This is a genomic window from Trichothermofontia sp. (genome assembly GCF_053493415.1).
This window is the reverse complement of record NZ_JBRCAD010000115.1, coordinates 1-57,368: the sequence shown is the minus strand read 5'-3', so window position 1 is coordinate 57,368 and position 57,368 is coordinate 1. Positions and strand designations below refer to the sequence as shown.

Here is a 57,368-nt window from a genome sequence, read left to right as displayed (position 1 = left end):
AACCTACAAGCAATCATTTAGCTGTTTGTTTAGCTGTTTGTTTAAGGGTGATTAACCATCTGTCTAATTATTTAATTTTTTTGAATGACCTTTTTAATCATTTGTTTAAGTACCTCAGCCAGCGAGTTTTTCCGAGGTGCACCTGCTCGGTTAATTCGTAATATGCCAAGAGTACATCAAAATATGCCAAGAGTACATCAAACCGTTCATCTGGTAAGGAATTCTTGATATGTCTCAGCAGAACCGCCTAAAACTCCGCCAGTTGATTATTCTGGGCTATGCCGTGCCCGTGGTTGCCTTTGTGGGTGCGACCATCATGACCTTTATGAGTGTCAATCGCGTTAGGGAAGCGAGTTCAGCTGTAACCCACGCCAGCCAAGTTTTGGATGAGGTGAACCGCATTACGGTGCAGTTGAACGTGGCCTCACGGGCGACCCGTGGCTACCTACTGCAAAAGAATGAGACCTCAGCCCAGTCCTTCCGAGATGCCCAAGCAGCGTATAAAACGTCACTGGCTACTTTGCAGAGCTTGATCGTGAGTCCTCAGCAAAAGGAAAACCTGCGGGCGGTGACTGCATTGGCGGAGGACCGGCTCTCACTTAATCAGGGCTTTATCGACTTAGTGGATCAGGGCAAGCCAGAACTGGCTGTGCAGGCATGGCGACAGGATAATGGCCGTAGTAAAGCCGAGGACACGGCAAAGGCGTTGCTCGTCATGGATGCGTATGAACGGGATCTGGTCAACCAGGCCCGCGCCCAGGAGGAGAAGGCCCTGCAAGATCTGCAACGGTTACTCATTTGGGCATCGGCCTTGTCCCTGACGGCATCAGGGGTTATTGGCACCCTGGTGATTCGGCGGGCCAGCCAGCAGATGAACGAAGCGGCCAGCGTGATCGCCAGTTCCACCACGGAAATTGCCTCCAGCATTGAAGAACAGGAGCGCAGTTCCAGCCACCAGGCTGCCTCCGTCAGCCAGACCACTACGACGATGGATGAGTTGGGGGCTTCGTCACGCCAGTCCGCCGAGCAGGCCGAAGCCGCAGCAGCGGGGGCACAGCAGGCCCTGGGCCTCGCAGATAACGGGACACGGGCCGTCGAACGCACGATTCAGGGCATGGCTACTCTGAAAACCAAGGTGAGCGCGATCGCGGAGCAAATTCTGCGGTTGAGTGAGCAAACCAGCCAGATTGGCAGTATTTCCGGCCTAGTCAGTGATCTCGCCAACCAAACCAATATGCTGGCTCTGAATGCGGCTGTCGAAGCTGTCCGAGCGGGGGAACACGGCAAAGGCTTCTCAGTAGTGGCGGGGGAAATTCGCAAGCTAGCGGATGAAAGCAAAAAATCGGCGGAACGGATTGGCGATCTGGTCACCGATATTCAAAACGCGATCAACGCCACCGTCATGGCCACCGATGAGGGCACCAAGACCGTTGATGAGGGGGTGCGTATTGCCCAGGAAACCTCGGATGCGTTTTCCGGTGTAGCCAATGCAGTGAATAACGTGGTGCTGAATAACCAGCAAATTTCCCTCAATATCAAACAACAGGCGATCGCGATTCAACAGGTGGTGGATGCCATGAATGCCCTCAATGTGGCGGCGAAGGAAACCACAGGGGGAATCAGTCAAATTCGCATTGGTACCCAGCGATTGAATGAAGCAGCGCAGAACCTAAAAGCGATCGTGTAAGAGAGGAGAGAAAAGAGAAGCGAGAAAAGAGATAAATCCTCACTCCTCACTCCTCACTCCTCATTCCTCACTTCTCATTACCTGCCACGAGGAACCCAACCATGCGAATTGAAGATGATGAACTGCGCGAGGTTTTTCAGATCGCCAGTGAAGAGCATATCCAAAACCTGGATGCGGGTCTGTTGCACCTCGAAAAGCATCCCGATGACATGGAAACCCTGAAGGCGCTGATGCGGGATACCCATTCCCTCAAGGGCGATGCCAATATGCTGGGGCTGAAGGATCTGGGAACGCTGGCCCATCAGATGGAGCATCTGCTTGGCCAGGTCATTCGTGGCGAACAACCCTTTACCACGGAACTTGCCGATCACCTGGGACATGGCCTAGAGGCCGTGCGCAAGCTGGTGAACGAAGCCCTGACGGGGGAAGCAGCGGCGGTCAATACGTTCTATGTCCTGGCGGAACTTATGGGAGCCACCCCAGAATCGGGGGGAACCCCCGCCGAGCAGACCGAGGTCGAGGCTGAGAGCGCGATACCCCAAGGAACGTCTGAGGCGATCGCCCCGGAAGCACCCCCGTCTGAACCCGCTGACGGTTGGAATAGCGAGGCTCCCCCCAGCCCAGAATCCGATACGGTCCCGCCTGCCGAGGTCATGGCAGCCGCCCTCGCCGCGTCAGGGAGTCCGGAGGCGATCGCGCCAACCCCTGCTCCCGTGGCCAGTCAGTCCGGAGTGGACCTGGACTCTCCCGCCGCGAGTCCCAATGGTTCCCAAGGAGCCGCTGTGGCCGTAGCGACCGCCACCAGTACGCCGGACAGTAGCTACCATATCGAAACGATCCGGGTGCCCACGCGTAACCTGGATGCCCTGATGACCCAGGCCGGAGAACTCACGGTTACCAAGATTCGCATTGCCCATCGACTGGCGGAAGTTGACACGATCGCCAGTCTTTGGGAAGAGTGGAGCCGGGATTTATTCCTCAATCGTTTCCTGCTGGAGGAGATTCGCAGGGGAACCGGCAACCTACAAAAGCTGGAGAGTTTCTACAACCGCACGGAAACCCATCTAGAACAGTTGGGGACGCTGGTGAACCAACTCCGCCGCACTCTGTCGGAGGATACAGCCCGTTTAGAACTGATTAGCGAAGACCTAGAGGAAGAAATTCGGACGCTCCGGCTCTTGCCGCTGAGTACGGTGTTTAACCTCTTCCCTCGGTTAGTGCGAGATTTGGCGCGGCAGGAAGGGAAGGCGATCGATCTGATCATCGAAGGGGGCGACACCCATGCCGATAAGCGCATCCTGGAGGAGATGAAGGACCCCCTCATGCATATCCTGCGCAACGCGGTGGATCACGGCATTGAAGCCCCCACGGAACGGGAACGGCGCGGCAAACCCGCAATGGGCACTATCCACCTACGCGGCTACCAAACCCCCACCCATATCGTGATTGAGGTGAGTGACGATGGGCGCGGTCTGGATCTGGAGCAGATTAAACAAACGGCGCTGAAACGGCGGATTGTCTCGGAAGAGGAGTTAGCCAGCCTCTCGCCTAACCAAATCCAGAATTTGATTTTTGAACCCGGTTTTTCCACCCGGAGTTTAGTCACGGAGGTGTCGGGGCGCGGTGTGGGGTTGGATGTGGTGCGTACCCACGTCGATCGCCTCAAAGGCAACCTTCAGGTCCTTTCAACACCAGGTCAGGGCTGTACCATTCGGATGCAATTAAGCATGACGCTGGCGACCGCCCATGTGCTGATTGTGGCGCTCCGGGGCGAGTCCTATGCGATTCCGGTCGAAGCCGTAGAAACCGCGTGTTTGGTGCATTTAGAGAGTGTCTTTACGATCGAAAATCGCCCCACGATTCTGCATCAAAATCAACCCATTTCCGTTGCCTATTTGTCGGATTTACTAGAGCTACCGGTCAGTGATAACGGCAAGCGCCTCGGCAGTGCGGAGCAGAAGTTACCCTGCATTATTCTGCGGGTCGGGGAAGAACAACTGGGCGTTTTTGTGGATGCGCTGTTGGATGAGCAGGATGTGGTCCTCAAGCCCCAGAGCCAGTTACTCAAGCGGGTGCGCAATATTTCTGGGGCCACGATTTTGGGAACCGGACGCGTGTGTATGGTCCTGAATCCGGCGGATTTAATTAAGTCGGTGCGTCGGCAGGGACAGCGGCAAGGCAAGTCTGTGGTGGCGGCCCAGCCCACGGATCAACGACGCTTGTCGATTCTTTTAGTGGAGGATTCGATCGCCACCCGCACCCAGGAAAAACGCATTCTGGAAGGGGCTGGCTATGAGGTCGTGGCTGCTGTGGATGGGCTGGATGGCTTTAATAAGCTGCAAACCCGATCTTTTGATGCGGTGGTGAGTGATATCCAAATGCCCAATCTGGACGGCTTGGGCCTCACCCAGCGCATTCGCCAACACAAGGAATACAGCGAATTGCCGATTATCCTGGTCACTACCCTGGCCAGTGATGAGGACAAACGCCGGGGGGCCGAAGCCGGGGCCAATGCCTATATCACTAAGAGTAGTTTTAACCAGGATGTGTTGTTGGAAACCTTGAATCGCCTGATCTGAGCCTGACTCTCCTACCGGCAGCCAGCGTCAGGCGATCGCCCATTCAACGCGGGATAGCCGTCTGAGCGGGTGTTGGAAAAGTCCAGAAACAAGTCGTTTTGGCGCTAAAGCGCAACTACAAACGCAAAACAATCCTTAGGACAGTCAAGCGTCGAGGTTCGTAGTCGGGGTTTTAACCACGCTCCCCCTTTTAAAACATCCTCTGGGTCTATCGCAGCCTCGGTTGTCTCCGGGGCAGACAGGATGCCTACTCCAACATTGTTTTTCGTTCGCGTCGCGTTTCCACAGGCGCATCGACTGAGACGCTGTGTTCGCTTAGGCTTAATGGAGAATAGGGGACTCGAACCCCTGACCTCTGCGGTGCGATCGCAGCGCTCTACCAACTGAGCTAATTCCCCGATATTACCGTTAACCCTTATCTTACCAGGCATTCCCTGGCCTAGGCGAGGGGAGACTGGGCTGGAATTCCCACCCCACGCGGAAACGGCTGGGGGGTCGGGTGGTCTTTGCGTAGATACAACAGATGGCGCACGCTGTGGCTGAGGGGTGTGTGGAACCGCTCGGTGATCACCAGGCTACCGCCCAGTTGTTGACTGGTCTGGTGTAGGGCTTCGGCCTCGATCGCCGTCCACTCGCCCCGATACAGGACAGCCCACCCGCCTACCTTGACCAATGGCAACGCATATTCGGCACAGACCGTTGCTGGTCCCACGGCCCGGATCACCGCCAGATCATATTGCTCACGATGGTCCGATCGCTGTCCCACTGCCTCCACCCGTTCCACCAGGGGGGTCACATTTGCCAGCCCCAAGGCCGATCGTACCGATGCCACAAAGGCCAATTTCTTACGGGTTGAATCCAACAGCGTCATCGACCACTGGGGACAGGCGATCGCAATAGGTAACCCTGGGAACCCCGCCCCCGTGCCAATATCCACGACCCGCGCGGTGGGGGGTAATGAGACCGCGATCGGGCTGGTCCCGGCTGACGCAGATGGCCAGAAAGACACCACCCCACGCAGCGAATCCCAGAGATGCTTCTCCCAAAAGTCAGGCGGCTCAGTAATACGCGTGAGGTTGACCTGGCGATTGCCCACCAGCACGGCCTGGTAAAGGGCCTGGAAAGCCTGTAGCTGCTCAGGTGTGGGTTGCCAGCCCAGGGAGGATAACCAAACCGCATCCCAAGGCGCTAGGGGGGAAGCGTCAACCGGGGGGCGCTTTAAGGTGTCAGAATTAGCTGCCATTCGGCCTCCGAGGGCTGCCAGAGCGGGGCCGGAGTTTCGCCCACCACATACGGTCCCCAATACCGCCGCGACCCATCCTGGGCAAAGGCCACCAACACATCCCCCGGATGCAACTGCAAGGTCTGCTCCGGTAAGGACAGAATTAGCCCACTGGTACTGCCCTCTTGGGGGGCAAAATCCCAATGTACAGGCTCGTCGTAGGGGGAGGCTGGGTCGTCCTGGGTTGTCTCGGTCTGGGCCTGCTGGGTCAACAAGGCTACCCGAATGGGATGATCGGTACGGTTACTCACCCGTAGACTGCCCAAGGGCGTTGTGGCGGGAGCGATCGCTGAGGGAACGGAAGGCACAACCGCCGCCGGAGCCGGACTGGCCAACGGGTTGGGCGCGGGCAGAGGAATATCCGTAACCGCAGGAGCGGGGGACACTAGGGGCGATGGCCGTGTAGGTAAGCGATCGGGCACCAGGGTTGTCTCGATCGCAGTGCTGGTCGGTCGATGGGTACGTTGCAGGATCAGGAATGCCAACGGCAAGCTTGCGCCAATAGCCAGAAGCGCGATCGCCGCAGGGTATACTCTCTGTGTTACTGTTCGCCACTGCTCACCGCGCATACACCCCCGATCGCCCCTGCGTCCAACACCAATAGCCTTCCTTCTCCATACTAATCACAAGCGCTGACTCCTAGCACATCCGACAGCTCGGAATTTAAGGTTCAATTCAGGATTATCCCCCAGTTGGCTCCTTGCTTTGTTTTCTTGCGCCCCTCCCATGCAAAATACTCGCCTCAACCGTCTGTTTGATGTCCTCCTGATGCAGCTTCGGGACCAACTGCGCAACCCCTGGCGGCGGTTGTCGGTCCTGTGCATCAGCCTCTTGTTTGGTAACTTTGCCGCGAATGTGTTTACAACCTATGTCGGCCAAGCGGGTCGCCAAGATACGGTGGTCGCGATCGTGCTGGTGCTGCTGACCGAATTGGCAAATCGCCTGTTCTATCGCCCCAATCGTCGTCCTGAATTTGCCCTGGGTTGGGACGCGCTGAATAGTTTTAAGCTGGGGTTTACCTACGCCCTCTTCCTAGAAGCCTTCAAGATTGGGTCTTAAGCCCGATCCAAGTTGTCCGTACTGGGCGTCTGGGTCTCCTTCTGCCTGAGAGACTTTGGCTTCTGGCAGGATCAGCATAGCGTCTCCAAAGGAATAAAACCGATATTGCTCGGCGATCGCCTCGTGATAGAGCGCCAACACCCGCTCCCGCCCTAGGAACGCACTGACTAGCATTAATAAACTTGATTTGGGCAGATGGAAATTCGTAATCACGCCATCAATCACCTGCCATTGATAACCAGGGTAGATAAACAGATTGGTTTTCCCCCGGAAGGGTTGGAGACTGCCCGTCTCCTTTACCACTCCTTCGAGGGAACGGACGACGGTCGTGCCCACCGCAACCACCCGTCCCCCGTTGGCCTGGGTCTGCTGAATCTTGGCGATCGTTGGGGCTGGAATATCAAACCACTCGGAATGCATCGCATGGGCCGTAATATCCGTCGCCTCCACCGGGCGGAATGTGCCCACACCCACGTGCAGCGTTATGAAGGCTTGCTCAATCCCGCGCTCCCGCAGGCGTGTGAATAAGGACTCGGTAAAATGCAGGCCTGCTGTTGGGGCCGCCGCTGACCCTGGCTCGCGGGCATAGACGGTTTGATAGCGATCGGGTTCGGCAGTACTGTGATCAATGTAGGGGGGCAGGGGCATTTGCCCCAGGGCATCCAGGTAGGTTTCCAGCGAGGCTGTTTCGGGTAAGTCAAATTGGATCAGTCGTCCCCCGGTGGCGGCATCCTTGGCTAACACCGTTGCTGTCAGGGAGAGGGGAGGCGTCCCGTCCACCTTGGGTTCCGCCTGGAAGTAAAGCCGTGATCCCACCTTCATACGCTTGCCGGGACGTACTAGGGCCAACCAACAGTGGGGAGGGAGGGGCTGGCCAGAGGGGGACTGGTGTTGGGGTTCCAGGAGGAGAATCTCGATCGCGGCCCCACTGCTTTTACGACCATAGAGACGGGCCGGAATCACGCGGGTGTCGTTGAGAACCAGCAGATCCCCTGGCCGCAACCAATTCGGCAGCTCACGAAACACACTATGGTAGTGCTCCGTGGGCGATGCCACCACCAGCAAGCGTGAACTGTCCCTAGGCGTAACCGGATTCTGGGCAATCCGGTCAGCAGGCAGGTCATAGTCATAGGCTGCCAGGGTGCGATCAGGAGTTGGATGAGCTTCCAAGGACAGATCAGGTTTGCACAACACGCATATCCCTAATTTAATAAGGTGTCACGACGGCACGAAAGGTGAAGGAAATCTAAAACTTTGGGTGAAGTTCCCCATCTCTCAGCCCCGAAGTTGGGGACTTTTCCCCTATGAGCCAACGGAACTCCCAGAGACAATAGGAATGTAGCATTGTTGCTTTGTCCAGAGGTGATATGCAATACCTCTACTATCTTGCCAACGCCAGTCTGACGATGCGAGTGGTCGAATATCTCCATTCCCACCCGCAATTGGGTGCCCAATTTGTAACCGTTGTCCACCGTATTGATGGTTGGGTTGTACGGGTCAAACTGCGCCATACCCTTGATCCACAACGAGCGGGCGATTTCCGCGCCTTTTTGAATGAATTGGGGATTCCCTACGAAGCAGATGCCCGTCTGCAAATGGTACTGTGGAGCCTGGAAATTGGCCAATCCCCCATCGAAGTTATGCGCCGCTACCAGGTGGCGATCGTTTCCCACGGGTTACCGGATAGCCAGGAGATCGAGGCTTTTCGTAGCCAGTTTGTGCGGGGGCTGGGCTACTGTCCTGAAACCCTGGCCTAGTGCAGTTGCGGCAGGGGTCTTCTCCTGCGTCGAGCGTTCTTACCTGGTGCAAATCGGTCAGTGCAAGGGGACACAACCAGTCCGCAAAGGAAAGGCAGCGATCGCGCGGCTGGTTAGCCCTGAGGCCCGTTTCTTAATCCAGATAGCACCTGATTCCACCTGATTCCAATAGGACTCAAATAGGATTTCCCTAATTTTACTAGTCCGGCAAAGTGGCCCAAACATCTTTACCAACACGGCCCCACCGGATGAACCCGCCCCCAGCCAGGGGGAGAGGGTATCCCCCAAGCGGCGATTGCCATTGCTCAACCCCAGGCGTTGCTACTCACCTAAACAGGGCTGAGCATGACCGTTGGCAAGGGATTCAGGCCGTAATTGCTTCGCATCGATCGCGCAGGGGCCCCCCCTTTCCAGGCGATCGAAGACCGTTTGCAAATCAACGCACAAATACGAGCGACGGAGGTTGGTTCCGGATGTCCATAGCTCGCTTGTGGTTGGTTGGCCAGCATTCATCATCAAGGCTCCTTCTGGTTATGCAGGGGAATCAGGGTCAGCAGTTGGGGTAAGCACTGGGGATTGCTCAGGAGGCTGCATACTTGCGTGTAAATACAGAGTCGGCAGCGGAGTCAGTCCAAAGGGTTATCCAATCGTGCTATGGGTGAACACACGCGATGATGCGGGATTTCCGCACTAAGTTCCCTCCCCCGAATGGGTGATCTGTCATGACCTCATTGGATGTTTTTACGGAGAATGGGCTGGGCTGGACGGTGATACCACGATCGCAGTCGCTGGGGCGGTATCCCCAGGGCATATCCCAGGAGAATGGCCTGGTTCAACAAGGTTGTTTGCCAAACCCCCCGTTGTTGCCAACGCCGCGCCGAGGTGACCACGGTCTCTGGCACGATTGCCAGCTTACCTTGTGTTTGCAAGCGACGCACCCAGGCTACATCTTCCATAATCGGCAGGTCTGGGAACCCCCCCAAGGCGTGAAAAATGGCTGCTGGGCAGAACAACGCCTGGTCGCCATAGGGCAGCCGGAACAGCCGCGATCGCCAGTAAACCCCCCATTCCACCCAGCGTAAACCGGGCAGATCACCGGCAATGCGCAGATCAAACGCCCCTGCGATCGTGCCAGGGGTGGCCAATGCGGTGCGGATGTGGGTGGGGAATCCCAGCGGTAGGTGGGTGTCGGCATGGAGGAACAGGAGAATCTCCCCGGTGGCGATCGCGGCTCCGGTATTCATTTGCTGGGCACGTCCGGCGGCACTGTGGAGAAGCGTCACCCCTAAAGCCTGGGCTTGGGCCACGGTTGGGTCAGTACTGCCCCCGTCCACAACAATGACTTCAAGCGTCGCGGTTGGTTGACCCGGGTGCCACTCCCCTTGGCTGGCCCTTGCAAGGTGGTGCAGGGTTTCTGGCAGGATGCTGGCCTCATTGAGAACCGGCACAATCACGGAAATTCGATCTAGGATCATCGCAGAGATTGCTTACTTAGCGCAAAAACCTGGGAATGCTAACCCTAAGAGGGCGGAAACTTATGGGATAAGCACACGTCGTCTGTGATCAGGTGATGAGGGTTCGTGCCAATGCCTTTCGGAGATGAGGCCCCTGCTAGCTGGGGGAATGCCCCCCTTCGCTGCGGTTTACGCTTGCTGCTGCCGTTAATATATTCCTCACAGAATAGTCATGATACAGTTTTTCTCACGCATGGATCGGGTACAACGCCGTTTGACCTGTGCCTTCCTGGGATTTTTGCTAACCCTGGGCATCGGGGTTGGGACACCGTCAGCGGCCCAAGCGCTTCCCTGGGGACAATTGCTCCTCCGGGGGGTGCAGATTTTGCAGTTGTCGAGCCTCTCCCCTCGCCAGGAGATGCAGATCGGTGCCCAAATCGATCGCCAACTCCAACGGCAGGTCAGAATTTCCAACAACCGCGCCCCGACGACCTACGTCAATGAAATTGGCCAACGGTTGGTTAATGCAAGTGAGCGATCGGGGATTAACTATACATTCCAGGTGGTTGAAGATCGGGGGATTAATGCCTTTGCCACAATGGGTGGTTTTGTCTATGTTAATCGCGGCTTGCTGGAGGCAGCGGAGAATGAGGCGGAGTTAGCCAGCGTGATTGCCCACGAAATTGGTCATATTGAAGGGCGGCACTTGGTGAAGCAAATGCGGGAAGTCGCGATCGCCCAAGGGGTGGCGACCGCAGCGGAGGTTGATACCAACCGGGCTGTGCAGTTAGGGGTTGAGTTAGCCCTGCGCCGTCCCCGGAGCCGCCAGGATGAGTTCGACGCTGACAGTCGTGGGTTGCGGATGCTCGGCCAAGCGGGCTATGCCCAGACAGCAATGGTGAGCTTTATGGAAAAACTGTTGGGGCGAGGGGGGTCAATGCCGACTTTCCTGAGTACCCATCCCAATACCCGCGATCGGATTGCCGAATTGCGCCGCAATATTGATCCGAGGATGGCCACTGGCAACGGGCTGGATAGTCAAGCCTATCGCGATCGACTGCGGAGTTCTTGATGAGAAATTACTCCTCCGTGGTTTCAATCACAGCCGTGCGATCGAGCAATAACAACGTGCGCAGTTGATCCGTATCCAGTTCCGTCAACCAGTCTTCGCCGGCACCAACCACCTGTTCGGCGAGGGCTTTTTTGCTTTCAATCAGGTCATGGATTTTCTCTTCCAAGGTTCCAGAACAGACAAATTTATGCACCTGGACATTACGGGTCTGACCAATGCGGAAGGCGCGATCGGTGGCCTGATTTTCCACGGCGGGATTCCACCAGCGATCGTAGTGAAATACATGATTGGCGCGGGTTAGGTTCAACCCCACCCCCCCCGCCTTCAGGGACAGGATCATAATGGGTGGACCTTGGGGATCATGCTGGAAGCGATCGACCATTTCCTCGCGTTGGCTCTGGCGGGTTTCCCCATAGAGGAAAAAGATTTCCCGGCGGTGTCGGGTTTCCAAATGGGCCTTGAGCAGTTTTCCCCATTCGGCAAATTGGGTGAAGATCAGGGCACGATCGCCATTTTCGAGCAACTCCTCTAGCATTTCATCTAACCGTTGCAACTTGCCGGAACTGCGGGAGAAATGGGGGTTAGTAACCGCTGCGGTGCCTATTTTAGTGCGACCCGTTTTCGTCGTTTGGGTTTTACGGACAGGGGGCGAATTGGGATCGGGCTTACCGAGGAGCGGATGGTTGCAAATTTGTTTGAGCTTCATCAAGAGGGCCAGAATCATCCCCCGCCGCTGTATCCCTTCGGCAGCTTCCAAGGCCGCCAGGGTGTGATCGACGGTTTGTTGGTAGAGGGTGGCCTGCTCTGGGGAAAGGCCGCAGAAGACGGTCATCTCTTGCTTTTCCGGGAGATCCTGGATAATGTCGCGATCGGTCTTGAGGCGACGCAGAATAAAGGGCTGCACCAACGATCGCAGGGTTTGCAAGGAATCCGTATCGCCATAGCGCTCGATCGGGATGGCAAAGCGGCGTTGGAAAAAGGGGCGCGGTCCCAGATAACCGGGATTCAGGAAATCCATAATCGACCAGAGTTCAGACAGTCGATTTTCGACCGGTGTCCCCGTCAAGGCAATGCGAAAACGGGCGTTGAGTTCCCGGATCGCTTGCGCCTGTTTTGCCTGGGGATTTTTCACATTTTGGGCCTCATCAATCACTAGCCCCCGCCATTGGATTTGTTGGAATTCCTTGAGATCACGATAGGCCAGGGCATAGCTACTAATCACCAACTGTTTACCCTTGACTGCCCGTTCAAAGGATTTCCCCTTGGCCCGTTTATCGCCGTGGTGGACTAGGGTTTTCAGGGTCGGGCCAAAGCGCCGCACCTCCCGCTCCCAGTTCCCCAGCACCGAGGTGGGACAAATCAGTAAAACTGGCGCATCAAGAGCGCCCTGTTCCTGCAAAGCCAGCAAAAAGGCAATGCATTGGATCGTTTTCCCCAACCCCATGTCATCGGCGAGGCAAGCCCCCAGGCCCCAGCGCTCCAGAAACGCTAGCCAACCCGCTCCCCGTGCCTGGTAGGGCCGCAATTCGCCGCGAAACTCGCGGGGTGGGTCAATTGGGGTGAGCGATCGCGGGTTGGTCAGGGTAGCCAATAATTCCTGTAACGCCCCCGTTGCTTCAAAGTTCACCACCGGTAACTTAGCGATCGCCTGGGTATCGCCCGTACTCAACCGCAGGGCTTCCTCCAGGGATAGGGTGCGCTGCTCCGGTCGCTCGGCGAAAAAGGCCCGTGCTGCCTTCACATCCTGGGGCCTTAGCTCCACCCACTGGCCGTTAATCTGCACCAAGGGACTGTTAAGGGCCGCTAGGCGTTCAAATTCGGCCTGGGACAGGGTTTGACCCGCGATCGCCAACTGCCACTCAAAGTTGAGCAAACTCGACAACCCCAAGGCTTGGGGCCGTTTCCCCGCCGTTGCCTGAATACTGAGGCCCAACCGATTACTCCAGGTTTCCCGCTGGGCCAGACTGGGAGGCAAGATCACCCCCAGCCCATTTTCCTGCAAGCGCCACACCCCAGCCTTGAGAAATTCGTAGGCTTGGAGCGGCGTCAGCGTACAGGCTTGGGGACGTTCAACTTCCAGGCTTTCCCCCAACAGCGGATAGAGGCGGGCAGCTAACCCTAACCCCATGAGCAGGGTTTCCTGGGGTTGAGCGATCGTCCGGCCCTGGTAATTCAATGTGTCCCCCGACTGCGCCCAAATCGTGGCCGCATCCACAACAAAACTGGGATCATCTACTGCCTGTAAACCGTAGTCTAGCCGCCAATCGCCCCCTTCCTGCACCGGGGTTTGCAGGGAAAAACAGGCATGGAACAGCCGTTGCCCACTCAGGTAGGGCTGGACGGGGCGGCTCCAGGTGGTCAGGGCGGCCAAGAGGCGTTCGCGTAGCACCTCTGTCTGAGAATCGCGGGTTTCCGGTTCTAACACTAATTCCGGTTCGTCCTCGCGGAGTGCTCGTAGCCACTGGCCTAGGGGAGAGGGGTTCGTCGGCAAGGGTTGGGATTGGGCCACCGCTCGCACCTGGGCATCGATAATGCCGTGCAAAAAGCTGCGAATCAGGCTGTGGGAGGTCGGGGGGAGAACGATCGCCGCGACATCCTCCAGGGGAGCGGGTTGATAGAACCGACAGGCCGGGGGTATTTGTTGAGCAAAGGCTTCCAAACGGGATTGATCGAGGGCACTGTCCAGCAAGGGTTGCCAGTCGGCGATCGCTTTCCGACGCTCTTGACGCATCGCCGTGGTCGGTGTGCCCGCACCCAGTCCCGCGTTTACCAGTCGCAATCCGGGCAAAAACTTACAGCGGGCCAACAGATCCAATCCCCAGCGGGCCACATGGGACCAAAATCGCACATCGGGTCCGATAAAATCGGTCTCCCGGTTGGTTAACCCCAGGGGCAAGGATTGGAGAAACTGCATCGCCTGCAAGGGCGTCAGGCAATATCCCTCCACCTGCCACGGGTATAAACTAGCGTCCCCCGCATCCGGCGCTGTTTCCTCCGCCCCTATTAATGCCGTCGCCGAATGGTGGGGGATGAGCGCCGTGTCCGTGATCACCGTGGGTAGGGCGATCGTCAACACCTGCCCAACTTGCCCAAAGGCTTCCGGCCAATATAACTGCTGTGCTTGGTGACGGCTTTGCAATTCCCGCTCTAGCCCTTCTCCATCCAGGGCTAGGGGGAGGGGCACGGGGCTGGGCATCGTGGCGCGGGGCACCTGGGGTTTACGCCAAACCTCTCCCCACAGAAACCAGGCTCCCCCATCGGGGAAGGCGGGGATGGCATCGGAGATGAGGCGGGGGGAGTGGGCCGTCAATTGGGCTGCTGTCAGCCAGGTACCATGTAAAATTGCCATGCAAATTCGTGGGCGATCGCGCCGACAAGGAGAGTCTGGAGGGCACGGCAGGCGGGCCACTCGCTCCTAAGGGTCAAGTGCTTATTCTACAACTTTGCTTGGGCTGTCTGGACAGTTGGCGGCGGGGAAGGGTGGGATAGCCATCTCGGCATGTCAGCAACAACTTTTTGTGCGCAGCAACAGCCCAGATGGCTATCCCACAAGATCAATTGCTCCTGGGCCATCTCTAAACTTACCGTTTGCCCCGCCTCAGCCTGCGCCATCCCCTCCCGAATACTGGCCATCAACGCACGATCGGACAAAATCTCTAACGTCTCCAGCAACGACGCCAACGCATCAGGGTTCAACATCACGATCGCCGGTTGGCCTGCATCACCCCGAATCGGTTTGTGCTGGGATTGAGGTGGCAGCATATTGAATGTAACGATCGCGGCCCTGGCGTTTGGCTTCATAGAGTGCGGCATCCGCCTGAAGAATTAAATCCTGAAGTTGGAAAGGCGGCATGGGCACCAGGGTACTCATCCCCAGACTAATGGTGATGCGATCGCTCACCTGTGACCCTGCATGGGGAATCGCCAACTGAGCAATCCGACGACACAGTTGGATCGCGACCGTTCTGGCCCCTATCGCATTCGTTTGGGGCAAAATGACGGCAAATTCCTCACCGCCGTAGCGGGCGACCAAATCCTGCGATCGCTGGCTTTGCTGAGCCGCTTGGGCAATTTGTGCCAAACAGGCATCTCCGGCCTGATGCCCATAGGTATCATTGAAAGACTTGAAGTAATCCACATCAAATAAAATCAGCGAAAGGGGCTGGCGATCGCGTCCGGCCTGTTGCCATACCTGCTGAAGGTATAGATCAAAGTGGCGGCGGTTGGCTAACTGGGTTAAGGGATCGGTGCGGGATAGTGCTTCGAGTTGTTCATTGGCCCGTCGTAGGTCCATCTCTGCCTGCTGCCGATCCAGTTCCGCTTGTTTGCGATCGCTAATATCCCGGATAATAAACAGCACCTCAGCCGGTCCACAGGGAATCACCCGCACCTCTTCATATTGGATGTGGCCCTGAATCACATTCTGTTGTTCATAAATTTGTAATTGTTGGCTATTCAGTGCCTGCTGAATCACCCGCATTTGGCGCTCGACAACCTCCGGCGGCAGATATTCCGATAAATGCCGACCAATGGGATCATAATTCTGAGGCAAGAGATCAATCAGCGCATTGGTTTTGACATAGCCCAGGTAAATGCCCTCCCGACTGACCCGAAACATCAGATCCGGGATTGCCGTCAAAATTGCCTGGTACTGGGCCTCACCCCGGCGCAAGACCGCTTCCATCTGCTGACGATCGGCGATCAGGCGCTGCCGTTCCCGTCGCCCCCACCAGTCGGCGATCACCCAGCCCACACTCCCGCCCAGCAGTAGGGTTAGCCCCATCTGCACGACCCCTTCCAAACCGCTTACCCCCACCATTCACCCAACGCCTTGGCCATTGCCACCCGAGCCAAGGTCAACCCTGACACCAGCCACGGCTGACGAGCATAAGTCGCTTGGCAGCACGGGGCTTACCCGCAAGGCTGACAGCGTGGATTGCTTAGTTAGAAACTTAAAAACCACGATAGCAAGAAAAAAAGAGAGTCAGACCTTGCTGTCCTAACTCTCCGGAACGGTTGCTAGCGCTGACTGAACGCGGCTAAGTCTACTTAGCGATCGGTGTCAAAGGGTCGGTAAGCCACGCTCGGATCATAGAGATGACACTCATCGACAATTCCCTTCATCATGGACCAGGAAAAATTCCGTTCCTGGATATAGTTTCCCCAGTTTTGTTTCAGGCTGGCGTAAGCCATCGGTAGATTGTAGGACGGGATGGCAACCGAAATATGATGCGGCACATGCACATTGATATTGTGGCAAAGGATTTCCACCCAGCGGGGATAGGTGCAGTGGAGAGTACCCGCCAGTTGGGAATACGCTTCATGCCATTGGGCCGCAGGATAAAACTGGACCTGCGGATCAGTATGGTGAACCAGGGTGAAGGTGCTCATCCAAAAGTGATAGCCTAACCAGGGCATGAGCCAAAACTTCACAAAGCCCCATACCCCCGTCGTCAGGATCAAGGTAGGGAAGAAGACCGCCGCAAAAATAGCCACCACCGCGATCGACAACTTGACCTGATTGCGATGTTTCGGGGCGACCTGGCGTGGGTCAAAGTGGAGGGTGGCCCAATGGGCGATCGAGGCTAGCCACCACAAACGCCCCCGGAGCGATCGATAAAACCCTTGCATAAAAGGGCTAGCGTTGGCATACTCCTCCGCCGTCCAAGGCCGCCACGCATTATCCTCCTCCAGCTTATTGGTATGGGCATGGTGATGGTTGTGCAGTAACCGCCAGCTATGGAAAGGATAGATGAGCGGCAACATTAACACATGACCGACAACATCGTTCACCCAGCGGCGTTTGGCAAAAGAGCGGTGACCACAGTCATGAGCGATCACAAACAGACCCGTGAGGGCCGTCCCGGTAAAAAACCAGGCAACTGGCAGCAAATACCAGGGCAGGTAGGCAATGCCCACATAGCCAAGGCTGACAGCAGCAATACTGAGGCAAACGTTAAACCAGGCTTTCAGACGATTTTTCTCAAAATACTCGCGGGGAATGCTCTTGATAACATCTTTTAATTGAAACTCGACGTTGGCTGAGGGGCTGAATGCCAGGGTCGGCTTTTCCGTCGTTGCTGTCATGTAAATACTCGTAAAAGGATGAGTAATATTGAACCATGCCTACGCCCAAGATACCTAGTCGTGCCCCTTGCCTTAACCAGTAATCAGGACGGCTCCCCTCGCAAGGCGGCTGTGGCAATTCCGGCTGATCGCCGCCATGAGTCTATCCTGATGCCACCAACCCTGGCGGCCAAATCTTGCCGCAGGATCAGCAAAATTTTTGCTAGGCTCATGGATAAGTCCTTCGCTTTCCCCCACAATAGTCGGTTATGACGCAATCCACCCTTTCCCCCGCCCCCGCGATCGCTATGGACACCCCCAAGCATGGGATGCCCGTCACCATCATCACGGGTTTCCTGGGCAGCGGCAAGACCACCCTGCTGAACCACATTCTCAGCAACCAGCAGGGAATTAAGACAGCGGTCTTGGTCAATGAGTTTGGCGAGATTGGCATTGACAACGAACTGATCATCGCCACCGACGATGACATGGTGGAGCTAAGTAATGGCTGCATCTGCTGCACGATCAACAATGATCTGATTGAGGCTGTCTACAAGGTGCTGGAACGTCAGGATCGGGTAGACTATCTGGTCGTTGAAACCACAGGGTTGGCGGACCCCCTGCCCGTGGCTCTGTCTTTCCTGGGAACGGAGTTGCGGGACCTGACCCGTCTGGACTCGATTATTACCCTCGTGGATGCTGAAAATTACAGCCTGGATCTCTTCAACAGTCAGGCTGCCTATAATCAAATTGCCTACGGGGACATTATTCTGCTAAATAAGGCCGATCTGGTGGATGCGGCGGAGCTGGATCTGCTGGAGGTCCGTATCCGCGATATCAAGAAGGATGCCAGGGTATTGCGGACGGTGAAGGGGAATGTCCCCTTGCCGCTGATCCTGAGTGTGGGCCTGTTTGAGTCCGATAAGTATTTCAATCCCAGCCCCGATCGCACGCCGGATCACGCCCACAACGAACAGGACCACGATGGGCACGACCACAGCCATTGCGATCACGACCACGGCCATTGCGAACATGCGCACGATGGGCACCCCCATGACGGCCATGACCATAGCCATTGCGATCACGACCACGGCCATTGCGAACATGCGCATGGGCACGATCACGCCCATCACCCGGCGTCCGATCATTTGGCCGTTGACGGGTTCACCTCCCTGTCGTTCCAAAGCGATCGGCCCTTTTCAATCCGCAAGTTCCAACACTTTTTGGACAACCAACTGCCCGCCACGGTTTTCCGGGCCAAGGGCATTCTCTGGTTTGACGAAAGCCCGAAACGGCACATTTTTCACCTCAGTGGCAAGCGCTTTTCCTTGGATGATGAAGCGTGGAAAGGCAAACCCCAAACCCAACTGGTGTTGATTGGCCAGGATTTGGACCACGCCACCCTCCGTGCCCAATTGGATAAATGCTTGTGCCTGCCTACCTCTCCCCAGCGGGGGAAGGGATTCGCTTAGACGATCGCCCCGCCCGATTGCTCCAGATCTGATTACTCCAGGTAAGGACGGGCGAGGAAGAAGCTGGCAATCGTTTTGGCATCGATCGCACCACCAGCCAGGATTGCCTGCTCCAGGTCTGTGGGTGTCAGCAGAACTACCTCGATATCCTCATCAAGATCCTGTTCTGGCGGGGTGTCGATCAGGTGTAAATCTTGGGCCAGGTAGGCGTAAATAAACTCATCGGAATACCCTGGGGCCAGGGGAAATTTGCCCAAGGATTGCCAGCGATCGGCGTGATAGCCAGTTTCCTCCTCCAGTTCACGCTGAATTGTTACCAGGGGACTCTCGTGCGGCTCCACGGTCCCGGCGGGAAACTCCAGCAGGCGGCCACACACGGCAAAGCGGTATTGGCGCACGAGGACCAGTTGGCCGTCAGCGGTTACGGGCACGGCTAGGGCACCGCCGGGATGGCGAATGCACTCCCAATCCCCGATCGCGCCATTGGGTAAGCGTAGCCGCGAAACCTCAAAGTTAAACTTGCGCCCACAGTAGGACAGCGATGATTTCAGGTGTTGGGGCGGTTCTTGACCTAAGGACATGGGTGCTCACGCGCGTGAATAGCAAAGTCAGGGCGGCGGCGGTCCAACCCGCCGTGCCTGGGGGCTAGTCTATCAGCAATCCTCCCCCTGCGCCCCCTAGGGTTAATTGCTGCGACGTCGTAACACAGCTAAATTTTGCTGTTCGTCTTTAACAAGCAATTCAAAATGAGACTTTATCGGCTCCAATTCCATCCAACCCGCAATCCCAACCCAATCTACTAAATAGTCAATTTGCCGACCCTGATCATCAAACGTTGCTTCCACAACATAGGTCGGGATCTGGCGTTTGAGCACCGCATCCAGCGCTTGCGGATTGACTTTCCCATCCAGGTTAATGGTGCGATCGTGGAAAAACCCTAAGGTCCCCGTCTGAACCGCCCCCACCCAGGTCAACGCTTCAACATTTTGGTCAACCCAGCCCACCACTTGAAAGTGTTCATGGGTGGTGCCCAGCTTATACAGCCGAGCATTTAATAACAAAACCAAAACCAGTAAAGCAAGGCCCCCATAGGGGAGTAAACGGGGGATGAGTCCCCCGGCTGGCCAACGCCTAACCCCGGCGCCGACCATAGCTACGGTGAAAAGGGCAAAAAAGGGCGAAAGGGGGAATAAATAGCGGCTGACAAAGTGGGGAGCGCCAAATAGAAAGCCGTAGTAAAAGACCAATAAACCACCATAGGTCGCCATCACATAGAAGCAGATCCGTTCCTGTGGCTGCATGAGGCGCACCGCCGCCCAGCCCAAAAGGATCAGATAGGCGATCGCCAATAGGGAAGTTACTCCCAGCAACCAGGGCAAGCGCTCAAGGGCAGACGGAACGGGCAGAATAATCCCGGCATATTCAAAAAGTTTGCTGGGTAATTCCAGGACATTATTGCCGAACCTAGCCAAGGCTGACTGGGCCTTCCCACTAATGGGAACAATACTGCCAAAGTTCACCTTGTTATAGATTAACCACGGGCTAACGGTCAGTAGGGCAGTCATACCCATGATGAACGACTCGCCTAGCCGTCGCGGTAGCTCCGATCGTGGCGCTGGCCCAATCAGCCCGAATAGGGTATGCCAACCCACGATCGCCGCGACGAGGAAAACGGCATCATTTCTGGCCCAAAAGGTCAGCCCTAGAAGCACCCCCAACTGAAGGGCAAAGATCAGGTGCAACTGGGTGTCCGCCCGATCGCGTTCATGCTGATACCAGACATAAACCGATAGCAAGACCATAAGGCCATAGAGTCCGGTTTCCAAACAATTCATGCTGTGGGGAACAACGATCGCACTTGCATACCACAGGCCCGTGATCAGTGCGGCCATTTCCTGAGCCTGTTCCCGCTCCCGTAAGACCGCATTGGCTAGTAAAAATAAGAGGGCAGCGGCGGCCAAGCTAAAGACGACCTGTAAGACCAAAGCCATGACAACGCCGGTGGTCTTCTCCCCTCCCGCTAGCCAAAACCCTACCGCCTGGATGAGGGTGAAGAGGGGCTGGGTTCCATTCGTGGGGATCGTGCCGTTGGCCGTGCTCATGCCATTGCCAATCCCGATGTTCCGCGCGATCGTCAGCATTAAATAGCCATCCTCAGTCGGAAATTGGCGTAGTAGGCGCGGGGGGCTAAACAACGGTGCCAGCCGCGAGATTAAGCCAATGGCCATCAGACTGGCCACCAAAAGCTGAAGTATTTTAGCAGAGCGCATCATTAAACCGAAAACTGTTGGGTCAATTTTCTGAGCATAGCACTTCAGATTTAAATTGCAAATTTGTAGCAAAAAATTAATTCCGAATCATCTAAATAATTATCAGTATTCAGAAGCAAAATTGAACAAGATTGAATAGTAATGATATTCTAAATAATCTTAATCGAAAAATTGCGCCACTTGTTTAGGTTCTTGTTTACCAAGATCCTGTCATTCTAATTTATCGTTAAAATCATAGGCATTATAGTCTTTCTCGCGGCAGTAAAGTCTTTTGCAGCCTTGTGAAGGAACGTGCGCTAATTACTTGTAACTTACTGGGCATACAGCACTTCTATATCTGGTGTATAGACAAGGGGCTTAAGCCCCTTATTTGTAAGGCTTGACAGCACTTCATTAGCAAGGGAACGGTTGTAGCAGTGCTATATTTAGTAAGTTACATAGAAGACGGTACAGCCTAACAAAATGAGCGTGGTAGGTCTCGTAGGCTCAACGCTAACCGAAAACCGACCCTGGTTAAGGGTGTTAAGTATGGCAGTCTACGCGATGAGGGGCCAGGGAGGGGGGTAAACTGTGATAGTTTTAAGAATGTCGTGAAATTGGAAGTTAGGGACTGGGGTAGTAGACCTTCCCCCTTCCAAAAAATGGAGAACATAACGAGGATGCTAAAGAAAGGGGTTACTGTTTGGTTTACCGGCTTAAGTGGGGCTGGTAAAACGACGATTAGCCATGCCCTAGCAGAGTGGTTGAAGGAGCAAGGAATTAAGTTTGAAATCCTGGATGGCGATATTGTGCGTCAGAATTTGACCAAGGGGCTGGGATTTAGCAAGGCCGATCGGGATGAAAACATTCGCCGAATTGGTTTTGTTGCCCATCTGCTGACACGGAATGATGTCCTAGTGCTCGTCTCTGCCATTTCTCCCTATCGCGAGATTCGGGATGAGGTGCGGCAGCGGATTGGCAACTTTGTGGAAGTCTATGTCAATGCGCCGCTGCAAGTCTGCGAAGAGCGGGATGTCAAGGGTCTATACCAAAAGGCAAGGGCTGGGGAGATTAAGGCATTTACGGGCATTGACGATCCCTATGAGGCTCCACTCCAGCCAGAGGTGGAGTGCCACACGGATCAGGAAACCCTAGCCGAGAGTTTGGCTAAGGTGATCACAACGCTGCAAAAGCTCGGCTATCTGTCAGAGACACTGGCCGTGCCCACCTAGGGCTTGTCTGATGGTACCCGCCCCCAATGGGCGGGGCACCCCATGCCCGCATGGGTGCAGAAACGGGTTCACGTGCGGAAAAGCGTCAACGTGCCAGCCCTCCAGAAATCCCGTACACTGGGCATAGATGTTGTGCCGATATCTGGCATTTAATTTGCAATTGTAGAGTCGCCCTATGCCGCCCCGTTGGCCCCGTAAACCCAATCGCCAAGACCCCGCCTATCGTCGTCTGGACGATCGCATGAATTTTGCGTTGCATGTTGCAATTTTTGCCGCGACCAATTCGGCGCTTTGGTTTGTCCAAACCCTGCACCATACGACGGCTACCTGGGCAATCCAGGTGACGGGCCTTTGGTTAATCGCCCTCATCAGCCACGGGGTTTATATTTTTGCGATCGCGGACTACACCGCCGCTAATCCTTCCGAGGGGAAAGGCCCCTAGTACCCCAGGGGCAGGGATTGGGGGGTAGGTATGTGATGGATGGAGGAAGATATCGCTATGGCCTATGCAAACACGACCGAAGTCATTGAAACCCTTGCGGCGGAAATTGGCGATAACATCTACATGGATATTGCCAAGTGGCACCTGTATCTGGCCAACGCCCATCTTCATACCCCCCTCGCCGAGCAGCTTTATCCCATGCTCGCGACGGGGACGGTGGATTCCGATCGCGTCCAGGCAATCCTGCAATCTATCCCCGTCAAGTTAGGGGGGGGGCGTTGTGAGATACCCCTCGCCGATCTGTTGCCGATGCAATGCCAGGTCACCCTCATCGATCTGCTCGAAGACTTTTTGCGTCGTCTCTAAGGGGTATGTTGAACCCTATGCCTAGACCGATATCCCCAATGACGCTCCGTCCTCAGTTACCAGGAGGGGATGCGTAATGCCCCCAGCAGCCAACCCACCTGAATCCGATCCCCAAGCCGTAGGGCTGTCTGACCTAGAACGCGAAATGCGGGCAGGCCGAGAATGGACGATCGCGGACATCATTGCCCAAGAAGGCGGCTCCTTCCTCAAGGGCGAATCCCCCATCCCCCGACCGCTGCAAGCCGAAGCCGAGATTCGCCTGTTCCTCGATCGTCACCTATCGGATACCTCTGGCGTCCTGAAGTCCACGCTGCAAACCTGGGTAAAAACCGAGTCGCCCCTCAGTCAGCACCTCGATAGGCCGCTACAAGCGCTATACGAACTGCTTAACGCGATCGTCAAGCAGCCTTCCCTACTGTATGAATTTGTCCGACAAGTCGATATGCGCTGGGGACAGCTTTATGATGAGCGTCCCTACTTTCAACAACCGGGTCAACCAGCCCATCCCCATGACGAATACACCCACGAATCTGTCCACAGTACCCTCAGCGAACTCCTGGCCATCCTGAATGCGCAACGTTAGCACCGCCTAACTTAGCACCGCCCCCCCCCTAGCGAACGGGTTCTGAGTCCCCCTTCCGTAGACGGAGGCCCATAAAAAAGCGGAGTAGCCTCGACGCCACTCCCGGATGATGATGCTCAAGATTAAGGTGAAGGATATCCCCGTGCGACGGGCATACCCTAGCCCATGCCAAACTTAGGCAAGACCCGTGTTGGTACCCGGTTTACCCGTGGCCAGTTCAACCTTCTTAATACTGCCACCCATCTTCATGATTCGCTGTTGCTCACTGAACCAATTCTCGAAGGGGACCAACTTGGTGAAATAGGTATTCTGAAGCTCCCGTTGGGTCCGGATGCGGGTTTGGCTGGGAACACAAGCCGTGATTTTGAACATGCGCATGGCGAGATAGCTCCTATAGGTGGGCAAATAGATGGGCAAATAGAATGAATCACTAGAAACTCGGAGAATGAAGGGAGAACTCCGCGCTTCGTCGTGCAAATTGATAGCAGTTTGCTATGGGGATAGGCGGCGATCGCGCAATCTTATCGCTAATCGTGCAAAACCTGGGGGTTGAGAGTCAATCCTAAACTGCCAAAACCGATCCTATAGACCAGCCTTTAGCAGGCTAGCACTCACTCGCCACGCCCCAGGTCGTAGGCCCAATCAGGACTACTCAGACCTTAGCTCAGGCCAGAGCAGATGTAATCGAGGTATACACCCATTTCCTTGCCAGCATCAGCGCCCACCAAGCTAGCGGTCACTTCCTTGATGGCTTGGATGGCTTGGATAGTGGAGGAAACGGGAACCCCCAGGGAGTTGTAGGTTTCCTTCAGGCCATTCAGCACTCGCTCATCGAGGATGGAGGGATCGCCAGCCAGCATGGCATAAGTGGCATAGCGGAGGTAGTAGTCGAGATCGCGGATACAAGCAGCATAGCGACGAGTGGTGTACATGTTGCCACCGGGACGGGTGACATCAGAGTACAGCAGGGACTTCGCCACAGCTTCCTTAACGATCGTAGCTGCGTTAGCACTGATCGTGGTTGCAGCCCGAACCCGCAGTTCGCCGGTTTGGAAGTAAGCCTTCAGCTTGTCGAGGGCGGCACCATCCAGGTACTTGCCCTGAACGTCGGAGGAGTTGATGACAGCGGTAATTGCGTCTTGCATAGAATTAAATCCTTTGATTGTTACCAGTTTCAGTGTGGGTTAGGTTACCAATCGAAATTGGGTCCGCAGCCAGCAGGGGTTACTGCAATGCGCCAATCACATAGTCAAAGTAGGCAGCGGCTTCTTGCGCATCTTCAGCGGACAGCAGCGACGTGGCAACGCCCTTGGCGGCCCGTACACCTTCAGCCACCGCTTCGATCGGGGTGCCTAGAGATTTGTACATTTCACGCACACCCACAACACCGATTTCTTCGATCGGGGTAACATCACCGGCAACGATTCCGTAGGTGACGAGGCGGAGGTAGTAGTCTAGGTCGCGCAGGCAGGTCGCAGTCATTTCTTCGCCGTAGGCATTGCCACCGGGAGAAACCACGTCAGGACGCTTCTGGAAGAGTTGATCCCCAGCTTGCTTGACGATGCGCTCGCGAGACTCAGACAGGGTTTGGGCAATGCGAAGACGACGCTCACCACCCGTGACGAATGCCTTGATGCGGTCCAATTCGCCGGGGCTAAGGTAACGGGCTTCAGCGTCCGCATTCACAATTGCTTTTGTGACAATACTCATTTATGGATTCCTCTTTAGAAAGCCAGATAGCCAGGTAAAGGAAGATGACAGACTCGGCGCTCTCCGTTACAGATTAGACCCTAAGACCTACGCCATAACGGTAGGGGATTACCGTGTCCGCAGACTTGGCAGCTAGCCCGGAAGGGGTGCGTTAAGCTGCTAGCGTCCGCAATTATTTTGAAGCATTTGGTTGACAGTCTTTGTTTTCCCTTAATAGTTTTTAACATTCCTTCTCAGTTTCAGGCTCCATTGGACCCCGGTTGGGGTTGGTGCTCCTGGGCGAGTTGACGGGTATAGAAGTGCCACTGGGTTACGAAGCGATCGCGATCGAAGCTGCGGGGGTCTTGACGTTCACCGGAGCGATCGACGGCGGCGTGGGTGGTAATGCGATCGGCGGGGACGCCAGTTTGGGCGACTAACCAGGCCAGGGATTGGTATTGGGCCTCGGTATAACCGCTGTGTCTGGCCCCATTATGGAAGCCATCGGACGGGGTTTCCAGGGAGATGTGGTAAGCAAAGTTATTGACGGAGGGAGGGAGTCCAATTTTAGTTGTTACGGCTTCGGGACCATTGGGACCCTCAAAGACGGAGTTGCCTGCCCCATAGGCCCGTTTTTCCGGCGGCACGATGTAAACGATGGTCCCCGCCAAATCGATCAGGGTATGGTAGCTGGCCTGTTCCGCATCGCGGTAGTGAGGGGTTTGGAAAAAGCCCACCGTACTGGCAGCGGACCCTACGGTTTCATGGAGCACCACGAGCAGGGCGTTATGGACCGGTTTACCGTAGACATCAACCCGTACCCGATCGCCGTAATTGGTGGGGTGGGCCAAGGCGACGGCTTGCTTCGGGGCATAGGCAGCTAGGGCATTGGGCACTGGTGTGCGTTGTTGAGGGGGAGTGGTAGCCACCGGGCTGAAGGGCGCGGTATTCGCCGGTAACGGCTGAATTTTGGGTTGGGTTCCGGGCTGTTGCGTCCGTTGGGATGGGGGGAGATCACCAAACTCAAAGGCTTGGGAGATAATTTTACCACCCGTGAGGGTGGCCTGGGTCACGGCGGCTGGTTCGCTAGACGCATTGGGCTGGGGTTGGTGGGCATTGCCAAGCAGCAGGGCGATCGTCAGGGACGATACGAATAGGACGATGGCTGATAATCTCACTATCCAGGTTTTGAATGGCATACGTAACACGCTCCGACCTCCACCACCCATTCAACGTCTGCCCCCATCTTTCCTATTGTCACCCTAGATCACAATAGGGGCCACTCCCAGCCAGGGCATTCTCCCCAGTGAAGCACGATTGCTCCGGCGTTATCGTATTCTGGGTCGCAATTAGCCTACCAGGACAAGCCTTTGTCAGAGTATGGGTCGCCGGGATCAGGTGCGTGCGATAACCCGGCGATTGCCCTCACCCCCCCAACGCCTGCTCTCCCAAGGGGGGAGGGTGAGCCGTGGCAAACCAGGCCGTAAACCCTTATCCTCCAGGCAGAGGGGTTGGGGTGAGGAGCGTCGAACTCACGTAGTATTAGCGAGAATGTCAAAATGGGTAGGGCTGGCTCGTGGCGATCCAGGTTGGTCATCCGGGTTTGTTCTCCTGGCTGCGTTCTCCTGGGCCAACCGGGAGCTGGTACAGCGATTCGGTCAGTGGGTTTTCAGGAGCGACGTATGGACTGGCAGGACGTTCGGGGTAACTGGGTGCTGATGCCGAAGCGCCCCATCGGCATTGTTCACTTCCTGGGGGGGGCATTTGTGGCCGCCATTCCCCAGGTTACCTATCGGCTCCTTTTAGAAGAATTACACCAGCAGCACTATGCCGTGATTGCCACCCCTTTTGTGAATACGCTGGATCATTTCGCGATCGCTGACACTGTTCTCCTCAGCTTTGAGCGCACCTTGGAGCGATTGCGCGATCGGGGGTTACTTCCCTATTATCTGCCGATCTATGGGATTGGACATAGTATGGGCTGTAAGCTCCATCTTTTAATCAATAGCAATTATGAAGTTGAGCGGGCTGGGAATATCTTTATTTCCTACAATAATTACCCAGTTCGGCGTTCTATTCCCCTGGTAGAACAGCTATCGGGCTTTTTGGAACCGACCTTTCTCAAGGATGTCGAGTTTACGCCCTCGCCAGAGGAGATGACCCAATTGGTGGCTCAACACTATGGAACGCGTCGTAATTTGCTGATCCGGTTTACCAATGACGAGATCGATCAAACCCAAGCCCTTGCTCAGGTATTACTGCCCCGCTTTCCCCAAATGGTAACAAGCCAAGTGCTTCCGGGTAATCACCTCACCCCCCTGGGGCAAAACCTAACCTGGAGGGTGGGGAAGGTCTATTCACCCTTGGACGCGATCGGGCAATGGCTTAATCAGGAAATCTATCGTGATTTTAACCAGATGAAGCAGGTAATATATCATTGGCTCAATCCGATCGCGACCCTCAGGCGATCGCTATCAGAACAGAGATAAGTTTCTGTAGAAATATTGTTTGGAAAAACTGCTTTTCATTTAATTCAGCGCAGCGACAATGTTCATACTTTTACCCTGATCTTATCTTGATGGATACTGCTAATGTTAAAGTTAGTCACGACTCGCCTTCTCTCCTGGTCCACACTTGGTTTAGCCATCCCATTGATCACCCTAAACGGCTGGGTTTTATTGTTGGTATTTCATTATTTTCAGCCATTGCCAAATATTTTAATCATCGCAACTCTAATTGCTTTTTTACTCGATTATCCCATTCAATTTTTACAGCGTTGGTGGGGCAAGCGTAATCTAGCTGTCCTGGCAGTATTACTGCTAGCAACTTTAATTTTCACAATCCTCATTGTAATTTTTGTACCTTTAGTTATCAAACAATTAAATGAGTTAGTAATTTCTTTGCCAAGTTGGTTTGTTGCCGGTAAACAGCAACTTAAACTTTTACAGGATTGGGCGATCGAGCAAAACTTACCCGTAGATGTGACAGGGCTTTTAAACCAGATTGCGGATCGGATTTCGACCCAGGTGCAACGCTTTGCCAAACAATTGCTCAGTCTTGCCTTTGATACGATCGGCAGTCTTTTAAATATTATTTTGACAATCGTACTTTCCTTTTACCTTTCCCTGTATGGCGAACGGGTTTGGAAAGGGCTATTTTCGTGGCTCCCTCCCAATATGGGCAATGAGCTACAACAGTCTCTCAATCAAACCTTCCACAATTACTTTATTGGTCAGACGATCGTTGCTTTAATTGCCGGTACGGTGATGACGATCGTGATGATCCTGCTCAAGGTACCCTTTGGTCTGCTATTCGGCGTAGCCATTGGCCTCATGACCCTCATCCCCTTTGGGGGAACCCTAAGTTTACTGGTCGTTGTTTCGCTCATTGCTTGGCAGGATATTTGGTTAGCCCTTAAGGTCTTTGCCATTGGCGAAGGGCTACTCCAGGTCAATGAAAATGTGATCGTACCGCGCATTTTGGGGGAAGCGATCGGCCTCAACCCGGTCTGGATTCTCATCTCGCTATTAATAGGTGCGAAATTGGGTGGCCTGTTAGGTGCTCTCATTGCCGTACCCTGTGCTGGTTTTGTCAAACAGGTTGGCGATCGCTGGCGCGAAACCCATCCTTCGATGCTTAACCCATCTGACTAAAGGTGAAGTGCAATCGGCCTGTGCGATTCTTGCTAAGTTTGTAGTGACGACGTTAGTCGTCAAAGTACCCACATCTGAACTTTTCAAACCGGGTTTAAGTAACGCGATCGTTCAAGACCGCAACCGGTTAATCTTCGATAACCGTCGCAGCCCGCTGGAGGTGGAGCGGGAGGCGAATAGTAAAGGTTGTTCCTTCGCCAACCTGGGTTTGGCATTGCAATTCCCCCCCATGTTTCTCTACCACAATTTGATGACTAATCGCTAGGCCCAAGCCTGTACCCACTCCCCTAGGTTTTGTTGTATAGAATGCCTCGAAGATTTTGTCAACATTCGCAGTTGCGATTCCTGTGCCATTGTCAACAATCTGAATTTGGACGTGGCTAGTGTTGGGTTGATCCAGGTTAATACAAATCCTTGGTTGCCAGTCGGCTGGTTTGGTAGCAGGATCTACTTCTTCCAACGCATCCAAGGCGTTACTTAATAAATTCATGAAAACTTGGTAGAGCAAGCCAGTATAGCCTTCGGGCTTAGGCACATCACCGTATTGGCGGACAATTTCAACCCCCTTCTTAATGCGATTATTGAGAATTAGGAGAGTACTATCCAGACAAGCAGGCAGATCCACCAGATGGGATTCAGACTCATCCACGCGGGAAAAATCTCGCAGACTGAGAACAATCTGGCGCGTTCGTTCAGCACCAATCTTGATTGACTGCAAGAGTTTGGGTAAATCTTCAGTCACAAAGTCTAGCTCGATCGCATCAATCTCATTCTGAACAGCCTTGGGAGGATTGGGGATAGATTCCTGGTAGGTATCTAGGAGCGTGAATAAATCTTGGATATAGTTATCAGCCGCCACTAAATTTCCATAGATAAAGTTAACAGGATTGCTGATTTCATGGGCAACCCCCGCCAACATTCTACCGAGACTGGCCATTTTCTCGGCTTGGATTAATTGCTCTTCCGTGGCAGCCCTTTGCTCATGGAGTAATTGTTTAACTTTGGTAATGAGCTTATTTAAGGAGTCCCCAAGTTGACCGATTTCATCATCACTGGCGATCGATACCTGAAGATCAAAATTAGAATGCTCGGTAACAAGATAGGCCACTTTTTTTGTTTCAATTAATGGCTTAGTAATACTTCGACTGATGAAATAGGCGAGGATAATAGCCAATAAAATGGATATCGTAATACTACCAGCAATGATCTGAGTACGAAGGGTGGTTGCCAGTATTAATTCAGTTTCATATTGGAGTAGCTCTTCATCAACAGTCACCTTGAATTCCTCAAGAAGTTCAAGAAATCCTTCTACGGCTCTAGACTCCGGGCTATTGATCCAGTTGGTCAACGTTTGGCGCACCGTATCATTGAGTTGATCGGATTGGGCAGTAGCAGTTTCAGCAAACAGACTGGCCTGATCTAGATAAGCGCGAATTGATCGCTCATACTGCTCATCCATTGCTTGAAAGATCTGAAGTTCCTCATCGGACTCGCCCGCAGCAATGTCTTCATAGGAAGACTTAAAATTAGACCAGACTTCACTCACCTGAGTCAATTCTTCTTGAAAATAGCCGAGGCTTTCTGCAAAATGTCTAGCATCGTGTTCTAAGACATGTAGCAACTCCATCTGATGCCAAGCAACATGGAGCAGGGCAATTTGTAGCTGATTTGAGAGGGCGACTTCTTCAACCGCGTCATCCCGTAGTGTCCGTGCTCGCTGTTGATAAAAATCGCTCACAACCAGGCCCAGCACTGTCCCCCCGATCGCAATGCCTAAAACAAGCCCGTAGCCCCAAAGTAGCTTTTGCCGAATCCCCAAGTGCCGCAGTGGTCGCCAGCGTCCTGATGATCCCACTCGGGTTGCTTTAGGTCCTAAGTGTTGCCCAGTCATGACCACTACGCCTCCGCGAAAATACAACATGACCTTTGCGATCGCCGACAAGAGGAACCAGTACTCTGCCAGACTTAATTGGGTAATTGGGTAGGTTGGGGTAAACGCAGTACCACCCAACAAAGCTAGTCAGCGTGTTGGGTCTCGCAAGCTCAACACCAACCTATAACCCGTCATTTTAAGCATCGATCGCACCCACTACTTGCCTCAGTAGATCACAAATTGAACGTAGGATAGCTGTCTGAGTCTATCGAAGACTCGGCTGTCTCAGGAGCCGGCAGGATGCCTACCCCCACAATTAGTTTCGGTTCGCGTAGTGTCTCCGCAGGAGAATCTACCGAGTCTGATTCTCTCCTTGCCTCTACTTCTTAAACATACACACTTTGTCTCGAAATGTCAGGCATATTAGCAAAGTACCAAGGGCAAGGGGGGTAGCTGTCAACATCGCAATAGGTATCCCACAGGGGAGCCTGTAACCAGGAAGCAAAGATAACTCTTTGCCCATTTTCAGCCATTGATCAGTAAATTTAGTTGACTTTTCTTACCAAATTGACATTAATCCCGATAATAATGATATAGGGCGAACCATTCGCCTGGGATAGGGGTAGGAGCAGGATGACAAACACGGCACAATAATATGGAACTCCACGAGCAACTAAAACAACAACGCGTTAAGCACATTATCAATAGCTACCGTCTGGCTGGTGATGATGAGAGCCGCGTGCGTAGTTCGCTGGAGGCTCTGTTTGCGGTCTACCCAACCCCACTGATTGAGTTGGCCTTAGTGGAGACCCTGGCCGAAAATTGGTTGTGCTTGGCCGCGCTGCGTGGGATGCCGTTCCTGACCAAAACCTACGATCGTCTGCAACATTGGGAACACCACCCGATCGCGACCACGATTACCCCGGAGCAATTTCAACAAATTACGGGTCTGGATGCGACGCCGGTGTTTGGCGACTGGCCCTCCCAGCCGACGCAACAGCCCCTATCCAGTTCATAAGTCTAGGCATCACCGCAACCAAGCAGGGTGGAAATCCTTTGCTGAGGCTGAGCGTCGGGTCAAGACCGGCAATTTTGCCCCTGGCCCAGTTCCTTCTCTTGGAATCTTGGGGAGCGGGACTGCTACAGTGAAGTAACAAGATGTAACAACGTTCTCAGAATTGGTTAGGCAACTGTGCAAGAAGATCTGCGGTTGATTGTGGATCTGGTATTGGTATTGGCAGCGGCGGCAGCGGGGGGCCTATTCGCCTCCTGGCTGCGGCAACCCGTCCTGTTGGGCTATTTGCTGGCTGGCATGATTGTCGGACCCGCCGGATTAGGGTTGATTAAGGAACTGATCCAGGTTGAGACGCTCGCACAATTGGGCGTGGCGTTCCTGCTGTTTGCCCTGGGGGTCGAGTTTTCCCTGGGACAGTTACGCAAGGTGCAGGGAATTAGCCTGGGCGGCGGCGGGTTGCAAATCCTGCTAACGATCGCCATCACCACGTTGGTATCCCTGGGGGTTGGCTGGGTTGAGTCACCCACCCAGGGGATTTTCCTAGGGGCGATTCTGTCCCTGTCTTCGACGGCAGTCGTCCTCAAGTGTTTAACGGAACGGAATGAAACCGAAACCCTTCATGGTCAGGTGATGCTAGGGATTTTGGTGGTCCAGGACGTTGCCTTGGGCCTGATGTTGGCGGTGTTGCCCGCGCTCGATCAACCCGCTGAGGTGTTGGGCTGGGCAATCACCAGTGCCCTTTTGAAGATTGGTTTGTTTGCCGCTGGGGCAGTTATTGCCAGCATTTGGCTGATTCCCCACTTCCTCCGGCTCCTGGCACGAACCGAAAGCCGCGAGTTATTCCTGCTGGGGGTGGTGGCCCTATGTCTGGGCATTGCCCTGCTAACGGAACAGCTAGGCCTCTCGATCGAGATGGGGGCGTTCGTAGCCGGGTTAATGATTTCCCTGGATACCAATTACGCCGACCAAACCCTGTCCTATGTCGAATCGCTCCGGGATATTTTTGCCAGCTTGTTTTTTGCGGCGATCGGGATGTTGATTGATCCCGTCTTCCTCTGGCAACACTGGGAGGTGATTCTTGGACTGGTGGCCCTTGTTCTGTTGGGTAAATTATTGATCGTGATGCCCCTCGTGGCCCTGTTTGGCTACTCAGCCCGGATTGCCTTGATCGCGGGCCTAGGGTTGGCCCAAATTGGGGAGTTTTCCTTTGTTCTGGCCAGTGCGGGGCAAACCCTGGGACTTGTCTCCCGACCGGTTTATTTGCTACTGCTAGGCACAACAGCCGTTACCCTGGTCGTCACACCTTTCATGTTGCGCTTAGCGCCACAGTTATTCCAATGGCTGGAAGCCATCCCCGGCATCGGGCAATTTTTTAGCCCTGCTGAGTCCCCCCTGGCCGTGGCCGAAGAGTTGCCGATCGGACAGCACGTCGTGGTGTGTGGCTATGGGCGGATGGGCCGGAATGTGGTGCGATTGTTGCAGGAACACCAGTATCCGGTAGTTGTGATTGACCAGTCGGAGGCCGCAAGGCAGCAGCTACGGGAAGCTGGCATTCCCTACGTCTATGGCAATGCGGCCAGCCTGCATGTTTTGGAAACAGCGGGGGTGAACCGTGCCCAGGGCATGGCGATCGCGATTGCAGATCCGATGGCAACGCGATTATGTTTGCGGCGATCGTTGGAACTCGCGCCCGAATTAGATATTGTCGTGCGGGCACACCAGGATCAGGAAATTGAATTGCTCTATCAACTGGGGGCCTGCGAAGTTGTCCAACCGGAATTTGAGGCTAGCTTGGAGCTTTCTACCCACCTCCTCCTGGGGATTGGCTTACCGCTGAATACCGTGCAGCAGGAAGTGCAACAGATCCGCAGTAATCACTACCAGTCCTTCTACCCACAACAGTCTGAGCGGCAGGTGCGGCAGAACCTCCAAGCCATTACCCAGGAAATGCCCAGCCATTGGTATACCTTACCGAAGGATTCGCTCCTGGTGAATATGACCCTAGAAGAAACCGACTTGCGGCGGCTCACCGGGGCGACGCTGATGCGGATACAACGCACGAATGGCGATACGATCACCTATCCCGATGCCCAAACGGTGCTCGAAGCCGAGGATCGGCTGCTGGTGGTGGCTAATCCGGAAGAATTTGCCGCCCTTCAGGACTTAGCCGAAGGACGGGCGATCGTTCCAGGCAATGATCAGTGTTGCCAGTGGGTTCGGGTTATGCCCCATAGCGCGGTTGTGGGTCACACCTTAGCAGAATTGGATCTGCGGCGACAATTGGGGGTGATGGTGCGGGCAATTCGGCGCGAGGGTCGGTTTATGCGGCAACCTGATGGGGGGGCGGATCTGCAAGTCAACGATCGCCTGTTGTTGTGTGGTAACCGCGATCGGCTCCAGTCCGCCGAGGTTTGGTTTATGCCCTTACCGATTTCCCCACTCCCGGATCTAGATACTCCCCCCTTAACCTTCAGCCAGTAACGTGATACTCCCATGCCGCCTGATACTGCACACAATTAAGGATGCACGGTTTGTAGGGATGGCTCTAGCTTGCAACGACTAAAGTCGTTACTACCAACGTTCCCGGCTATGGCTTAAATAGCGTGAAACGCTGGTACTACAAGGATTTTCAGGTAAGCCGATGACGAGATTTGAACTCGTGACCGTTCGATTACGAATCGAATGCTCTACCACTGAGCTACATCGGCAAAGCACGGGTTAACCGTGGATGACAGTGTTTTAGTATAGCATTGGATGGTCTCGCTCGGCCTTGATTTTCCTGGTTTGCGATCGTGGGTCTGGCTCGATTCGGCGATCGCACGTCACACGATATCTGCACTGACAGAACGGGCGGACGACACTTGCTGTCCGTCAGCAGCGAGTGCCTCCTGTTGTTGCCACCACGGCACCATCACCCGACACACTAATTTGGCATGGCAATAGTGGAAAAAGTGACGACCGCTGGGGCAGGACCACATCCGATCGCCGCGATCGGTGTGTAACCAAGTCTGCCACTGACTCAATCGCTCTGGCCCCACAATGGCATCATCCTGACTACCGCAGATCAGGAGGGGAACGGGCGCACTCCCCTCGGCAATCTTCCCCTGATAGAGCAAGGAATGGGGCGAAGGGGTTTCATCCAGATCCCGCTGGAGCCGCCCCACCAACTCCCGGCTAATCGATCGCACCGATTCCCCAAAAAGCTGGGACACCATAATTGACAGCACCAAGGCGCGATCGCAGCGTAGTAAGCGGCGATGGGCATAATAGCAAGATTGCCAACAGTGGTCTGGCTGGGGTCCTACTCCCAACAAGGTCAAGGATGCCACCTGCTCCGGATACTGGCGAGCATAGAGCAGCCCCAATGCCCCACTCAACCCATGTCCGGCCAAGTGGACGGGTTGGCCATGATCCACTAAAAACTCGCGCAACAACCCCAGGGGGACAGCCAGTGAGGCGGGTTCATCCAGACCTTGGACGTAATCCCACTGCAGGACAGATGTCCAGTTGACTAGCTCCCGCAGGAGGGGACGATGTAGACAACCGAGGTGGCGACTCAAATTCAGCCAAAGAACCTTGCGTGCTAGCGTCATAGCCATTTAATGAGAATTACTTGCAATAAGTATAGGCATAAATCGCTGGCATTCGTCAACGTTCCTCGACAATCTTTTGCGGTCAGCTAGTGAAGCAGAAACCTTCCCAATTTAGCCTTTGTCGCCAGTATTCGTCGGCGCTTTGGGCGTCTTCGCTCTGCTCCTGGCTGCCCAATTTGCCAGAAATACTATTGATAATTTATAGCAATCTAGGATGCCCAGGCGTGTCCAGAGGCCCAAGCTACCAGTCCCAAGCGAGGATCGCTTTACGAAGGGATAGGGTCACCACGAGTGTCGGTCTAGGGGGTTAGCAGACCTTTGGCTGGGAGGCGCATTGTCCCAAGCACAGTGGCCCCCTAGGAGCAGTTGGAGATTTGGCAGGATGCCCGTATGCTGATCGACAGCGGACGGATCAGCAGTGGTTAGCGTGGGATAGATAACCAATGGCTAGACAGGTTAGGAGACAGGCTTTTGTGGCGTGGCGAACACATCGTAGTAACCGAGATCATGCCTACCCGATTTGGAGAAAAATGACGTTGCTGGGGGTGAGTATGGGGAGTTGGCTCAGTAGCCCCGCGATCGCACTTGCTGACGTAGCATCAATCCCCGTCCCGATCGCTAATCCGAGCGCGCCTCCCCAATCGGTATCAGCAGTTGCCCCCCCCTCAGGTCCCCTGAGCAATGCGGGCCTGAGCGCACCACCCACCGTGATCGCCCAGCATCCACCAGCCTCTATTCCTGGGACACCACCGCGCTTGGTAGATCCCCCCACCCTGACACCGCTAGGGCCAGAGGATTTCCTCACCCCCACGATCCCACCGTTACCCGATGTGCCGACACAGCCCTCGGAAACAGCCCCCGACGGGGATATTCCCGCCACGATCGTCGTCAATGCCTTTGAATTTGAGGGAAATACCGCCTTTAGTGATGCGGAATTGGCGGCAGTGATCACGGAATTTGTGGGAAAACCCCTCAGTTTTTCCCAACTCTTGGCAGCCCGATCGGCCATTACCCAACACTATATTAATCAGGGGTTTATCACCTCCGGAGCCTTCATTCCGCCTCAAACCCTGGATCGGGGAACAGTAACCATCCAGATTCTTGAAGGCTCGGTTGCGCAAATCAATATTACAGGTAACCAGCGGTTGAGGCCGGGATATATCCGCAGTCGGCTGGCGATCGCAACTCAGGCTCCGCTCAATGTCAACCGTCTACTGGAAGCGTTGCAATTGTTGCGCCTCAACCCCCTAATTGCCAATATCTCGGCGGAACTAGCGACAGGGGTACAGCCGGGGACCAGCATTATTGAGGTGCAAGTCGCTGAGGCTGATTCTTTCCACGTAGATCTTCAGGCGGATAATGGCCGTAACCCCAGTGTGGGCACCTTCCGGCGGGGCGGTACGGTGGCTGAGGCCAACCTACTAGGGTTGGGGGATGAACTGCGGCTCACCTATGCCAACACCGATGGCAGTGATGAGTTTGAAGGGCGGTACACGTTGCCAATCAATGCCCGCAACGGCACCCTCAGTTTTTATGTCGATTACAACGACAGTACGGTGATTACCCCCCCCTTTGATGTGTTGGATATTAAGGCCAATTCCTGGGACTACGAATTGACCTATCGCCAACCGTTGTACGAAACCCCTAGCCAGGAGTTCGCAATGGGCCTCACCCTTGCCCATCGCAAAAGTTTTAATTACCTGCTGGATACGCCCTTTCCCCTATCGCCAGGCGCCAATGATCAGGGGGAAACGCGACTGTCCATCGCCCGTTTTTTCCAGGAATGGCTCGATCGTGATAGCCGCAGCGTCTTAGCCCTGCGATCGCAATTCAGCTTAGGTACCAGCCTATTCAATGCCACAGTGAATCACGAGGGACCAGATGGACAATTTCTGGCATGGCGGGGGCAGGCGCAATGGTTACGGTTGTTAGCTCCGGATACGGTGGTATTACTGCGATCGGATCTGCAATTGGCCGCCAATCCGCTGGTGCCACTAGAGCAATTTGGGCTAGGGGGACAGGACACGGTGCGTGGCTATCCTCAGAACTATTTATTGAGTGATAGCGGGGTATTTGCCTCAGCGGAGTTACGGTTCCCGATCCTGCGGGTTCCCCGTGAGCAAACCCTAGTGCAACTAACCCCCTTCATCGACTTTGGTACGGCCTGGAACCAGCGCGGCAATCCTAGCCTGCGCACGAGTACCTTATTGGGAGCCGGATTAGGGGTGCGCTGGCAGCAGGGGGATGCCCTCACGGTGCGGCTGGATTATGGGATTCCCCTCATCGACGTGGAGAAAGGGGACAATACGCTCCAGGAAAAGGGGATTTATTTTTCGATCGTGTTGCGGCCATTTTGATGGCTAACGCCTACGACACTCGACTAGGCAGGGAAGGCGATGGCGTTCATCAGAACCGGGTAGCGCTTCGGTCGAGGGCAAGCCAGAAAGACGATCGGGGGCAATCATGGCTGCGGTCGTCGCCAGCCTGAATCACGAGCTTGCATCAAAAGCCTGAATCGAGGGTGCAGTTGAGGATGGCTAGCCTCAACCCTAGCAGGGTGTCCCCTACCCCGGCATTTCCGGCGATCGGGCAATCCGTTAAGATGGCAAAGCACTGCGGTCATGCCGCATCTCAACTAGAGAATAGTGCCAATGTTCAACATCAAGTGTTCAACGTAAGGAGCGTTTCGGAGATGGTCTTTGTGGATTCCCTGCTCAAACAGGAAAGCCAAGCCTTGCCAGCAGTGGCCAGCGACTGGTCTCCCCTGCCCTACCAGCGGCCCTTGCTGTTGATTGGCCATGGCACCCGTGATGAGGATGGTCGCCAGCAATTGCTAGACTTTGCGGCTGCCTATCAAGCCCTAGACAGCCGCCGTCCGGTTATCCCCTGTTTTCTGGAGTTGACGGAACCGACGATCCAGCAAGGGGTCGATCGCTGTGTCGCGGAAGGCTACACCGATCTATCAGTCCTCCCCATCCTGCTCTTCGCGGCTCGCCATAACAAGTTTGACGTGACCAATGAGCTTGATCGCGCCCGCCAGCGCTACCCCCATATCCGCTTCCACTATGGTCGCCACTTTGGCATCACCCCCTTGATGCTAAACCTGTGGCAAACGCGGCTCGCCGAACTCGATCGCCCCGAACACAACCCCAAGCACTGCGATCGGGCCAATACCCTCCTGCTGTTTGTCGGACGTGGGTCCAGCGACCCTGATGCCAATAGTGATGTTTACAAGCTGGCCCGTTTACTTTGGGAAGGCAGTGGGTATCAAACCGTGGAAACCTGCTTCATCGGCATCACCCATCCCCGCCTGGGAGAAGGCTTACAGCGGGCAAGTCTTTACCAACCCAAGCGCATCATTGTTTTACCCTACTTCCTGTTTACCGGGATTTTAGTCAAGAAAATTGCAACGATCGCGGCCCAATATCAAGCAACTGTTCCCGATACCGACATCGTGTGTTTACCCGAAATGGGCCTGCATCCCCACCTGTTCAATATCCTGCGGGAGCGAGAACTGGAAACCCAAACCGGGCAAGTGCAAATGAACTGCGAAATGTGCAAATTCCGGCTTGCGGCCTTGGGGGATGGGGCCAATGCCACCCACAGTCACAGCCACAGTCACAGCCACAGTCACCCCCACAGTCACAGCCACACTCACGACCCTACCCAGGTCGCCCCCGATCCCTACGCTGAACCCAGTCAATACCATCAGCGTATTTGGCAAGTCCCCTAACGGCATCCCCGTGCCGATTTGTTAAGCTGGCGATAGTTGGCGGCTGTCCCCAGCCTCCGGCTTGACCCGTCGGCACTCCTCGCTATGGCACCTTCCTCGAACCTAACGGCGTCCCGTTCCCGTCCCGTCGCTGGTGGCAACTCGCGTCATCCCGATCCAGACCCCCGATATCCCACGCCACCGGATACAGCCCCCGCTCGTTCCCCCTTCTCCGAGATCGAGGATTCGATCCTGCTGCGGGTTTTGGTGCAGGTTTTAGTGAGTATTGGCATCCTGGCGACGGATTTGGCCGCAGCGGATGTGGTGGACCAGAGTGGTATTAGTGTTTGGGCCATTCCCTTGAGTTGGGTGGGGGCTTTCTGGAGTTGGCAGCATCGCCGGAAACGCAACATCGCGACTAAATTTATGATCGCGATCGGGATGTTACTGGCCCTAGTCTTTTTCTTTAATGCCCTGATCGGTCGTTTGAACGATACCCGTCTGGTCCTGGCGGAACTGCTGATCCAACTGCAAGTTCTCCATAGCTTTGATCTCCCCCGCCGTCGGGATCTCGGCTATTCCATGATCATTGGCCTGATTCTGCTCAGTGTAGCGGCCACCCTCAGCCAAACCCTAGCTTTTGCGCCGATCCTGCTGGTCTTTCTGGCGGTGGCCTTACCCATCCTGGTGTTGGACTATCGATCGCGGTTGGGCCTACTCGGCTCCCCGCGACCAAAGGGCACCCCTGGGCAGTCCCGACGGCATGGGTGGCCGTTTCCGGAACTGACCCCTAAACGGTTATTCCTGTTTTTAGTCGTAACCGTTGCCCTAGGCTTGATCGTCTTTGCCTTCTTGCCCCGGCTACCGGGCTATCAACTCCAAACCTTTCCCGTCAGTGCCCCGATCGAGTTAGAAGGTGAATTTGATGCCCGCCGCATTGTTAACCCTGGCTATGTCAGCGGTCCTACGGGCAGTGGACGGTTTGATGAAGAAGGCAATGGCGATGGGATGGGCGCGGGTCAGGTGCGCGGTCGGGGGCAGGATGGGGAATCTGGCGTGATGGATGACACCTTCTACTATGGCTTCAATACGGAAATGGACCAAAACCTGCGGGGGCAGATGACCCCTCGGATCGTCATGCGGGTGCGATCGCAGGCGAAGGGATTTTGGCGGGTGCTGGGCTTCGATCACTACACCGGCCAGGGCTGGGAAATTTCCCGTAACGACGATGCTGCCATTCTCGATCGCCCATTTTGGTCACCCCAGTTTTTCCTGCCCCGCTTCTTGACCGAGGGGCCAACCCAAGAGACCGTGCAAACCTACACCATTGTTGCTGATTTGCCCAATCTGATCCCTGCGATGGCTGTCCCCGAACGGCTCTATTTCCCCACGGATCAGGTGGCGATCGATGCGGAAGGGGGGTTACGATCGCCGGTTAATCTGGGCGAAGGGTTAACCTACACCGTCGTTTCCCAAGTCCCCCTGCGCGATCGCACCATGCTGGGAGAGGCGGAAGGTAACTATCCCCCCGGCACCCGGACCTACTACTTGCAACTGCCCGATTCCATCACTCCCCAAATCCGTGAGCGCACCGAGGCGATCCTAGCCACAGCCAGTCGGCCCCTCACCTCAGCCTATGAAAAGGCCCTCTACCTTGCCCAATTCCTCAAACAGACCTACCAGATTCAACCGGATTTGCCCTATCTGGAGCCAGATGAAGACTTGGTCGAAGCCTTTTTATTCCGCTTCCGGGGTGGCTATCCCGATCACTTCTCCACGGCCTTAACGGTGATGCTGCGCTCGATCGGTATCCCAGCGCGACTAGCGGTGGGGTTTGGTGCAGGTGAATTCAACCCCTTTACGGGTTATTACATCGTGCGCAATACCGATGCCTATGCCATCACCGAAGTCTATTTCCCTGGCTATGGTTGGTTTGGGTTTGATCCCATCCCCGGCCATGAATTGATTCCCCCTTCGCCGGAAGAAGACTACACCTTCAGCGTCCTTAAGCAATTTTGGCAGTGGATTGCTGGCTGGCTCCCGCCGCCGATCACCGCCTTCGTGACCGGGGTATTGCGCTTGATCGCCACCGCCCTGGCCCAAGCGATCGGCTGGTTCCTGGGGCAGTTTGCCCAGGGATGGCTAGGGGTCTTAACGGGCCTGATCACCGCCGTTGCAATGGGTTTCCTCGGTTGGCTTAGCTTCCAAGGGTGGCTCCAGTTCCGCTACCGCCGTTGGCTGGCCCGCCTGCCGGAGATGGAAAGTCTGTATCAACAAATGCTGCGCTGGTCCGCTAGTCAAGGTCACCGTAAACGGGCTGCCCAAACGCCCTTGGAGTTTGCCCACCAGGTGCAGACCGTCTACGAACCCGAAACCGCCGCCACGATCGCGGCGATCACGGATGCCTATATGAATTGGCGTTATGGTGCCCAAACGGTTGATACCCAGGATTTATGGCGGCAGTGGCGGTCTCTGCGGCAACGATCGCTCCTGGGAAAAACCGCCATCGCACGGCAGCCGGGTATCCCATAGGATGGCAACGCGCTGACCCGTTCTCGTTCTGGTATCTGCTGCTGTCGAGATTGCAGCCACAGGCAAGTTGGGGATACCTGGCTTGGTAGACTGTGAGGACACTGACGATCTCTGTTAAGCAATATCCTTGGATGACCCCTCCCCTTATTCCCTCTCCGACAGCCCAATCCCAGTCCCCCGATCGCCGCAAACTGTGGTTCGCTGCGATTAAGCCTCCCATGTATAGCGTGGCTGTGGTTCCGATTCTGGTGGGTACCGCGATCGCGGTTTGGCAAGTGCAGACGCTCCAGATTGGGGTTTTGCTGACCTGTTTGGTCGCCGCTATTTTGATTGTGGCTTGGCTCAACCTCAGTAATGATGTTTTTGACTCAGAAACGGGCATTGATGTTAACAAAGCCCATTCGGTCGTCAATTTAACCGGCAATAAATCCCTCGTGTTTTGGATTGCCAATTTCTGCCTAGCGGCTGGTTTCCTGGGCATTGGTGTCGTTGTCTGGCAACAACAGGATGGGACAATTCTGGGCCTGATTGCGATCGCCTGTGCCCTGGGGTATAGCTACCAGGGACCCCCCTTTCGGTTGGGCTATCAGGGGCTAGGGGAGTGGATTTGTCTGGTTACCTTTGGGCCACTGGCCGTATCCGCTGCCTACTATAGCCAAACCCAAGCGTGGCCCTCTGAGTTGAGAGAATGGTTCGTCCTCTTTCTGGCCTCGTTGTTTGTGGGTATGGTCACCAGTTTGATTTTGTTTTGCTCCCACTTCCATCAAGTCGAGGATGATCTGGCGGCTGGTAAGCGATCGCCCGTTGTGCGTCTGGGAACCCAGCGATCGGCCCAGTTGTTGCCCTGGATTTGCGGGATTAGCTATGGTCTGGTTGGCGGGGCGGTTGTGGCACAGTTATTCCCCTGGTGGACACTCTTAAGTGCGGTGGGTATCCCGATCGCGATGCACCTGTGTCAGCATGTGGGCGAATACCACAATCAACCACACCAGGTCAAAAACTGTAAATTTATTGCGGTTAAACTCCATTTTTGGAGTGGCTTAGGTCTCAGTTGCGGCTTTATCCTGCCGAATATTTTGTGGTAAACCCAGTCGCTGCTGCGCCAATGGGGGGCGAATCGGTTACAGTTAAGGGACCGGAATCTCTCCGGTTAAGCTAGGATGAAAGCCGGGTTAGTTTTATTAAATTCCTGTTCCGCCTAGCCCCAAGATGAGAACGCATGGGTACCAAGCCAACGATCGCCATTTCCCACCTCGGCTGCGAGAAAAACCGGATTGATAGTGAACATATGCTCGGCTTGCTGGTCCAAGCGGGCTATGCGGTTGATAGCGACGAAGAGCAGGCCGATTATGTGGTGGTTAACACCTGTAGCTTCATTGAGGCCGCCCGCGAAGAGTCGGTGCGGACGCTGGTGGAACTGGCGGAGGCTAATAAGAAGATTGTGATCACCGGGTGTATGGCCCAGCATTTCCAGGAAACGTTGTTGGAAGAGATCCCCGAAGCGGTTGCCGTTGTGGGGACAGGGGATTACCACAAGATCGTGGAGGTCATCGAGCGGGCGGAGGCGGGTGAGCGGGTGAGGGAAATTTCCGCCGAACCCACCTATATCGCCGATGAGTTGACGCCCCGGTATCGCACGACGACAGAAGGGGTAGCCTATCTGCGGGTGGCGGAGGGCTGTGACTATCGCTGTGCTTTTTGCATTATTCCCCACCTGCGCGGTAACCAACGATCGCGATCGATGGAATCGATCGTCACCGAAGCCGAGCATCTGGCCGCCGAAGGTGTCCAGGAGTTAATCCTGATCTCCCAGATCACAACCAACTACGGCCTAGATCTCTATGGCAAACCCCGGTTGGCGGATCTGCTGCGTGCCCTCGGACGCGTTGAGGTTCCCTGGATTCGGATGCACTATGCCTATCCCACGGGCCTCACCCCCGATGTGATTGTGGCGATGCAAGAAACCCCAAATGTGTTGCCCTATTTAGATTTACCCCTACAACATTCCCACCCCGAAGTCCTACGGGCGATGAACCGTCCCTGGCAAGGTCGGGTGAATGATGAGATTATCGATCGCCTCAAGGCGGCCCTACCAGGGGCAACCCTGCGTACCACGTTTATTGTGGGCTTTCCTGGGGAAACAGAGGCCCATTTTGAGCACCTGTTAAACTTTGTCCAACGTCATGAATTTGATCATGTTGGAGTTTTTACCTTCTCGCCAGAAGCGGGAACTCCCGCCTACGATTTACCCAATCCAGTCCCGCAGGCGGTGATGGAGGAACGGCGTGATGCTTTGATGCAGGTACAGCAGCCCATTTCCTGGCGCCGTAACCAGGCCGAGGTCGGGAAGGTGGTTGACGTGTTGCTAGAGCAGGAAAATCCCCACACGGGCGAACTGGTTGGGCGATCGGCCCGTTTTGCACCAGAGGTGGATGGCCTCGTATATTTGCGAGGTCAGGCCCGATTAGGAACCATTGTCCCTGTTAAAATTACCGCTGCTGATGTTTACGATCTCTATGGTGAACTACCGTAGCAACCCCTTGACGGCTCAATAGGAATTATGTCTGTACAGATTCGATTTTTACCCGACAATATTACGATCGTCGCTGAACCAGGCGAACCCCTATTAGCCGTTGCTGATCGGGCGGGCCTCACCATTCCTACGGGCTGTTTAATGGGATCGTGCCATGCCTGCGAAGTCGATCTAGAGATAGGAGAAAGCTGTGAATTGATCTGCGCCTGTATTACCGCCGTACCAAAGGGAACTGCGGCAATCACCATTAATCTCTACGCCGATCCCACCTGGTAAATAAACCCTCCAAAAGTCCCAAGTTTTCAAGATTCATAATTCCCCTTACAGCCGTTCCCTCTCTAATGAAGTACTTACTGTCAAGCCTTGCGAACAAGGGGCTTAAGCCCCTTGTCTGTACTTCACCAGGTATGAAAGTGCATCTAACAGGCTCCTTAACAGAATAAAAACCTGCCCCCATTTCATCCGGCGCTGGTGGTGTAGGAGCAGGTCGCTTATAGACTTTACAAGTCGAAGAACGGTGCGCTACATATCTGCGATCGCTGCCTACGCTGCTAACAATTGCCGCAGGACGTACTGGAGAATACCCCCATTGCGGTAGTACTCCACCTCATCCAGGGTATCAATGCGACATAGCAGGGGGATTTGATCCTGACTGCCATCGGCACGATGTACGGTGAGGGTAACCGTCATACCAGGCGTGATGCCCTGCTCAAGCCCGGTGAGGTCAAAGGTTTCGCTGCCATCTAGGTTAAGGCTGTGGCGATCGCTCCCGGCGGGGAACTGCAATGGCAATACGCCCATGCCCACCAAGTTGGAGCGGTGAATCCGTTCGTAGCTTTCCGCCACCACCGCTTGCACGCCGAGTAGCCGGGTGCCTTTCGCCGCCCAGTCACGGGAGGAGCCGGTGCCGTATTCCTTGCCCGCAATCACGATCAAGGGCGTGCCTTCGGCTTGATACTTCATCGCCGCATCGTAGATGGACATGACCTCACCCGTGGGCATGAACTTGGTCACGCCGCCCGTGGAACCGGGAACCATTTCATTCTTCAGGCGAATGTTGGCGAAGGTGCCCCGCATCATGACTTCGTGGTTGCCCCGGCGGGAACCGTAGGAGTTGAAGTCGGGGGGGATGACCTTGTGGCTGGTGAGGTAGTGGCCAGCGGGACTGTCGGGTTTGATCGCGCCCGCTGGGGAGATGTGATCGGTGGTGATGCTGTCGCCCAGGATGGCTAGGGGACGGGCATTATAAAGATTGGCGATCGTCCCCGCACTGGCGGTGGGTTCCATCCCGGTGAAGTAGGGCGGATTCTGGACGTAGGTGCTGCTGCTCTGCCAGGGGTAGGTTTTGCTGGCGGCGGTGTCGATTTGCTGCCAGGCGGCATCCCCAGCAAAGACGTTACGGTAACGACTGCGGAACATTTCCGGGGTGAGGGCAGCCTGCATTACGTCGCGGATTTCCTGGCTGCTGGGCCAAATGTCGCGCAAATAAACGGGCTGGCCGTCGGGATCGTGTCCCAGGGGTTCGGTTTTGAGGTCGATCGCGAGGTTGCCCGCGATCGCGTAGGCGACCACCAGCGGCGGTGACGCTAAGTAATTGGCTTTGGTTTGGGGATTGACGCGGCCTTCAAAGTTGCGATTCCCCGACAGGACAGCACCCACGACAAGATCCTGGGAGGAAATGGCCTCAACGATCGCTTCCGCCAGCGGCCCAGAGTTGCCAATGCAGGTGGTGCAGCCGTAACCGACGAGGTTGAATCCCAGGGCATCGAGATCGGCTTGCAGGCCCGCTTTCTCCAGGTAGTCGGAGACGACTTGGCTACCGGGGGCGAGGGAGGTTTTCACCCAGGGTTTGACCGTGAGGCCCTTCTCCCGTGCCTTGCGGGCGACGAGGCCAGCGGCCAGCATGACGGAGGGATTGGAGGTGTTAGTGCAACTGGTGATGGCGGCAATCACGACCGCGCCGTCGCTGAGGCGGTAGTCGGTACCGGCCACGGACACCGATCGCGCTTGGGCATAGTCCAGACCGCTGAAGCTGGGGAAGTCCTGGGTTTGGAATTGGGACGCGACTTGGGAGAGGACGACCCGATCCTGGGGCCGTTTGGGTCCCGCCATTGAGGGTTCAATGGTGCCTAAATCCAGTTCCAAGGTGGTGGTAAAAAGGGGGTCGGGGCTGTCGGTGTCGCGCCAGAGTCCCTGGGCTTTGGCGTAGGCTTCCACGAGGTCGATGCGATCGCTGTCCCGTCCAGTAAAGCGCAGGTAAGCAAGGGTTTCGGCATCGATCGGGAAGAAGCCACAGGTTGCACCGTATTCGGGGGCCATGTTGCTGATGGTGGCGCGATCGGCGAGGGTGAGGTGGTTGAGGCCATCGCCGTAGAATTCGACGAATTTGCCGACAACACCCTGTTTACGCAACAGTTGGGTGACAGTGAGGACGAGGTCGGTGGCGGTTGCCCCTTCGGGGAGTTGGCCGGTGAGTTTCATGCCGACGACTTCGGGGATGAGCATGGAAATCGGTTGGCCCAACATGGCGGCTTCGGCTTCAATGCCCCCCACGCCCCAACCGAGGACAGCGAGGCCGTTAATCATGGTGGTGTGGCTGTCGGTGCCGACAAGGGTGTCGGGATAGGCGAGGGTTTCGCTGCCGATGGTTTTGGTCCAGACGACTTGGGCCAGGTATTCCAGGTTGACCTGGTGGCAGATGCCGGTACCGGGGGGGACGACGCGGAAGTTGTCGAAGGCTTGCTGGCCCCAGCGCAGGAAGGCGTAGCGTTCATGGTTGCGCTGGAATTCGTATTCGACGTTGGCGGTGAAGGCGTTGGCGCTGCCATAGGTATCGACCATGACCGAGTGGTCAATGACCAGATCGACGGGGGAGAGGGGATTAATCTGATCGGGATTCCCCCCCAGGGCGACCATTGCATCGCGCATGGCGGCGAGGTCAACCACGGCGGGCACGCCGGTAAAGTCTTGCATGAGGACCCGTGCCGGACGGTAGGCGATCTCCCGGTTAGAAGTACGGGTTTGCAACCAGGCCGCGATCGCGCGGATATCGTCGGCGGTGACGGTGCGGTTATCTTCGTGGCGCAGGAGGTTTTCCAGCAGGACTTTGAGGGAGTAGGGCAGGCGGCTGAGGTCGCCCAGGCTAGCGGCAGCAGCGGGCAGGGAGTAGATCTGGTAGGGGGTTCCGTTGACGGTGAGGGTCTGTTTGGCGTTGAAGCTATTCACGGCGATGGTCTCTATGAATACACGATTAGGCAACGGTGCAATCTTACATCGTATATCCAACCGCAGGGTCGGGGACGGCTGCTGTAGGCTAGATAGCGATCGGGCGATGAGCGTGCGATCACGTTCTAAACACAAGGCTGGTGCTCTAGACTATAGACAGATAGTGCAGACTACTACAAGAGGCTTTTTATTTAACAGGAGTGAGTGTAAGCTACTACTCAGAATAATTTCTTTTACTTTCAGAAACTATACTAGAGTGGGCCTGTTTACTTTGATTCAGCTAGATGATTAATCACCCATCAAAAATCAACTATGGAATTTAAGTACACTATCAGTATTCATCAATTAGCTAACTTGCAAGATATTCCGGCCATTTATGCTGTCGTTAGCCCTAGCCAAGGTATTCTCTACGTTGGGAAAACAAAAAATCTTCGTTTACGATGGCAAAGGCATCATCGTTTAGAGCAAGTCAAAACTATTGACCCTAATGCGTCTTTAGCATGGTTTATCTGTGAGCCTCATTTACAGAAACAGACTGAGGAGGAGCTAATTCAAAAATATAAACCACCTTTAAATGGATCGCCTATTCTTGAGGAGCAGAGAGTGCCAGTCGAGAGGGTCCTAAAAGAAACTTTGATCAAAATGGCTCCTTATATCGGAGTCTTTGGTTTAGATATCCAAGAGTCACCTACAACTGTCGTGATAAAGTATTTTGGAACTCTGGAGGCAGGGATTTCCTCAAGGCTCCGAAGCATACTTAAGGGGAAATGGCTTGAGTTTGTCAAGCGTAAAGATGCTTCTTGGTGGCGTTTCAAGTGTAATAGCTTACGATTTGAACTGGGTCCTTGGCTATATGAGGATACCCCGACACGTATAGCCCTAAACTCAAGCATGGCCACAGTCTTGAGAGAAAAGTATTTTCCTAATCAAACCAGTATTGATTATGACAAATGGAAAGCTATTAGTAAACAGAAAAGAGCTTGGGAAGAAAACGTAAAGATTATCCAAGCAACTAACGAAGGAATCAAACTTTTCCCTTTACAGGCTAAAGCTGTCATTAGAGAATTAGCCACAATAAAAGTGCTTGCTCTCACCCAGGAACAGCTCACGCAGATAAATCTCGATCTTGAACCCCTTACTGCTGAAGATCCTATGCGCTCTTTAGGAAAATAGTTCATATCATTATGCGTGAAACTGTCTACATTGAAACTAGCATCCTGGGTTACCTCACAGCTCGCCCCAGTCGAGATCTAGTGGTGGCCGCAAACATTGAGATAACAAGGGAATGGTGGGATACTCGCCGTAGTAACTTTCAACTCTACTCTTCACAAGCAGTCATCAGAGAAACATCGCAAGGAGATTCCAAAATTGCATCTCAACGCCTTGACATCATTCGCGATATTATATTACTTGATTTGAACCAATCTGTACTTAATTTAGCAGAGCAATTTCTGGCACGTAGTAGCCTGCCTGCCAAAGCAGATATTGACGCTATTCATATTGCAGCCGCAACTGTTCACAGTATGGATTACTTACTTACCTGGAATTGCAAACATATTGCCAATGCTCAAATTCAAAAGAAATTAGCAGAGATCAGCCTTGATATTGGATACGAGTTGCCAGTTCTTTGTACTCCTTATGAGTTACTTGGAGATTAGTCATGTTCAAGGATAATATTGTTGAAGAAATTCACAAAATTCGCGAAGAATACTCCCGCTCCTTCAATCACGATCTAAAAGCTATCTTTGCTGATTTACAGAGGCAGCAAGTTGAGAGTGGAAGAGAAGTTGTCAACCGGTCGAGAAAACCTAGCCTGTCAAAACTCAGGGAAAAATCATAAAGATAATCTGTTGCTGCGCTAAATTCCTGCTCAAAGCCGGGTTATCTCTACCTGAAAAACTATACAATAGATATAAGTACTATTGAAAGTATCCTGGCCCACCTCAAGCAGAGCCTTACGGATCTCTACAGAGATCGTCTGTATTACGTGGCATTTGTCGATCGGTGTAAGGTACGAAGAATAATTAGCTTGCGCAAAGCAAATCGACGAGAGGTGAAACACCATGTCCAAAACTACTCAACAACCAACCGTGAGAATGCCAAGCGTTGAAGAAGACAAGATCATTACGGCTGCCGCTAAAGCCGATCCAGACGCTCAACCGCTAACACCGAAGCAGTTGCAGGAAATGGTTCCGCTAAAGTCTTTGCAAGATCAACCGACATCGGATAGTCAAAAACTGCTCATCTCAATTCGCTGTAGTCCTGAAGTCGTAGAGTACTTCCAATCAACGGGTGATGACTGGCAGGAGCATATAGACAGCGTTTTGCGTCAATATGTCGATCGTCATTCGCAACAATAAGCTCGGTAAAGTATCGATTATTGCAGTTGGGTTATATACACTTTGTAAATGCAACCACAGCTTCAAACTATCCTTAACCACCTCAAGCAGAGCCTAGCAGATCTCTACGGCGATCGCTTGTGTCACCTTACCTTATTTGGTTCCCAAGCCCGTGGTGATGCCGAACCAGACTCAGACATTGATGTCCTCGTTATCCTCAAACCACCTGTTAACCCTGGTGCCGAAATCCAGCGAACCGGCCAATTAATATCCAGCCTATCTCTTCATTATGATGTCGTCATTAGCTGCCTATTCATGGATGAAACTCAATACCAAACACACAACAGCCCCCTCCTGCGCAATGTTCGCCAAGAAGGTGTTTCCCTATGACGGATGAACAACATGACCTACTTCTTAAAGCACAACAGAGCCTAGAAGCAGCCAAACTACTACTCGCCAACCATTATCCAGATTACGCCACCTCCCGCGCTTACTACACTATGTTTTACATTGCTGAAGCCTTTCTAGCCGGTGAAGGGCTTGCATTTTCCAAACATTCTGCTGTGATCGCCGCCTTTGGACGAGAATTTGCAAAACCCCAACGAGTCCCAGTAGAGTTCCACAGATTCTTAATTGAAGCTCAAGAACTGCGAACAATGGGCGACTACGGACAATTAGACGCTGTGACCATAGATCAAGCAACTGAACAGATCGATCGTGCTAAGCAATTTTTACTGACAGCAATTCGAGCGATCGGTGAAATCTAATAATCTAGTATCTTGTTATGATATTCTTATATTTTTAGATAAAATCTTGAGGCTTAACCATGCTCGACATCCCCAAACAATACGTTCTCGATGAACAGCAACGCACCCTAGCTGTTCAAATTCCCATAGACGTATTCAATCAAATTGAAGAAATTTTAGAAAACTTTGGTCTGGCAAAACTAATGGAAGAAGTAGAAAATGACGAACTACTCTCCGGTGATAGTGCCTACTCATACTACCAATCTTTGAAAGACAAAAATGTGGAAAGTTGAGTACACCGAGCGATTCTTGAAAGAACTTGCTAGTCTACCAGATAGTGTTCAAAGTCGCATTGAATTTATTGTATTTCCAGAATTGCAATCCACTAACCCATACAGATAATGCCGCGATCGCCCTCTGGACACCCCCCTACTGCACCCCATGACTTTTGCCAATCACCCAGTGTCGCCGGAAAAAACGTGCCAGGGCCGACTCCTCCAACGCCAAATAAATCGGACGCCCGTGGGGGCAGGTGCGGGGATTACGGGTTTGTTGCCACTGCTCCAACAACCCTTGCATAGCTGGCAACGTTAACGGTGTCCCATTGCGAATCGCACTCCGGCAAGCTGTGGCTACCTGCGCCGCTTGCAGATCCCCCGCCAAACTTAGCTCCATCAGTGCGGCACCACAGTCCTCCCGGCTGGCCAACAGGGCCGGGGCCTGACGGATGGCCCAGAGCATTTCCCCAAAGGGTTCCACCGTAATTCCTAACCGCTCGAACTGCTCCCGTTGCGCCGCCGTTAAGCCCTCCAAAATCACAGGCGGCTCCAAGGGTGCCAACTGCCACCGATCGCACAACTGCTCATACAACACCCGCTCATGGGCAATATGCTGCTCCACCAACCACAACCCACTCGGATGCTCCGCCAAAATATAGGTTTGATGCACCTGAGCGATCGCCCGCAGAGCGAGTAAAGGAAAGTTTAAATCTTGCCTGTTAAAGGTTGAAGTTGGCAGTTTACCATAGGCCGCGTCCACCTCCGCACTCTTCAAAACCTGTTGCATCCGATCGCTATACAGCCCCCCCGTCACCTCCCCTGTCGCCTGGGTTTGGAGTTGGAAGATCTGTTCAACGGCAGCCTGAATCTGGGCTTGCCAGTGCTCTAGGTGACGCAGGTAGATCTCGGCTTTAGCGGGATGGCGGTGCCAATCGACGGCGGCGGGCGGGATATAAAGGTGCAGAAAACACACCGGATAGCGATCGCGAGGGAGCGTACGCCCAAACGCCTCGAGTAAGGTCTGCGCCAACTCTGGCGACTGGATGGGACGCCCATTCACCGCAACCTTCACCCAATCGGGACGACGGCGATGGCAACGATCCGGTAACCCCAGCACCAGACTAAGGGAGGCACCAGGCGAAGCCGCGTGCTGGGGAGTCTCGGATATATCCGGTAACGGGATCGCCCGCGTTAGTTCCCGCAAATCACCCTCAGACACCCCTCGCAGCAGTTGGGGCAAAATCACCCGTGCTGAGGGTCCTGGATAGAGACTAAACCAAGGGCGATCATACTGGGATACTTGCCAGGTGATGTGGGGATGACAGAGAGCAAGGTGCTGGATGGTGAGTTGTACCGCCCGTAGTTGTTGGGCGATCGTCGGTAAACTTTGGCAACGACTGGGCCAGCGACCGAAAAGGTTATCCACCTGGACAATCGTCCCAGGCGCGATCGCGATCACTTCAACCTGTTGCGGATGGCCCTGGGCATCGTAGGTGACCCCCCAGCCCGTACTCAGTTCTGGCCCCCCCTGGGGACGGCTACATAGCCGCAGATCCGCCAATTGAGCCAGACTGTGCAGCGCTTCCCCCCGAAAGCCCAAACTGGTAATTTGCCAGAGATCGGCTCCACTGCGAATTTTACTGGTGCGATGGGGAAGTGCCGCCTGTTGCAAATCCGTCAAGGTCATCCCCGCGCCATTGTCCGTGACTTGCAGCCGTCTTTGTTCAGGCCAGAGGGCGATCGTGATTCGCGTTGCGCCCGCATCGATCGCATTTTCCAGCAACTCGCGCACCGCCGCCGCCAGCGAGTCAATCACCTCCCCCGCCGCCATCAGCGACACAACATCGTCCGGCAGTGGTTGAATACAAGCGACCATTGCCCCCACTCTAGCGCGTTAACGCCAAGATTCGATCAAAATGGCAATCGCAAACGAGCAAAGGGTCAAAATTGTCCAACGTCCCAAAAGGCCAGCTACCCAGCCAAACCAAGCTTCGACAAAATTGGTGGCATTAAACACAACACCCAGGAGCAGGGCAACTAATGCCAGGAAAATCGCCACGCATAAGCTTTTTAGGAGGAGACAGGCAACATTAAAAAACATAAATAGCACCCCAGATTAATGGTTCTGTAGACCGTCCCTAGGGAAATTGAGCGGTCAAAAGCTGAGGAGCAAAATGAAGTGAGCCAACCATTGTCTAGAGAGAGGAGAACCCCAGACCAATACGCTTGGCCGATGGCGATCGTCGGGGGCAGTCGCAGCCCACACCCTCAACCCGAGATCCCGTCCCGATCGCAGCGCAACACCCTAGGTCGATCGCAACCGCAAGACACCTTACCGATACTCACGTTATGCCCCCGTTGGCTCTGTCTTCCTTAGCGGACCGATTGGCGGGGATATTCAGCCGGGTAAGCGGGTGGACTAACGGGAGCACTTCCGGGTTTTACCCTAGCTCCCAGGTCAGGTTCTCGGACAGGGGCCGCTGGTGATGTCAGGGTGAAGGTCGGCCTCGCGTCAGGTGAGACAGTCAGTGATTCTGGCATAGCCTCAGGGATAGGTTCCACAATTAACGTGATGCGATCGATATCAATGACCCGGACGGCCTGTCCCTGATATAACGCTATCCCTAACGGGCAGCGGGCTGGCCACCAGGATGCCTTAAACCAAACCCGGCCACTTTGCCCTGGCAAAATCAAGCTTTCGACGATCGCCCGCCCATGTCGATAATTAGCAAACACATTCTGCGGCTCTGCCAGCAGCCCTGGCGTACTTTGGGCCTCAGCCTGTCGCTGGGGGAGCAACCAGGCGAGTAGGTCAAGTAGGGTAGACATTGCACACCTCCCAAAATCGGTGACGCCTCTCTATTCTTAGATATCAGCGTGTATAGCCAGTCTTACGCACGGGGCACAGCAGCACCTTGCACATGGTCAACCAGTATGTTCAACCGCAAACTATCATTCAGCCCACTCGCAGTGTTCCTCGGCGTAAACCCTTAAAAATTTCATCGATTAACGCTCTTTCTTCCATACTAAGATCTTCTTTCGCAAGCAAGACCGACATCAACATTTCTTGATCTTGGCGGCTAATACGGCGGCTGGTGAAAATACTTTCCACCACGGTCTGGAGTGGTTGCAGGGAACTGACTGGGGCTGGCATGGTCGTACACCCGTTTGCAGATTGTCAGGCTTTCTCGTCGTTTTACCGACTACCCTAGGTGTGACCCCGTTCAGGCAGGTGAACGCCACCGATCGGTCATTCGGTAATGGTGGGGAGCGCCAAGTGTCATCCTAGGTCCCCCTTCTGAGTCATATCATAAACTCAGACTAACTTGCCTCTGTCGTAAGGAAGAACTTCCGTTGCCCCCCTCCCCGGCCCAGAGAGCCGCCAGCTTGCAGGACACTCGGACCCGTGGGTGCGATCGTGGCGGGGGGGAGTGACGAAGGTCTGGTAACGACGGGGATGAATAGGTATTTAGTCTGTGATCTATGCACTCGCCATTGGCAAAGCTCCGGATGTAGTCTTGATGCTGAGAGAAACTGAAGAGACTCGCCATAGCACCATTCCTTAGGGACGCATTGTGGCGAGCACTGCACAGTTGAGCCAAGCGAGTCATTGGTATGCGCATCCTATTAATCGATGATGACGAAACGCTGACCCAAGCGATCGCCGCCGTACTGGCCCCCCAGCAACACCTGATCGACATTGCCACCGATGGGCAGGCCGGTTGGGAACTGGCAACCCTGGTGGCCTACGACCTCCTGTTACTAGATGTCATGCTACCTAAACTCGATGGCATTTCCCTGTGTCGCCAACTACGTCAGCGCCAAAACCAGGTACCCATCCTGATGATGACGGCACGGGATACCAGTACCGACAAGGTCATGGGGTTGGATGCGGGGGCGGATGATTATCTGGTCAAGCCCTTTGATCTGGACGAACTGGCGGCACGGGTGCGTGCCCTCCTGCGCCGGGGCGGCAATACGGCCCAACCGGCGATCACGTGGGCCGGCCTGTGTCTCGATCCCAAAGCGGGCAGTGTAACCTATTGCGATCGTCCCTTGCAATTATCTCCCAAGGAGTATGCCCTGCTCGAACTCTTGCTGCGTAATCCCCAGCGCCTATTTAGCCGCAGTGCGATTTTGGATCACCTGTGGTCCTTTGATGAACCCCCTGGCGAGGATACGGTTAAGGCCCATGTCAAGGGCTTGCGCCATAAACTGAAAGCAGCGGGGGCCAGTGCCGATTTGATCGAAACCGTCTATGGCCGTGGCTATCGCCTCAACGCTACCTATGGACCGGCGAAGCTGGCCGGCCAGTCCAATGAACCGGTCACCCCAGCCCCAGCCCTGGCTGACCCACCCAATCATCGGGGGGCAGAGCACAGCCCCTCCACCGCTGCGGCCCAAACCCGGGCTGCCGTCGCCAAAATCTGGCAGCGGACGAAGCTGATTAACCTGGAGCGACTGGGCTTGATTGAACAGGCAATTACCGCCCTACAACTGGGCCAAATCGAAGCTGAACTGCACCAGCAGGCCCAGCAGGCTGCCCACAAGCTGGTGGGTTCCCTTGGCACCTTTGGGTTTACGGAAGGTTCCACCCTGGCCCGCCAACTCGAAAACCACTTGAGCCGGGTCAGCCCGAACACCGAACAAGACGCGCTCTCAACAGCGGTGCCCGGTCTAACCCAGCAGGCCAGACGCCTACGGCAGTTTCTCGAACATACTCTGCTCACCCCAGAGCTGGAGTCCACCGCTGTCTATCGCCAAGCGGAAACGGGGGTAAAACCTACCCTCGCCTTCCCCCAGGGACACCCGCCCTGCCTGTTGATCGTAGACGATGATCCCACCCTGGTCGAACGGCTGGCGATCGAGGCGATCGGTTGGGGGATTCACACTGAAATTGCCCTGGATTTAACCACGGCCCGTACCCTCTTAACCCATATCAACCCCCAGGCCGTGTTATTAGACCTGTCCTTTGACCAAGGGGATACGGATGCCCTGGGGTTTCTCTCGGAGTTGCACGATCGCCAGCCCGCCCTACCCATTCTGGTGGCCAGTGGTGTGGCCAGTCTTGCCGCTCGGATTGAGGTTGCTCGCCGGGGGGCAGTGGCCTTTTTACAGAAGCCGATCGCGGCGAATTTGGTCATGGCCGCCGTGGCCCAGGCTTTGCGGCAAACGGAAGCCGGTCCGATCAAGGTCCTCGTCGTCGATCATGACAGGGCCTTTCTGCAAACCCTGCCGTCAGCCCTCGCCGCAGCCGGGATCGACGTCATCCCCCTAGCTGATTCCAGCCAATTCTGGGAAGTCCTGGAGGCAACCGCCCCCCACCTGCTGTTGTTGAGTGTGGACCTGCAGCCCATGAGCGGGGTAGAGCTAGGCCAAGTGGTCCGGAATGATCCCTTTTGGAATTTCCTGCCCATTCTCTTGCTGGGGACACAGCCCCCAACAGCGGCGCTCCAGCAGCACTGCCTGGCCGGTGCCGATGATTATGTGCAACGGGCCATACCCGCCTCCCTTCTCACGGGCCACATTCTGCACCACGTGGCCCGTAGCCAGCGTTTACGCCAACAGGCGTGGCTTGATCCCTTGACACGGGTGGACAATCGTCAGCAGGCGATCATTCTCCTCGATCGGCTACTCAGCCTTGCCAAACGCTATGGGCAACCCTTCACGATCGCCCGCCTTACCCTGACCCCATCTCCGGTGGCCCAATCCCCGGCCCCCCTAGCCGAAACCAACCAAACCCTCCGACTCCTGGCCCTACAACTGGCTAAGCGGCTACGGCACGAGGATGTGATTGCCCGGTGGGGTCCCTGGGAGCTGTTGGTGGGGCTATATGGTGCCCGCCAGATGGATGGGGTAGAGCGGATTGCGGAGGTGATCGAGGAATTCACCCTAGAGTCGACAGATATCCCCCACCTGTCTGGGCCGCGCTGTCGGCACACCCTGTCCGATCGGCCTACAGCCGAACAGCCTATTCCCGTCACGATCAGCGCTGGCGTTGCCCAATATCCCCAAGACAGCCAGGATTGGTCCACCCTGTGCCAACAGGCTGGAGCTGCAATGGCTCAAGCCATAACCGTCGGGGGCAATCGGGTCTTAACGGTGGGTTGGCAGCCCCCCCAACCGGAGGTTCCCTTTAACACCGATGTGGCCCTGATCCATCCAGCGACCCCCTTCGCCACGACCCTACTCCAGGCCCTCGAAAAGCGGGGTTACCACACCCAATGGCTGGCAACGGCTGCCGCTGCCATCACCCAGCTTGCCGAGTCCCCGTTCCGGGCCAAAACGATTGTGCTTGCGCCAACGGTCTTTCCAGGCGAAGATTCTCCTGGGGAGACGCGACGCGAACAGCACCAAGCTTTGGTGGCGTTCCTCAAACCCTTACAACGGCAAACGATTCTCCAGCAGAGCCGCCTCCTCCTCCTGTTAACCGATTCTGAGCAAGCCGAAACCTACCTAGCGATGGGGGTATTCGACTATGTGATTCTGCCCTGTTCCGTCTCGGTTCTCCTACAGCGGATTCGCGCTGCGCTGGCCCAGTTCCCCAAGCGAGAGCCGCAACCGCAGCCCCTAACCCTCACGCCCTAAACCCCCGCCCGTGTTTGCCGTCTTGGTAACCCCTTCGCGATAACCGCTGCCTTCAGGGTATTCTCCCCATGCCAACGCTTCAACCTGACACACTCTTAGTTCTGGCGGGATCTGCTAGTTTCCCAGAGTCACTGTCAGAGGATTTACAGCAGGCAGGTTGGTCGATCCGACAAACGGAAGATTGGCCAACCGCCCGCCAATGGCTAGCCCAGGCGACGATCGCCGCGATCGTGGTTGAACTGGCTCAACTTCAGGCCCATGCCCCGCAACTGGCCGCCGCGCTGCACGCAGC

General features: G+C 54.9%; 50 protein-coding genes and 2 tRNA genes (1 of these 52 running past the window's edge). 29 read left to right on the top strand and 23 right to left on the bottom strand.

Annotation, left to right across the window (positions count from 1 at the left end; translation table 11 throughout):
- The 3 genes from ACWIUF_RS10115 to ACWIUF_RS10105 all read left to right on the top strand — a co-directional run.
- Positions 1-21, top strand: the 3' portion of a protein-coding gene (locus ACWIUF_RS10115; RefSeq protein WP_448572239.1) for a HAMP domain-containing methyl-accepting chemotaxis protein. 1,440 nt of this gene lie to the left of the window's left edge; 21 of the gene's 1,461 nt are visible here — the last part of the coding sequence; its start codon lies off the left edge, out of view; it ends in the stop codon at positions 19-21.
- 208 nt (positions 22-229) lie between these two features.
- On the top strand, positions 230-1,687 hold the full coding sequence (locus ACWIUF_RS10110) for a methyl-accepting chemotaxis protein (RefSeq protein ID WP_448572238.1): 1,458 nt from the start codon (positions 230-232) through the stop codon (positions 1,685-1,687).
- Between the two features lie 101 nt (positions 1,688-1,788).
- Positions 1,789-4,266 (top strand): hybrid sensor histidine kinase/response regulator, encoded by a 2,478-nt coding sequence (locus ACWIUF_RS10105; protein ID WP_448572237.1) that lies wholly within the window; start codon positions 1,789-1,791, stop codon positions 4,264-4,266.
- Positions 4,267-4,591: 325 nt separating this feature from the next.
- Here ACWIUF_RS10105 and ACWIUF_RS10100 read toward each other — a convergent pair.
- The 3 genes from ACWIUF_RS10100 to ACWIUF_RS10090 all read right to left on the bottom strand — a co-directional run bounded on the left by ACWIUF_RS10100 (position 4,592) and on the right by ACWIUF_RS10090 (position 6,033).
- A tRNA-Ala gene (locus tag ACWIUF_RS10100) sits at positions 4,592-4,664 on the bottom strand.
- 41 nt (positions 4,665-4,705) lie between these two features.
- Positions 4,706-5,509, bottom strand: coding sequence for a 16S rRNA (guanine(527)-N(7))-methyltransferase RsmG (rsmG, locus tag ACWIUF_RS10095; RefSeq protein WP_448572236.1), 804 nt, complete (start codon positions 5,507-5,509; stop codon positions 4,706-4,708).
- Positions 5,485-6,033, bottom strand: coding sequence for a hypothetical protein (locus ACWIUF_RS10090; protein ID WP_448572235.1), 549 nt, complete (start codon positions 6,031-6,033; stop codon positions 5,485-5,487). Before ACWIUF_RS10090 ends, rsmG begins: the two co-directional genes overlap by 25 nt.
- Positions 6,034-6,274: 241 nt before the next feature.
- Here ACWIUF_RS10090 and ACWIUF_RS10085 point away from each other — a divergent pair, with 241 nt between their 5' ends.
- Entirely contained in the window at positions 6,275-6,607 is a 333-nt protein-coding gene (locus tag ACWIUF_RS10085) for a DUF565 domain-containing protein (RefSeq protein ID WP_448572234.1), read from the top strand.
- Here ACWIUF_RS10085 and queA read toward each other — a convergent pair.
- On the bottom strand, positions 6,581-7,801 hold the full coding sequence (gene queA / locus ACWIUF_RS10080) for a tRNA preQ1(34) S-adenosylmethionine ribosyltransferase-isomerase QueA (protein ID WP_448572233.1): 1,221 nt from the start codon (positions 7,799-7,801) through the stop codon (positions 6,581-6,583). The genes ACWIUF_RS10085 and queA overlap by 27 nt on opposite strands.
- 173 nt (positions 7,802-7,974) lie before the next feature.
- Here queA and ACWIUF_RS10075 point away from each other — a divergent pair, with 173 nt between their 5' ends.
- A complete protein-coding gene (locus ACWIUF_RS10075) occupies positions 7,975-8,364 on the top strand; it encodes a hypothetical protein (protein ID WP_448572232.1) in 390 nt (129 codons plus the stop codon).
- A gap of 728 nt (positions 8,365-9,092) precedes the next feature.
- On the opposite strand, the gene ACWIUF_RS10070 is transcribed toward ACWIUF_RS10075, so the two are convergent.
- Entirely contained in the window at positions 9,093-9,839 is a 747-nt protein-coding gene (locus ACWIUF_RS10070) for a TIGR04283 family arsenosugar biosynthesis glycosyltransferase (protein WP_448572231.1), read from the bottom strand.
- A gap of 211 nt (positions 9,840-10,050) precedes the next feature.
- Here ACWIUF_RS10070 and ACWIUF_RS10065 point away from each other — a divergent pair, with 211 nt between their 5' ends.
- Entirely contained in the window at positions 10,051-10,890 is an 840-nt protein-coding gene (locus ACWIUF_RS10065; protein ID WP_448572230.1) for a M48 family metallopeptidase, read from the top strand.
- A 7-nt stretch (positions 10,891-10,897) separates the two neighbouring features.
- On the opposite strand, the gene ACWIUF_RS10060 is transcribed toward ACWIUF_RS10065, so the two are convergent.
- The 5 genes from ACWIUF_RS10060 to ACWIUF_RS10040 form a co-directional block, all read right to left on the bottom strand.
- Complete coding sequence (locus ACWIUF_RS10060; RefSeq protein ID WP_448572229.1) at positions 10,898-14,239, bottom strand: DEAD/DEAH box helicase; 3,342 nt, start codon at positions 14,237-14,239, stop codon at positions 10,898-10,900.
- Positions 14,240-14,325: 86 nt separating this feature from the next.
- Positions 14,326-14,652 (bottom strand): hypothetical protein, encoded by a 327-nt coding sequence (locus ACWIUF_RS10055; RefSeq protein ID WP_448572228.1) that lies wholly within the window; start codon positions 14,650-14,652, stop codon positions 14,326-14,328.
- Positions 14,612-15,673 carry a diguanylate cyclase domain-containing protein gene (locus tag ACWIUF_RS10050; RefSeq protein WP_448572227.1) on the bottom strand — a complete coding sequence of 354 codons (1,062 nt, stop codon included), beginning with the start codon at positions 15,671-15,673 and terminating at the stop codon, positions 14,612-14,614. Before ACWIUF_RS10050 ends, ACWIUF_RS10055 begins: the two co-directional genes overlap by 41 nt.
- 266 nt (positions 15,674-15,939) lie before the next feature.
- Positions 15,940-16,977, bottom strand: coding sequence for a fatty acid desaturase (locus ACWIUF_RS10045; RefSeq protein WP_448572226.1), 1,038 nt, complete (start codon positions 16,975-16,977; stop codon positions 15,940-15,942).
- Between the two features lie 83 nt (positions 16,978-17,060).
- A complete protein-coding gene (locus tag ACWIUF_RS10040; protein ID WP_448572225.1) occupies positions 17,061-17,189 on the bottom strand; it encodes a hypothetical protein in 129 nt (42 codons plus the stop codon).
- Between the two features lie 36 nt (positions 17,190-17,225).
- Between ACWIUF_RS10040 and ACWIUF_RS10035 the strand changes: the two genes are divergently transcribed.
- Positions 17,226-18,428: a CobW family GTP-binding protein gene (locus ACWIUF_RS10035; RefSeq protein ID WP_448572224.1), complete on the top strand. Its 1,203-nt coding sequence runs from the start codon at positions 17,226-17,228 to the stop codon at positions 18,426-18,428.
- A 32-nt stretch (positions 18,429-18,460) separates the two neighbouring features.
- Here the strand turns inward: ACWIUF_RS10035 and ACWIUF_RS10030 are convergent, their stop codons facing one another.
- Positions 18,461-19,009 carry an NUDIX hydrolase gene (locus ACWIUF_RS10030; RefSeq protein ID WP_448572223.1) on the bottom strand — a complete coding sequence of 183 codons (549 nt, stop codon included), beginning with the start codon at positions 19,007-19,009 and terminating at the stop codon, positions 18,461-18,463.
- A gap of 102 nt (positions 19,010-19,111) precedes the next feature.
- The gene (locus ACWIUF_RS10025; RefSeq protein ID WP_448572222.1) at positions 19,112-20,701 is read right to left on the bottom strand and encodes a hypothetical protein; all 1,590 of its coding nucleotides are present in this window, start codon (positions 20,699-20,701) and stop codon (positions 19,112-19,114) included.
- A 638-nt stretch (positions 20,702-21,339) separates the two neighbouring features.
- Here ACWIUF_RS10025 and cysC point away from each other — a divergent pair.
- The 4 genes from cysC to ACWIUF_RS10005 all read left to right on the top strand — a co-directional run bounded on the left by cysC (position 21,340) and on the right by ACWIUF_RS10005 (position 23,300).
- Positions 21,340-21,909 carry an adenylyl-sulfate kinase gene (gene cysC / locus ACWIUF_RS10020; protein ID WP_448572221.1) on the top strand — a complete coding sequence of 190 codons (570 nt, stop codon included), beginning with the start codon at positions 21,340-21,342 and terminating at the stop codon, positions 21,907-21,909.
- Positions 21,910-22,084: 175 nt separating this feature from the next.
- Positions 22,085-22,351, top strand: coding sequence for a 2TM domain-containing protein (locus ACWIUF_RS10015; protein ID WP_448572220.1), 267 nt, complete (start codon positions 22,085-22,087; stop codon positions 22,349-22,351).
- 57 nt (positions 22,352-22,408) lie between these two features.
- Positions 22,409-22,717: a DUF3181 family protein gene (locus ACWIUF_RS10010; RefSeq protein WP_448572219.1), complete on the top strand. Its 309-nt coding sequence runs from the start codon at positions 22,409-22,411 to the stop codon at positions 22,715-22,717.
- 76 nt (positions 22,718-22,793) lie between these two features.
- Positions 22,794-23,300 (top strand): hypothetical protein, encoded by a 507-nt coding sequence (locus tag ACWIUF_RS10005; RefSeq protein ID WP_448572218.1) that lies wholly within the window; start codon positions 22,794-22,796, stop codon positions 23,298-23,300.
- Between the two features lie 174 nt (positions 23,301-23,474).
- Here the strand turns inward: ACWIUF_RS10005 and ACWIUF_RS10000 are convergent, their stop codons facing one another.
- The 4 genes from ACWIUF_RS10000 to ACWIUF_RS09985 form a co-directional block, all read right to left on the bottom strand.
- Positions 23,475-23,678: a phycobilisome linker polypeptide gene (locus tag ACWIUF_RS10000; RefSeq protein WP_448572217.1), complete on the bottom strand. Its 204-nt coding sequence runs from the start codon at positions 23,676-23,678 to the stop codon at positions 23,475-23,477.
- Between the two features lie 281 nt (positions 23,679-23,959).
- Complete coding sequence (gene apcB, locus ACWIUF_RS09995) at positions 23,960-24,445, bottom strand: allophycocyanin subunit beta (RefSeq protein ID WP_448572216.1); 486 nt, start codon at positions 24,443-24,445, stop codon at positions 23,960-23,962.
- Positions 24,446-24,524: 79 nt separating this feature from the next.
- Complete coding sequence (gene apcA, locus ACWIUF_RS09990) at positions 24,525-25,010, bottom strand: allophycocyanin subunit alpha (RefSeq protein WP_448572215.1); 486 nt, start codon at positions 25,008-25,010, stop codon at positions 24,525-24,527.
- A 239-nt stretch (positions 25,011-25,249) separates the two neighbouring features.
- Complete coding sequence (locus ACWIUF_RS09985; RefSeq protein ID WP_448572214.1) at positions 25,250-26,188, bottom strand: N-acetylmuramoyl-L-alanine amidase; 939 nt, start codon at positions 26,186-26,188, stop codon at positions 25,250-25,252.
- Positions 26,189-26,671: 483 nt separating this feature from the next.
- Between ACWIUF_RS09985 and ACWIUF_RS09980 the strand changes: the two genes are divergently transcribed.
- Complete coding sequence (locus ACWIUF_RS09980; RefSeq protein ID WP_448572213.1) at positions 26,672-27,478, top strand: DUF1350 family protein; 807 nt, start codon at positions 26,672-26,674, stop codon at positions 27,476-27,478.
- Between the two features lie 102 nt (positions 27,479-27,580).
- Positions 27,581-28,642, top strand: coding sequence for an AI-2E family transporter (locus ACWIUF_RS09975; protein ID WP_448572212.1), 1,062 nt, complete (start codon positions 27,581-27,583; stop codon positions 28,640-28,642).
- Positions 28,643-28,769: 127 nt separating this feature from the next.
- Here the strand turns inward: ACWIUF_RS09975 and ACWIUF_RS09970 are convergent, their stop codons facing one another.
- Positions 28,770-30,533 (bottom strand): HAMP domain-containing sensor histidine kinase, encoded by a 1,764-nt coding sequence (locus ACWIUF_RS09970; protein WP_448572211.1) that lies wholly within the window; start codon positions 30,531-30,533, stop codon positions 28,770-28,772.
- 637 nt (positions 30,534-31,170) lie between these two features.
- Here ACWIUF_RS09970 and ACWIUF_RS09965 point away from each other — a divergent pair.
- Together ACWIUF_RS09965 and ACWIUF_RS09960 are read left to right on the top strand one after the other, a co-directional pair.
- The gene (locus ACWIUF_RS09965) at positions 31,171-31,533 is read left to right on the top strand and encodes a hypothetical protein (RefSeq protein ID WP_448572210.1); all 363 of its coding nucleotides are present in this window, start codon (positions 31,171-31,173) and stop codon (positions 31,531-31,533) included.
- Between the two features lie 174 nt (positions 31,534-31,707).
- Positions 31,708-34,011, top strand: coding sequence for a cation:proton antiporter domain-containing protein (locus ACWIUF_RS09960; RefSeq protein ID WP_448572209.1), 2,304 nt, complete (start codon positions 31,708-31,710; stop codon positions 34,009-34,011).
- Between the two features lie 155 nt (positions 34,012-34,166).
- On the opposite strand, the gene ACWIUF_RS09955 is transcribed toward ACWIUF_RS09960, so the two are convergent.
- Positions 34,167-34,238 (bottom strand) — tRNA-Thr (locus ACWIUF_RS09955).
- 114 nt (positions 34,239-34,352) lie between these two features.
- Complete coding sequence (locus ACWIUF_RS09950) at positions 34,353-35,123, bottom strand: alpha/beta fold hydrolase (RefSeq protein ID WP_448572208.1); 771 nt, start codon at positions 35,121-35,123, stop codon at positions 34,353-34,355.
- A gap of 530 nt (positions 35,124-35,653) precedes the next feature.
- Here ACWIUF_RS09950 and ACWIUF_RS09945 point away from each other — a divergent pair.
- From ACWIUF_RS09945 to ACWIUF_RS09920, 6 genes are all read left to right on the top strand, one after another.
- A complete protein-coding gene (locus tag ACWIUF_RS09945; protein WP_448572207.1) occupies positions 35,654-37,480 on the top strand; it encodes a ShlB/FhaC/HecB family hemolysin secretion/activation protein in 1,827 nt (608 codons plus the stop codon).
- A 200-nt stretch (positions 37,481-37,680) separates the two neighbouring features.
- Complete coding sequence (locus ACWIUF_RS09940) at positions 37,681-38,856, top strand: sirohydrochlorin chelatase (RefSeq protein WP_448572206.1); 1,176 nt, start codon at positions 37,681-37,683, stop codon at positions 38,854-38,856.
- An 84-nt stretch (positions 38,857-38,940) separates the two neighbouring features.
- A complete protein-coding gene (locus tag ACWIUF_RS09935; RefSeq protein ID WP_448572205.1) occupies positions 38,941-41,367 on the top strand; it encodes a transglutaminase TgpA family protein in 2,427 nt (808 codons plus the stop codon).
- A gap of 131 nt (positions 41,368-41,498) precedes the next feature.
- Complete coding sequence (gene menA, locus ACWIUF_RS09930) at positions 41,499-42,452, top strand: 2-carboxy-1,4-naphthoquinone phytyltransferase (RefSeq protein WP_448572204.1); 954 nt, start codon at positions 41,499-41,501, stop codon at positions 42,450-42,452.
- A 134-nt stretch (positions 42,453-42,586) separates the two neighbouring features.
- Entirely contained in the window at positions 42,587-43,900 is a 1,314-nt protein-coding gene (rimO, locus tag ACWIUF_RS09925; protein ID WP_448572203.1) for a 30S ribosomal protein S12 methylthiotransferase RimO, read from the top strand.
- 27 nt (positions 43,901-43,927) lie between these two features.
- Positions 43,928-44,176: a 2Fe-2S iron-sulfur cluster-binding protein gene (locus ACWIUF_RS09920; protein ID WP_448572202.1), complete on the top strand. Its 249-nt coding sequence runs from the start codon at positions 43,928-43,930 to the stop codon at positions 44,174-44,176.
- Positions 44,177-44,443: 267 nt separating this feature from the next.
- Here ACWIUF_RS09920 and acnA read toward each other — a convergent pair whose 3' ends face one another.
- Positions 44,444-47,125 carry an aconitate hydratase AcnA gene (acnA, locus tag ACWIUF_RS09915; protein ID WP_448572201.1) on the bottom strand — a complete coding sequence of 894 codons (2,682 nt, stop codon included), beginning with the start codon at positions 47,123-47,125 and terminating at the stop codon, positions 44,444-44,446.
- Between the two features lie 312 nt (positions 47,126-47,437).
- Here acnA and ACWIUF_RS09910 point away from each other — a divergent pair, with 312 nt between their 5' ends.
- The 6 genes from ACWIUF_RS09910 to ACWIUF_RS09885 all read left to right on the top strand — a co-directional run bounded on the left by ACWIUF_RS09910 (position 47,438) and on the right by ACWIUF_RS09885 (position 50,503).
- Positions 47,438-48,298: a GIY-YIG nuclease family protein gene (locus tag ACWIUF_RS09910; RefSeq protein ID WP_448572200.1), complete on the top strand. Its 861-nt coding sequence runs from the start codon at positions 47,438-47,440 to the stop codon at positions 48,296-48,298.
- An 11-nt stretch (positions 48,299-48,309) separates the two neighbouring features.
- Entirely contained in the window at positions 48,310-48,783 is a 474-nt protein-coding gene (locus ACWIUF_RS09905) for a type II toxin-antitoxin system VapC family toxin (protein WP_448572199.1), read from the top strand.
- A gap of 405 nt (positions 48,784-49,188) precedes the next feature.
- The gene (locus tag ACWIUF_RS09900; protein ID WP_448572198.1) at positions 49,189-49,485 is read left to right on the top strand and encodes a BrnA antitoxin family protein; all 297 of its coding nucleotides are present in this window, start codon (positions 49,189-49,191) and stop codon (positions 49,483-49,485) included.
- 48 nt (positions 49,486-49,533) lie between these two features.
- On the top strand, positions 49,534-49,854 hold the full coding sequence (locus ACWIUF_RS09895; RefSeq protein WP_448572197.1) for a nucleotidyltransferase domain-containing protein: 321 nt from the start codon (positions 49,534-49,536) through the stop codon (positions 49,852-49,854).
- Positions 49,851-50,231, top strand: coding sequence for a HEPN domain-containing protein (locus ACWIUF_RS09890; protein ID WP_448572196.1), 381 nt, complete (start codon positions 49,851-49,853; stop codon positions 50,229-50,231). Before ACWIUF_RS09895 ends, ACWIUF_RS09890 begins: the two co-directional genes overlap by 4 nt.
- 59 nt (positions 50,232-50,290) lie before the next feature.
- A complete protein-coding gene (locus tag ACWIUF_RS09885) occupies positions 50,291-50,503 on the top strand; it encodes a hypothetical protein (RefSeq protein WP_448572195.1) in 213 nt (70 codons plus the stop codon).
- Positions 50,504-50,639: 136 nt separating this feature from the next.
- Here ACWIUF_RS09885 and mutL read toward each other — a convergent pair whose 3' ends face one another.
- The 3 genes from mutL to ACWIUF_RS09870 all read right to left on the bottom strand — a co-directional run bounded on the left by mutL (position 50,640) and on the right by ACWIUF_RS09870 (position 53,317).
- Positions 50,640-52,364, bottom strand: a complete 1,725-nt coding sequence (gene mutL, locus ACWIUF_RS09880) for a DNA mismatch repair endonuclease MutL (RefSeq protein ID WP_448572194.1) — start codon at positions 52,362-52,364, stop codon at positions 50,640-50,642.
- Positions 52,365-52,382: 18 nt separating this feature from the next.
- Positions 52,383-52,589, bottom strand: coding sequence for a hypothetical protein (locus ACWIUF_RS09875; protein WP_448572193.1), 207 nt, complete (start codon positions 52,587-52,589; stop codon positions 52,383-52,385).
- 272 nt (positions 52,590-52,861) lie between these two features.
- A complete protein-coding gene (locus ACWIUF_RS09870) occupies positions 52,862-53,317 on the bottom strand; it encodes an NfeD family protein (protein WP_448572192.1) in 456 nt (151 codons plus the stop codon).
- A 786-nt stretch (positions 53,318-54,103) separates the two neighbouring features.
- Here ACWIUF_RS09870 and ACWIUF_RS09865 point away from each other — a divergent pair.
- The gene (locus ACWIUF_RS09865) at positions 54,104-57,076 is read left to right on the top strand and encodes a response regulator (RefSeq protein WP_448572191.1); all 2,973 of its coding nucleotides are present in this window, start codon (positions 54,104-54,106) and stop codon (positions 57,074-57,076) included.
- 68 nt (positions 57,077-57,144) lie between these two features.
- Positions 57,145-57,368: VpsR-related response regulator (locus tag ACWIUF_RS09860; protein WP_448572190.1), on the top strand; the 224-nt coding region annotated here is incomplete at its 3' end.

What these genes read in the sequence shown, in the direction of transcription:
- ACWIUF_RS10110 (WP_448572238.1), top strand. Translation starts at nt 230, where the DNA reads ATGTCTCAGCAGAACCGCCTAAAACTCCGCCAGTTGATTATTCTGGGC.
- ACWIUF_RS10105 (WP_448572237.1), top strand. Translation starts at nt 1,789, where the DNA reads ATGCGAATTGAAGATGATGAACTGCGCGAGGTTTTTCAGATCGCCAGT.
- rsmG (WP_448572236.1), bottom strand. Translation starts at nt 5,509, where the DNA reads ATGGCAGCTAATTCTGACACCTTAAAGCGCCCCCCGGTTGACGCTTCC.
- ACWIUF_RS10085 (WP_448572234.1), top strand. Translation starts at nt 6,275, where the DNA reads ATGCAAAATACTCGCCTCAACCGTCTGTTTGATGTCCTCCTGATGCAG.
- ACWIUF_RS10075 (WP_448572232.1), top strand. Translation starts at nt 7,975, where the DNA reads ATGCAATACCTCTACTATCTTGCCAACGCCAGTCTGACGATGCGAGTG.
- ACWIUF_RS10070 (WP_448572231.1), bottom strand. Translation starts at nt 9,839, where the DNA reads ATGATCCTAGATCGAATTTCCGTGATTGTGCCGGTTCTCAATGAGGCC.
- ACWIUF_RS10065 (WP_448572230.1), top strand. Translation starts at nt 10,051, where the DNA reads ATGATACAGTTTTTCTCACGCATGGATCGGGTACAACGCCGTTTGACC.
- ACWIUF_RS10060 (WP_448572229.1), bottom strand. Translation starts at nt 14,239, where the DNA reads ATGGCAATTTTACATGGTACCTGGCTGACAGCAGCCCAATTGACGGCC.
- ACWIUF_RS10055 (WP_448572228.1), bottom strand. Translation starts at nt 14,652, where the DNA reads ATGCTGCCACCTCAATCCCAGCACAAACCGATTCGGGGTGATGCAGGC.
- ACWIUF_RS10050 (WP_448572227.1), bottom strand. Translation starts at nt 15,673, where the DNA reads ATGGGGCTAACCCTACTGCTGGGCGGGAGTGTGGGCTGGGTGATCGCC.
- ACWIUF_RS10045 (WP_448572226.1), bottom strand. Translation starts at nt 16,977, where the DNA reads ATGACAGCAACGACGGAAAAGCCGACCCTGGCATTCAGCCCCTCAGCC.
- ACWIUF_RS10040 (WP_448572225.1), bottom strand. Translation starts at nt 17,189, where the DNA reads ATGAGCCTAGCAAAAATTTTGCTGATCCTGCGGCAAGATTTGGCCGCC.
- ACWIUF_RS10035 (WP_448572224.1), top strand. Translation starts at nt 17,226, where the DNA reads ATGACGCAATCCACCCTTTCCCCCGCCCCCGCGATCGCTATGGACACC.
- ACWIUF_RS10030 (WP_448572223.1), bottom strand. Translation starts at nt 19,009, where the DNA reads ATGTCCTTAGGTCAAGAACCGCCCCAACACCTGAAATCATCGCTGTCC.
- ACWIUF_RS10025 (WP_448572222.1), bottom strand. Translation starts at nt 20,701, where the DNA reads ATGATGCGCTCTGCTAAAATACTTCAGCTTTTGGTGGCCAGTCTGATG.
- cysC (WP_448572221.1), top strand. Translation starts at nt 21,340, where the DNA reads ATGGAGAACATAACGAGGATGCTAAAGAAAGGGGTTACTGTTTGGTTT.
- ACWIUF_RS10015 (WP_448572220.1), top strand. Translation starts at nt 22,085, where the DNA reads ATGCCGCCCCGTTGGCCCCGTAAACCCAATCGCCAAGACCCCGCCTAT.
- ACWIUF_RS10010 (WP_448572219.1), top strand. Translation starts at nt 22,409, where the DNA reads ATGGCCTATGCAAACACGACCGAAGTCATTGAAACCCTTGCGGCGGAA.
- ACWIUF_RS10005 (WP_448572218.1), top strand. Translation starts at nt 22,794, where the DNA reads ATGCCCCCAGCAGCCAACCCACCTGAATCCGATCCCCAAGCCGTAGGG.
- ACWIUF_RS10000 (WP_448572217.1), bottom strand. Translation starts at nt 23,678, where the DNA reads ATGCGCATGTTCAAAATCACGGCTTGTGTTCCCAGCCAAACCCGCATC.
- apcB (WP_448572216.1), bottom strand. Translation starts at nt 24,445, where the DNA reads ATGCAAGACGCAATTACCGCTGTCATCAACTCCTCCGACGTTCAGGGC.
- apcA (WP_448572215.1), bottom strand. Translation starts at nt 25,010, where the DNA reads ATGAGTATTGTCACAAAAGCAATTGTGAATGCGGACGCTGAAGCCCGT.
- ACWIUF_RS09985 (WP_448572214.1), bottom strand. Translation starts at nt 26,188, where the DNA reads ATGCCATTCAAAACCTGGATAGTGAGATTATCAGCCATCGTCCTATTC.
- ACWIUF_RS09980 (WP_448572213.1), top strand. Translation starts at nt 26,672, where the DNA reads ATGGACTGGCAGGACGTTCGGGGTAACTGGGTGCTGATGCCGAAGCGC.
- ACWIUF_RS09975 (WP_448572212.1), top strand. Translation starts at nt 27,581, where the DNA reads ATGTTAAAGTTAGTCACGACTCGCCTTCTCTCCTGGTCCACACTTGGT.
- ACWIUF_RS09970 (WP_448572211.1), bottom strand. Translation starts at nt 30,533, where the DNA reads ATGACTGGGCAACACTTAGGACCTAAAGCAACCCGAGTGGGATCATCA.
- ACWIUF_RS09965 (WP_448572210.1), top strand. Translation starts at nt 31,171, where the DNA reads ATGGAACTCCACGAGCAACTAAAACAACAACGCGTTAAGCACATTATC.
- ACWIUF_RS09950 (WP_448572208.1), bottom strand. Translation starts at nt 35,123, where the DNA reads ATGACGCTAGCACGCAAGGTTCTTTGGCTGAATTTGAGTCGCCACCTC.
- ACWIUF_RS09945 (WP_448572207.1), top strand. Translation starts at nt 35,654, where the DNA reads ATGACGTTGCTGGGGGTGAGTATGGGGAGTTGGCTCAGTAGCCCCGCG.
- ACWIUF_RS09935 (WP_448572205.1), top strand. Translation starts at nt 38,941, where the DNA reads ATGGCACCTTCCTCGAACCTAACGGCGTCCCGTTCCCGTCCCGTCGCT.
- menA (WP_448572204.1), top strand. Translation starts at nt 41,499, where the DNA reads ATGACCCCTCCCCTTATTCCCTCTCCGACAGCCCAATCCCAGTCCCCC.
- rimO (WP_448572203.1), top strand. Translation starts at nt 42,587, where the DNA reads ATGGGTACCAAGCCAACGATCGCCATTTCCCACCTCGGCTGCGAGAAA.
- ACWIUF_RS09920 (WP_448572202.1), top strand. Translation starts at nt 43,928, where the DNA reads ATGTCTGTACAGATTCGATTTTTACCCGACAATATTACGATCGTCGCT.
- ACWIUF_RS09910 (WP_448572200.1), top strand. Translation starts at nt 47,438, where the DNA reads ATGGAATTTAAGTACACTATCAGTATTCATCAATTAGCTAACTTGCAA.
- ACWIUF_RS09905 (WP_448572199.1), top strand. Translation starts at nt 48,310, where the DNA reads ATGCGTGAAACTGTCTACATTGAAACTAGCATCCTGGGTTACCTCACA.
- ACWIUF_RS09900 (WP_448572198.1), top strand. Translation starts at nt 49,189, where the DNA reads ATGTCCAAAACTACTCAACAACCAACCGTGAGAATGCCAAGCGTTGAA.
- ACWIUF_RS09895 (WP_448572197.1), top strand. Translation starts at nt 49,534, where the DNA reads ATGCAACCACAGCTTCAAACTATCCTTAACCACCTCAAGCAGAGCCTA.
- ACWIUF_RS09890 (WP_448572196.1), top strand. Translation starts at nt 49,851, where the DNA reads ATGACGGATGAACAACATGACCTACTTCTTAAAGCACAACAGAGCCTA.
- ACWIUF_RS09885 (WP_448572195.1), top strand. Translation starts at nt 50,291, where the DNA reads ATGCTCGACATCCCCAAACAATACGTTCTCGATGAACAGCAACGCACC.
- mutL (WP_448572194.1), bottom strand. Translation starts at nt 52,364, where the DNA reads ATGGTCGCTTGTATTCAACCACTGCCGGACGATGTTGTGTCGCTGATG.
- ACWIUF_RS09875 (WP_448572193.1), bottom strand. Translation starts at nt 52,589, where the DNA reads ATGTTTTTTAATGTTGCCTGTCTCCTCCTAAAAAGCTTATGCGTGGCG.
- ACWIUF_RS09870 (WP_448572192.1), bottom strand. Translation starts at nt 53,317, where the DNA reads ATGTCTACCCTACTTGACCTACTCGCCTGGTTGCTCCCCCAGCGACAG.
- ACWIUF_RS09865 (WP_448572191.1), top strand. Translation starts at nt 54,104, where the DNA reads ATGCGCATCCTATTAATCGATGATGACGAAACGCTGACCCAAGCGATC.